We start from the raw sequence: 55,479 nt of genomic DNA, 5'->3' as shown, positions 1-55,479 counted from the left end.
GTCGAGCACCTCGGCCGGGCATTGGTGGTAGCCCTGATAGAGCTCGTCGAAGGCCTCGACCACGCGGCGCGGCGTGTCCAAGAGACCCTCGCGCTCGGTGTTCTCGCCGATATAGGCGAGCAGCGTCTTCACCGCCGCTTCCGCTTGCGCGCGCGCGGGGCGCGGCTGGTCGGCGCGGACGGCGGCCGCGAGGAATTCGGCAGGGTCAAGCTCGGCCGGGCGGCCCTCGGGCTGCCGGTCGGAGGGCTTGCTCGGGCGGATGGATTTGATCGTAGCGTCCATATCGACTCCGTTCGACGGCCTTGCGGCCGGAGTGTCACCGGCAGACGGGGCGGCAAGCCGCCGGACGCCTGAAGACTAAAGTTTTGGCGAAAAAGGTCCGCAATCTCTCACGTCGCCCGCGTGGTCCTGGATCACCACTGCCGGGCCGCTGGACTGTTTTTCCACCCGTTCCGACCCTATATAGGACCCTGGACGGCGCCCGCCAAGGCCGATCCGGTGCGGAAGTGTTGGACTCCATCACATGCTGAACGACATTTATAACAAGCGGATCATCGAGTTGGCCGGGAATATTCCGCGCCTCGGGCGGCTGTCCGCCCCCGATGCCACCGCGACTGCCCACTCCAAATTGTGCGGCTCGACCGTGAAGGTCGATCTCAAGATGGACGGCGACACCGTCACCGACTTCGCCCATGACGTGAAGGCCTGTGCGCTGGGACAGGCCTCCTCATCCATCATGGCAAGTCACGTCGTCGGCTCGACTGCGAGTGAACTCCGGGAGTTACGCGAAACCGTTCGCAAGATGCTCAAGGAGAACGGCGCGCCTCCTGAAGGCAAATGGGAAGAGATCAAGTTCCTCGAGCCGGTGCGCGACTACAAGGCGCGACATGCCTCGACGCTCCTGACCTTCGATGCCGTCGTCGATGCCATCGGTCAGATCGAGGCCAAGGCGAAGCAGCCGGCAACGGCGCAGGGCTGAACCGCCCGCGTCATTCCGGGGCGTCGCAAAGCGACGATCCCGGAATCCGGAGATTACAGCGCGAGATTCCAGGTTCGCGCTACGCGCGCCCCGGAATGACTGCCAAGATTTAAGATCCTACTTCGGCGAGGCCGCGCTCGGCGTCGCCACCCCACCCGTCGGCACCACGGCTTCCGCCGTCTTGGTCGACTTGGCCGGCTGCTCCGGTTCCACACCGAACCTGGCCTGCGTCTTCGGCGCCAGCTCCGCCATGGCCGGCGCTGTGACGTCCACATGCGGCAGCACGTCGGCCACCAGATCCGTCGTCACGAGATTGGTGAGCTTGAGCTCTCCGGTGTCCAGCTCATGCAGATCTTCCCAGGGCGGGACGCTGAGCGCGAGCGACAAAAGATCGCCGGCGCCGCCCATGTCGAAGGTGTATTTGGCGAGCCGGCCGATGTCGCGTTCCACGATCATCAGGTCCTGCGCGCTGTAGCTCGCCGCCTTGGCATCGTCGGCGCGATCGCCCATCCAGATCTGGTGGACGCGGACATGGGCGGCGTCCGGCACGTAGCGCTTCTTGCCGGCCAGCAGCAGGAACACGCACATGGATTCGCAATAGGCCTCGGGCGCGACCGCCGGACGGGCCGACTGCCCGCCGCGGTTCTGAACGCTGATACCGACCGTGGTCAAAAGCCCGAGATTGCGGAAGCGCCTGCCGAGCGTGATCGCGTCGTTGACGGAACCACCGCTGGAATCGAGCACGACAGTGGCGCCGCCGAGCTGGCGCCCGCGCGAAAATTCCTCGAAATCCTTGGGCGTATCGGCGGTAATGATGCCAACCGCACTGACCCAGCCGCGGCAGTTCGGCTCGCAGGCGACCCAGCTGAACTTCATCGGCAGCTTGCGCTCTTCGAGGGCCGCGCCAGCGTGAGCCTTGGTGCCGGTCGTAGCGACAGCTCCGGTCAGGGCGATGCCGAATGCGGCGGCCCCAAGCACCAACCAGCCGCGACGATCAAGGGAGTTCAGAAGTCTCAATCTGGTTCCTTCCCCAAGCCCCAAAGGTCCCCCAACAATCCCCGGTAGCGCCCTCTGAGTCCATCATACAGGCGTATGTTTCTACACGCGGGCGTCATAAAAATGGTATCCGGGCGAATACAGATCGTCCACAGGTACTTGCTGCACTGCTCCCAAAAAGCACGTAAAATATGGCGCGCAAACAACAGCTTGCTGTTCCCTGCTCGGGAACCGCGCAACACCTCGCTTAACGTCGCAGCAAAGCGCACATGAAGCATTCAGCCTGCGAGCATTGTTCCACTCCCGTCGAGGGCGCGCTTCGCCTCCCGCGCAGATTCGGTCGCGCGCTGATCTGGCTCTACCGCCATACACTCTCGCCGCTGGTCGGCTACAATTGCCGGCATCTGCCGACCTGCTCCGTCTACGGCGACGAGGCGATCGAACGTTTCGGGCTCTGGGCGGGTGGCTGGATGACGCTCGCGCGCCTGCTTCGCTGCAATCCGTTCGGCACGTCGGGCATCGACAACGTGCCCCTCGCCGCGCCGCAAGACGCACGCTGGTATCTGCCCTGGCGCTACGGCCGCTGGCGCGGCGTCAACGCACCCTAAGTTTGTTGCGGTGCTTGCGCATCGCTGCCCTAAGTGGAACCGGAACTTTCTCCTCGCGTTGTTTTGATGCTCCCGCGGGAGGAAACAACAATGCGCTGGAAAATCAGCCCTCATCTTCACTTCAGACTTGGTCCGCATCCCAAATTCAGTCCAAGGGGGCACGATCCAAGAACAATCGATGTGCTCGCCATGGTCGCCCTGCTGGCGCTCGTGCTCGGCTCCGGCTGGTATCTGGCGACAAGCTTGGCCACGCCGCCCAGCAACACGGCGTTCATCGTGCCGAGCCAGAGCGTGCACTGGTAGCTCAGAGATCCAGCACCAGCCGCTCCGCGTCTGATCCGGCGACGCAAACCATGAGATAGCGCTCGCGCTCATATGGCGACAGGATGCGGTCGCGGTGCACGGGCTTGCCCTCGATCCATCCGACCTTGCAGGCGCCGCAGATGCCCCCGCAGCAGGAGGTTGCGATGTCGATGCCTCCTTCCTGCAACGCGGCCAGCATGGTCTGGCCGGCGCGGACCTGGATCTCGGCGCCCGAGCGCGCCAGTGACAGCGTGAAGGGCTTTGTGTCCGGATCGATGACCGGCGGCGGCGCGACGAAACGCTCGATATGGACATTGGCGGCTGGCCAGCCTGCGGTGACCTGCTCGAAATCCTCAGTCATGCCTTCCGGCCCGCAACAGGCGACCAGCGTGTCCGCCCCGCCCTCCCCGATGAGCGCAGCGAGATCAGGACGCCCGGCCCGGGACGTGCAGTGCACGACGACACGGCCCGCTTCGATCAGTGGCGCGAGATGCGCGGCGAGCGGTACCTCCTCGCGCACGATCAGATGCAGCACGAAGCCGGCATCGCCCGTCTGCACGAGGTGCCGCGCCATCGACAGGAACGGCGTCACGCCGATGCCGCCCGCGATGAACACATGGCGCGCAATGCCTGCACCGGGATCGAGCCCGCCGCGCGGCAACGAGACGCCGATCACGTCGCCAATACAGACCTCATCGTGAAGCGCGCGCGAACCGCCACGCCCATCAGCCTCACGCTTGACCGCAACAACATAGCGCGCATTGTCGGCGGGCTCGTTGCACAGTGAGTAGGTGCGGACAAGTCCGTTCGGCAGATGCAGGTCGATATGCGCGCCGGGCTTGAAGGGCGGCAGCTCCCAGCGATCGGGGTCGGCCAGCGTGAACAGTTTTGTGCCTGCCCCCGCCTCCTCGATGCCGGTGACGATCGTCTTGATCGTCGTGATCGGACGCACCTTCATGCCGCGTTCCGCACGGTATCGCCGACCTTGACGATGCCGCCTTGCAGGATCTTGCAGTTCAGGCCGGAGCGATTGATGAGGGGATCGAAGATCGCCTTGCCGGTGATCTCCTCGATATGCCGGCACGGCACCGACAGCCGGGTTGCTTCCAGCAGGGTTTCCCCGAGCCAGAAGCGGCGGCCGACCAGATGGTTCAGCGGCACGCCTTCGACCGTGACGTTGCGCCGATGCTCCTCCGGGCCGAGCTCGATGCCGGCATCACGCTTGAGCGCGACCAGCGTCTCGAGCTCGAACAGGGTGACCTGCCGGCCTTCTTCCGGCTTGTGCGAATAAAAACCCTCCTCGTTGCCGATCATGTAGCGGTCGCCCCCGATCCCCCGGCCTGCGACGAGCGTGATCGTTTCCACTGCGCGCATCGGCAGGAACGCACGCGGGGCAAGATGGAGGAAGCGCACCACGCCGGTCCAGCCGAGCTGCGTTGTCGTCTGCGCCGAGCCGGCGCTGATGGTGTCGAGCATGACAAAATCCTTGTGAGAGGCGTTGGCGCGCCGCCGGCAGCGGCGCGCCGCGGGATCAGGTCAGTTCCTTGTTCGCCATTTCCGGCGCGAACGTGGTCGCAGTTGCCGTGATGGCCGCGCAGGCGATCAGCAGTAGCGAGACCGGCCAGGTTGCGCCGCCGCTCCACGCCATCAGCGACGCCGCGATCAGCGGCGTCAACCCGCCGCTCAGGGCCGCGCCGACCTGAAATCCGAGCGAGGCGCCGCTGTAACGCAGCCGCGCGGAGAACAGCTCGGAGTACCAGGGCGCGCCGATGCCGAACATCACCATCTGGCCGAAGGTGATCGCGACCACGATGGTGCAGATGACGACGGCGGGATCGCGGGTGTTGAGCAGCCAGAACAGCGGAAAGGCAAACAGCGCCGAGAACAGGCAGCTCGCATAGAACATCGTCTTGCGGCCGACGAGGTCGGACAGCCAGCCGAACAAGGGAATGGCGAGCAGCGCGACCAGCGATGCGGCGAACGCGCCGTTCAGCACCACCGTGCGCGACAGGCCGAGATTGGCCGTGGCGTAGGACATCACGAACACCCCGCCGATGCTGGCATAGGCGATCTCGGAGATCTTCAGACCAACCGCAGTGAAGAACGGCCTGCGGTGATGCCTGAAGATCTCGACCAGCGGCATGCTTGCGACGTCCTTCTTGGCCTGGACCTGACGGAAGGCCGCGGTCTCTTCCATGTTGAGGCGGATGTAGAGCCCGACGCCGACCAGGAGGATCGAGATCAGGAACGGAATGCGCCAGCCGTAAGCCATGAAGTCGCTTTCCGGCAGGCTCGCCACCAGCGCAAACATGCCGATCGCGGCGAGATTGCCGATGGGATTGCCGACCTGCACCATGCTGCCGAGCAGGCCGCGGCGGTGGGTCGGGCAGTTCTCCACCACCATCAGCACCGCCCCGCCCCACTCGCCGCCGAGGCCGATGCCCTGGAGGAAACGCAGGCCGATCAGGAGCAGCGGCGCGGCGATGCCGATCTGCTGATAGGTCGGAAGCAAGCCGATCAGGAAGGTGCCGATGCCCATCACCATGATCGTGATCGCGAGCATCGCCTTGCGGCCGACCCGGTCGCCGTAATGACCGAAGATCGCAGCGCCCAGCGGCCGCGCCAAAAAGCCGACCGCGTAGGTGCCGAAGGCGGCGATGGTGGCGAGCGTGGGATTGCCGGCCGCGAAGAAGACCTTGTTGAACACCAGCGCGGTCGCCGTGCCGTAGATGAGGAAATCGTACCATTCGACCGCGGTGCCGATCACGCTCGACCACACGATCCGTCGCAAGCTCGCCGCCTCGTCCGGCGCTACGCTCAGGGTTACGTCGTCTGCCACGGTCATCGATCTCTCCAAAAGGTACCGGCGCCTGGGAAAGCAGTTGGTTCTGTCGCGGAGCCCATCGGCAGCCGCGGCGGTAAAATCGATCATGTTTACTAATGGAAATCAACGGCACGGAATGCGGCAAATGCCGCCGATCGCGGCAGAGCGCATCAATTGCACCATTATTCGGCTGATTTTCGCGATATACCAGCTCGCCTGCCCACAATATCCGCGGCGCTGCTCGAAATTTCTGCGCGATAGTTTTCCTTTGGAATACACCTGCACGTCCCCCGGAACTGCCCTGCGCGCGCCACCGGGCTGGCAGTTCGGCAGCATCTGATGCAAAAGAAGCATCAGCAGTTCAGGAGACTCATGCGTGCTTGACGTCAGCAAAGCGACAGCGGTCGGGGCCAATATCCGCCAGGCGCGGATTGCCAAGGGCCTGACGCTGGACCAGCTTGCCAGGCAGAGCGACCTCACGCGCGGCTACATTTCGCTGGTCGAGCGCAACCTCAAGATCCCTTCGCTCGCCGCGCTGCTGCGGATGGCCGCCGCCCTCGAGGTCAACGTCGCGAACTTCTTCGACCCGAACGCCGAGCCCGCGCCGCGCTACACGCTGTTCCGCCGCGAAGGCGGCAATGTCCCGCTGTTCCAGGACACCTTTGGCGTGGTGCCGCTGGCAACCGGCCGCACCCGCAAGATGATGGAGCCGTTCCTCCTCAGCCCGCCGCACAAATCGGCGACGCGCGCCTCGCATGCCGGCGAGGAGCTGCTCTTCGTGATCAACGGGAAAATTGCGATCAAGCTCGACGGCGAAGAGCTCGTCCTCGGCAAGGGCGATTGTCTGTATTTTTCGGGCGAGACGCCGCACGAGGTCCGGAGCCTCGGCCGGCAGAAGGCGGAGGTTCTGGTCGTTGTCGCTCAGAACGCGACGACGTAACCCCGGACTTCGGCAAATAGCCTAGCGGAACCAGAAGAAACGCCCGGACGGCGGGACGGATTCGGGCGGACGCGGCCGCTTCGGGCGCGGTGGCTTTGGCGTCGGTTCAGCGGACGAGGTGGTCTCCGCCCCCGGCGCGGTGTCGCTTCCCGGCACCTTCACCGACAGCAGCAGATTCGATTCATGCGTGCGCCAGCGATAACCGACGCCGAAATCGATCGGCTGGGCCCGCGCGAACAGTTCGGCATAGCGCTCCTGGTAACGGCCGGGGAATTCGGCGATCGGTCCGAGGTAGCGGCCGAACGGGAAGAACCGCCATTGCCGCGCATTGTAGTTCGCGAGCGGAATGCCGGAATCGTCCTGGATGATGGTGGCGCTGTTGGCCAGTAGCCAGTCGCGGACGACGGTGAAGTTGCCAGAGTGCAAGAGATAGGACGCGCTCTTGAGCAGGCTGTTGCCGGGCCCGAGCGTCTCGCAGAACTTCAGGAATCCAGCCGCGCGCGCGCCGGGATTGGAGAGATCGGTGGAGAAATAATACAGCGTGCGCACTTCGCCATCGCTGCCGGCGAAGGTGATGCGGACGCCGCGCGTCGCGTTCGGTCCCGGATTGTCGTTGCCCGCGTGAATCCCGCCCTTGTCGTCGAGCGCAATCATCTCGACGTTGCGGATGGTCTTGCCGGAGCGGGCGAGGAAGACATAGAGGATCGGCAAGGTGCCGTTGACCTGGTTGGCGTGCAGGTCGACCTTCATCTGCTTGGTGATGAAGAAGGAGAAACTCAGGATCGAGCCGAGCGAGCGTTCGACATTGTAGAGCGCGGCGCCGACCGAACCGCGCGGCAGCCGCGTCAGGTCGGGCACGGCGCCAACCGGCTCCAGCGCACCGAGCACGTAGGTGCTGGCCTTGGAATAGAAGGCGTCGGCGTAGAGGAAGTCCGGGCCGCTGAACATGTAGAACATGGTCGGCCTGGGCGCGGCCAGGTTGACGTCGGACCAGGTGCGGATCTTCGAGAGTTGCCGCTGCTCGAGCTGGGCAAAGGCGCCGTCGAAGAATTTTGCGTGATGCTGCCAGGACGGGTCTCTGGTCAGCGCCACCAGCGGCGAGTCCGCCGATGGCTGCATGCCCGCAAGGAAACGCGCGGTGTCGTCGAAGGTGACGTCGGCGGCCCGCACGGACGAGACGGCCGCAGCCAGGAGGGCAACAGCGACGGCCGCAATTCTCAAGGGTCGAAACATGTCTATTCGCGATTGTGTGACGTGCCAGCGGCGACCGGCCGCCTGCGGAAAACAGCATAAATCAACAGGCCCGAGAGCATGACGAGCATCCCCGACAGCGACTGCACCGGCCGCTCGGTCAAGAGGTAGTACATCATGAACGCGGTCACGAGCAGGAAAACGAGGGGGGTGAAGGGGTATCCCCAGGCGCGATAGGGCCGCGGCAGGTCAGGATCGGTGATGCGCAGCTTGATCACGCCGGCGACCGTGAAGAACGAGCAGAACAAGAGCGCGAACTGGATGAAGTCGAGCACCGCCTCGAAACTGCGCGTGAACAGCAGCAGGGTCGCGACCGCGAGCTGAAACAGGATGGCATAGGCCGGCGCGCCGCTCGTCGACTTGCGCGAGAACACGCGCAGCGCCGGAATGTCCTCCCCCATCGTCATCATCACGCGCGGACCGATCCACATCATCGCGCTGATCGAGGAGATCAGGCCGACGCAGATCATGGCGCCGACGATCCGGCCGCCTAGGCTGCCGAAGATGGCGCTGCCGGCGACACTGGCGACATCGAGCTGGCCGGCGAGCGCGCCGACCGGCGTGGAGTAGAGAAACACCGCATTCAATGCGACATACAGCACGAGCACGATCAGCGTGCCCGCGAGCAGCGCGCGCGGCAGGTTCTGCTGCGGCATGTTCATCTCGCCGATGATATAGGTCGCCGCATTCCAGCCCGAGAACGAGTACATCACGAAGACGAGGCCGATCGCGAAGGGCGCGCTGACGATATGCGCGAGGTCGCCCGGCTGCGGCGTGAAGGCGATCGGCTGCGGCACGCCGATGATGAAGCAGGCGACCAGGAAGGCGACGATCAGCACGACCTTCAGGATGGTCGAGATCAGCTGGAAGGTCGAGGAGTGCCTGACGCCGGTCAGTTGCACGAGCGAGACCAGCCACACCACGCCGATGGCGAGCGGGATCGGCGGCAGGTCGGGGACGACCGACTTGGCATATTCGCCGAAGGCCATCGCGGCGAGTGCAACCGGCGCGGCAAAGCCGACCGTCGCCGAGACCCAGCCGGCGAGAAAGCCGAAGGCGGGATGATAGGCACGACCGAGGAAATTGTATTCGCCGCTCGAGCGCGGAAACATCGCGCCGAGCTCGCTGTAGGAGAACACCCCGCACAGTGCGACGATGCCGCCGACGCTCCACAGCAGCAGGATCGAGAAGCCGGACGGGATGTCCTTGACCTGGAAGCCGAGGCTGGTGAAGACGCCGACCCCGATCATGTCGGCAACGACGATGGCGGTTGCGACCAGAACGGAGACACCCGCCCCTCTTCCGGTCAACCGGCCAGTCCAGGGCGCAGTACCCGCATCTGATGCCGTCATCGGGGTCCTTAACCTCAGGCCTCACGTCTCGTGGGAAGCATCGTGCAGTTTGATCCAGTCAATTCAAGCAGGGTTAACAAGGGTTAAATGAGGCAAGGGAAATAGGTATCAAGGCACCTTCTTAGCACGGTCCTAGGCGATAAAGCTGCGCAAACACCGGAGAATCCCGTTTCCGATCCCCACAATCACGACACGATTGCGTGGTCCTTTTGAGCGTTCCGGATGTGGGGAAGTTTCTCCGGACACTTAACGTCACCTAAACGCCAGTCGGCTCAATTATCTCAAGATTGCCGCTGGGCTTGTGGTCATGACTTGGGGTCATGGGTGGATGGTCGGGGCCGTTCCGAAAACGAGAGCTGACATTCGTGCCGATCGGACGCCGTCCGATCGGCGCGGTCGTGCGCTCCGGATCGGCCTGATCTCAGCCTTGGTGCCGCTGTCGCTCACGCTGGTTCAATGCGGCCAAGCGCCCAATCCGACGGCGCTCGCAGCCAACTCGCAGGCCAATGTCCAGGTCGTCGCCAAGACCAATCCGCAAGTTGCGAGCGGCGACACGTTCGAGGATCGCTTCCCTGCCCCGCAGTTCAAGGAGCGCTTCCCCTCGGTGGGCGAGAGCTTCCTGCAACGGCAGATGTCGGACTTCTCGCCCAAGCGCGCCGTACAGCAGCAGCCGCAGCCGGCACCCTACAAGGTCGCTTCGCTCGCACCGCAGGCGCCCTACCAGCGTCCGCCCCGCGAAGACCTGACGACGCTCGTCAGCATGAAGTCGTCGGCCTTCCCCTATTTCGGCAACAACCCTGCCTCCGACGCGCCGTTCCTCAACATCTCCAAGGGTGACCGCCGCGGCCACCGCAGCTATTCGGGGCGCGTCTACTGGCAGGACGAGACCTACAGCGACAGCCGCGTGCTGGTGCACGTCCCCGAGCATTTCGACGTCCGCAAGCCGGGCGTGATCGTGGTGTTCTTCCACGGCAACGGCGCGACGCTGGAGCGCGATGTGCGCGACCGGCAGCTGGTGCCGCAGCAGATCACCGATTCCGGCGCCAATGCCATCCTGCTTGCGCCGCAGATGGCCGTCGACGCCGCCGATTCCAGTGCCGGAAAATTCTGGCAGGCGGGCGGCCTCAAGCGCTTCATGGATGAATCGGCCAGCCACCTCGCCCACCTCACCGGCGATCCCAACGGCGCGCGCGCCTTCGCCAACATGCCGATCGTCATCGTCGGCTATAGCGGCGGCTTCCTGCCGACGGCCTGGAGCCTCGAGGTCGGGGGCATCAGCGACCGCGTCCGCGGCGTCGTGCTGCTCGACGCCGTCTATGGCGAAATGGACAAGTTCGCCTCCTGGATCGCGAGCCACCGCTCGGGCTTCTTCGTCAGCTCCTACACTCACTACACGGCGCGGCGCGACCGCGAGCTGATGAGCATGCTCAGGCAGAAGGGCATCAGCGTCTCCGAGGACATGGACGGCCCCTTGCGTCCCGGCAGCGTGGTGTTCGTCGAAACCGGTGACGGCATCACCCATCGCGACTACGTGAACCGCGCGTGGACGCAGTATCCGCTCAAGGACGTGCTGGTGAAGATGTCGGCGACACCGGCGCTGGCGCTGACGCGCGTGGCGGCGACCACTCCATCGGCATCGAACCGATAGTCCCGATATTGCGCCAGCCGGTATTTCCGTGCGCTGCCTGCAATTCTCTCAAGCCATGATCAAAATGTGATGTTGATGGCCGACATCCCCGTGAGCCACCGGATTGTTTCCGCTGGCAACGATCATAGTTTGCCGGCCAAGTTGGATTTGGAATTTCTGCGGGGACAGGTCGTGCGTCAGGGACTGTACAAGGTCGACTTCCACACGGTTCACGGAACCGGGTGCGGTGTCGTCTATGTGGTGGATGGCAAAATGCGCGGCGGCAATTCCGCCTTCGCCTTCATGGGCACCTATACGGGCGAAGGCGACGCGATCAAGGTCAAGATCTCGACCCAGCGCTACAACGACGACCCGTCCTTCAAGGGGCTGTTCGGCATCGACCGGATCACGCTGACGCTCACCGGCCGCGAGGACGGCGACGCGGCGGAATTCGAAGGCAACGCGCTGCAAGCGCCGGGCGTTGCCTTCAGGGCTGTGCTGAGCCGGATCAGCGACTAGCCGTCCGGCGTCTTGACCTTAGGTCTTGGGCAGCTTCGGAATGCTCTCGGCAAAACCGTTGAAGCAGGCCAGCCGCTCGTCCTCTTCCTTGAAGAAACGGCAATCGGCGTAGCCCTTGGCCTTCGCCGGCTTCGGCTTCGGCGCCGGCGGGATCACCGCGTCGTAGCAATTGAGGCGGTCCTTGGTGCCGTCATCGAGATCGAGGCAGGCCTGGAGCCGTGCGGCGATCGATTGCGGCTTGCCCTTCGGCGCTGCGGCCGGTTTGGCCGCTGCCTCCTTGGTCCCCGCTTTGGTCCCCTTGGGCTTGACCTGCACCAAGGGCTTGTCCCCCACCATCGGTGGCTTGTCGGCTTGCGCAAACGCGGAGGCTGAATAGAGCACCGCGGCAACCGCCAGAATCATCCTCATCTCAGTCAACTCTCTTTGGTCCCCATGACCGGCCTTCTAGCGCTCCCGCGCGCGGTTTGCCAAGCACCTTGCACGCACGAAAACGCCGGTTCAGGCGGCGGCAGCCGGCCCGGGCCGGGTCAGGATCACCAGCACCAGCGCCAGCACGACGAAGCCGACCGCAACGAAGCCGAGTGGGTGCAGGAGCTCGTGGGCGAACAGCAGCCCGCCGATGGCGGAGCCGACCGCCTGGCCGATATAGAGGACGGAGGTGTTGAGCGCGACGGTGGCGGACGCAAGCGGCGGCGCGGTCGCGACCAGCCGCACCTGCTGCATCGAATTGGTCGAGGCAAAGCCGAGGCCCCAGATCGCGACGGCACCTGCCATCAGGACGAACGTGCCGGCGCCGAGCGCCCAGCCCGCAATGCCCGCAAGCAGCAGGCAGGTGAACAGCAGCGAGGTGCGATAGGGACCCCAGGTATCGACGATGCGGGTCGCGATCACGACGCCGAGGAAACCGCAGAGGCCGTAGATGCCGAACACCATGCCGATTGCGTCCGGCCCCGCCCCGGTCAGCTTCTTGAGCAGCGGGCCCATGAAGGTGAACACCACGAACTGCCCGGACATTTGCAGCATGGTGATCGCAAGCAGCAGCAGAACCGTCCTGTCGCGGCCGACCGCGCTCCAGGTCTTCAGGTCCACCGGCGTGCCCTTCAGTCCGGCAGGCAGGCGCAGCAGCAACAACAAGAAGCTGATGCAGCCGAGCGCGCCGATCCCGCCATAGGCCGCGCGCCAGCCGTAGCGGCTGGCCATGAAGGTGATCAGCGGCAGGCCGACGGCGGCCGCCAGCGACCAGCCGAGAAAGATATAGGCAATCGTGCTGCCGCGCCGCTCCGCCGGCACGATCAGCGCCGCCGTGCCGGCCGCCTGCGGCGTATAGAGCGCGCCGACCGCGAGCATCACCAGGCGGATGACGAGGAGGCTCGCATAGTCGGGCGCGAACGCCGAGGCGAGATTGCCGAAGGCGAGCACCGCCAGCGTGGCCGCAAGCAGCGTCCGCCGTTCGATGCGGCTCGTGAGCCAGGCCGTCAGCGGCGAACCGATGCACAGCGTGATCGCGCCGAAGGTGATCAGGAGCCCGGCCGCGTGAATGCTGATGCCGAGCCCCGCCGACAATTCCGGCAGCATCCCCGCCGGCGCCAGCACCGAGCAGCCGGTGACGAGATTGCCGAGCATGAGGGCGGTTGGCGCGAAACGGCCGGCGGCGGGGGATTTTTGCATGCAACTGCATGTAGAGCCGGCTTGCCGCCTGTTAAAGGCCGCTGCCCGAAATAGTTGGTGCAAGGCCGCAGCTTTTGCGTGCCACTTTCTTGGAAATGCCGGATTGCGCAGGCCGAATCGCCTGATATATCGCTCGTTCCCGCTTACCTGCGCTCGTTCGCAGGAGTGAGCTTCAGGAGAAAAGCAATGACCGACCAGCCCAAATCCGAATCCGGCTTCCAGTACAGCCTCTCGAATCTGAAGCCCGTGACCCCCGCAGCCAAAGTCACCCTCACCTTCCCCGACGGCGCCCGGCGCGAATACGACAAGAGCATCACCGGCCTCGAGATCGCCAAGGGCATCTCGCCGTCGCTGGCCAAGCGCACGGTCGCGATGGCGCTCGACGGCGTGGTCGCCGACCTCGACGATCCCATCGAAGCCGATGCCAAGATCGAGCTGATCAACCGCGACGATCCGCGCGCGCTGGAGCTGATCCGCCACGACTGCGCGCACGTGCTCGCCGAAGCCGTGCAGACGCTGTGGCCGGGCACCCAGGTCACCATCGGTCCGGTGATCGAGAACGGCTTCTATTACGACTTCTTCCGCAACGAGCCGTTCACGCCGGAAGACTTTGCCGCGATCGAGAAGAAGATGCGCGAGATCATCGCGCGCGACAAACCCTTCACGAAAGAGGTTTGGGATCGCGAAAAGACCAAGCAGGTGTTCCGCGACAAGGGCGAGGCGTTCAAGGTCGAGCTGGTCGACGCCATTCCCGGCAACGAGCCGATCAAGATCTACTACCAGGGCGACTGGTTCGATCTGTGCCGCGGCCCGCACATGACCTCGACCGGCAAGGTCGGCAATGCCTTCAAGCTGATGAAGGTGGCCGGCGCCTATTGGCGCGGCGATTCCAACAACCCGATGCTGACCCGCATCTACGGCACCGCCTTCGCCAAGCAAGAGGACCTCGACGCCTACCTCAAGCAGATCGAGGAGGCCGAAAAGCGCGACCATCGCAAGCTCGGGCGCGAGCTCGACCTCTTCCATTTCCAGGAGGAAGGTCCGGGCGTCGTGTTCTGGCATCCGAAGGGCTGGACCATCTTCCAGCAGCTGATCGCCTATATGCGCCGCCGCCTGACCGGCGACTACAGCGAGGTCAATGCGCCGCAGATCCTCGACAAGGTTTTGTGGGAGACCTCGGGCCATTGGGGCTGGTACCGCGAAAACATGTTCGCGGCGCAGTCGGCCGGCGACGAGGCCGAGGACAAGCGCTGGTTCGCTCTGAAACCGATGAACTGCCCGGGCCATGTGCAGATCTTCAAGCACGGCCTGAAGAGCTACCGCGACCTGCCCTTGCGGCTCGCCGAGTTCGGCGTGGTGCATCGCTATGAGCCATCCGGCGCCATGCACGGCCTGATGCGCGTGCGCGGCTTCACCCAGGACGATGCGCACATCTTCTGCACCGAGGACCAGCTCGCCGAGGAATGCCTGAAGATCAACGATCTCATCCTGTCGACTTACGCGGATTTCGGCTTCACCGGCGATCTCACCGTGAAACTGTCGACCCGGCCCGACAAGCGCGTCGGGACGGATGCGATGTGGGATCACGCCGAGCGCGTGATGGCGACGGTGCTGCGCGAGATCCAGTCGCAGAACAACCACATCAAGACCGAGATCAACCCGGGCGAAGGCGCGTTCTACGGGCCGAAGTTCGAATATGTGCTGCGCGACGCCATCGGCCGCGACTGGCAGTGCGGCACCACGCAGGTGGACTTCAACCTGCCGGAGCGGTTCGGTGCGTTCTACATCGACCATGACGGCGGCAAGAAACCGCCGGTGATGGTGCATCGCGCGATCTGCGGCTCGATGGAGCGCTATATCGGCATCCTGATCGAGCACTATGCCGGCAATTTCCCGCTCTGGCTCTCGCCGGTGCAGGCCGTGGTCACGACCATCACCTCCGAAGGCGACGAGTACGCCAAGCAGGTCCTGGAGCAGGCCCGGCGCGCGGGGCTTCGGGTCGAGATCGACCTGCGCAACGAGAAGATCAACTACAAGGTCCGCGAGCACTCGCTGGCCAAGATCCCGGCACTGCTCGTGGTCGGCAAGAAGGAGGCCGAGACGCATTCGGTCTCCGTCCGCCGGCTCGGCAGCGACGGCCAGAAGGTGATGACGACCGCCGAGGCGATCGCCGCCTTGGTCGAGGAAGCGACCCCGCCCGATGTCGTGCGGGCACGGGGCATCGTTTAGAACCTGCCACTGAACTTGACTAACAGGGCGCGCCTACCGGCGCGCTCTGCGCGTCTGCGCAGCAAGGTGGCCGCCTCAGAGCGCGATACCAGCCCGACTTCCGGAGCACTACCCCATGAATTGGGGATACCGACGTACCGGGCTCCGCGCGAACATTGGTCATGTTTGGTGAACTCGATACGAATTTGCGAGCCGAGGCCGAGGCGGCCGGGTTTCGGCGGCCGGCTTCAGGTGCCGTCGTCGCCCTTGTCATGTTCGCACTCGGGTTCATTGTCTTTCCCGAAGCTGTCTACGCCGAAACCTGCCTGCTCGATTCCGGCAGTGGCAGCGCGCCCGTTGCCGATTCATTCGCTTGTGGCAACGCTGCATCCGCTTCGGCTTCCAGCAGTACGGCAGTGGGGAACCATGCAGATGCCGCGGGAGCCTATAGTGTCGCGGTCGGTTTTCTGAGTAGTGCGTCGCAAAGCCACGCCACCGCGGTCGGAGCGACGAGCAATGCCAGCGGAACGGATTCGACGGTGGTAGGCTACGGAAGCGAGGCGACAGCAGCGCAGACTTCCGCCTTCGGCTCCTACAGCAGCGCGACCGCCCAGCAAGCCTCGGCTTTCGGTAATTCGAGCACGGCGAGCGGGACACAGTCCTCCGCCTTCGGCGCTTCAAGCACAGCGACTGGCGTAGCCTCCGTCGCCGTTGGCTACGCCGCGAGCGCCAGTGGTGACTACGCCATTGCGTTCGGCCGGCAGAGTCAGGCAACGATGCAGAGCGCGCTGGCGATCGGGCAGAGCGCCGAGGCAACCGGAGCGGACAGCGTCGCACTCGGCTCGGATGCGCTTGCCGACAATTCAGGCGCAATCGCAATCGGCAGTTCCGCCCAAGCCCATCTCGCCGGAACCGCTGTCGGACGGACGGCGCACGCCTATGGCGACTACAGTACGGCCGTCGGGCAAGCCGCGGCGGCAACCGGCCAGGGGAGTTCGGCCTACGGCTACACAAGTGTCGCGGGCGCCACAGCTGCGTCGGCATTTGGCTGGAACGCGCGCGCCAACGCCGTGGACTCGACCGCTCTTGGTTTCAATACAAATGTTTCAGCGGCGGCAATTTCGGGCGTCGCCATCGGTGAAGGTGCGCAAACGACTGCATCCAACGCGGTTGCGCTCGGTTCCAAGTCCGTCGCCAATGTCGCAAACACGATCTCGGTCGGCTCGGCCGGCAAAGAGCGCAGGATCGTCAATGTCGCCGCCGGCACGCTGTCTTCCACCAGCACCGATGTCGTCAATGGCGGCCAGCTCTACACTGCAAACCAGAGGGTCGCCGCAGCATTCGGCACAACGCTCGATGCCGGCGGACAGATGGTTGCGCCGAGCTACATGATCCAGGGCGTCTCCTACAACAACGTCGGCAGCGCGTTCTCTGCCGTGAACGCTGCGCTAAGCAGCACGGCGACCAGCATCAGCAACTTGCAGACGCAGATCGACAACGGGTCGATCGGCCTCGTGCAGCAGAATTCGTCGACTAAGGTCATCGGTATCGGCAGCAGCACGGATGGCACCGTGGTCGACGTGTCGGGCACATCGGGCAACCGCACCGTGACTGGCGTCGCCGCGGGCGCCGTTGACGCGACCAGCACCGACGCCGTCAACGGCAGCCAGCTCTACGCCACGAACCAGACCGTTGCCTCGCTGAGTGCGACGGTGGCCGGCATCGCCGGGACAACTCAGTACACCAAGGTCAACAGCGCTGGCGCAGCGGCCAACGCCTCCGGTACCGATGCGATCGCGATCGGCGGCAATGCGCAGGCCACCCAGTCCGGCTCGATCGCAATTGGGTTGAATTCCGCCTCGACCGGCACCAATGCGATTGCGATCGGCACCGGTGCGGTAGCAACCGGTTCGGTAGCCGTCGGCGCAGCAGCCTCCGCAGGCAATGGCGGCGCGGCCTTCGGCGACGGTGCGGTTGCGACGGGCTCGAACTCGGCCGCGTTGGGCACCAATGCCTCGGCAACCGCGGCCAACTCAGTGGCGATCGGCACAGGCTCGACCAACACCGTCGCCAACACCGTGTCGTTCGGCTCGGCCGGCAATGAGCGCCGCCTCACCAATGTCGCCGCCGGCGTCAACCAGACCGATGCAGTCAATGTCGGCCAGCTCCAGTTGGCTGTCGCAGGCTTCCAGTCGCAGATCGGCAGCCTGCAAAGCGAGATCACCGCCAACCAGCAGGAGGCCCGGCGCGGCATCGTCGCCGCGGTGTCAGCCGCACCGGTGCTGATGCCGTCGGCGCGTGGCAGGACCACAGTCGCAGTGAACGCCGGATATTATCGCGGCCAATCCGGCGTGGGCATCGGCATCTCACATCGCCTGGACTGGACGACGCCGACGGTGCTGTTTGGCGGCTATTCCAATGGCGGTGGAAGCGAGCATATCGGCCGCGCCGGTATGGCGGTCGAGTTCTGACGTTGGTGCCGCAGATGAAGCTTCCCTTCCCGGCCTTCGTGCTGGCCGCAGTCGTGCTCGGCTCCCCCCCTGTCGTCGCGCAACAGCCGCAACAACCGCCGCCGCAACAATTCCAGCCATCGGGCGAATGGGCCAAGCTTCCGCGCATGCAATTGGAACGGCAATTCGCCGGCCCGCTCCAGGATACGGTGGTCCAGCGCTTGCGCGATCCGGTCGACGGCACCATCTGCTATGTGTATCTGCCGATCTCGGCGCCGCACTCGCCGACGACGGCAACGGGTTTCGTACAATACGGCCCGAACGGCATCGGTAGCATCAACTGTATGCCGGGCACGCCAGCTGTCGCTGCGCCGACGAGGCACAAATAGGCCCCGATCACAATCGGTCTAAATGAGCCTGTTCAGTCTCGTGGCCGGCAGGATCGCATGCTATGCGGTGCCCAATTGGTTCCATGAGAGAGACGCCCGTGCCCGACGCCATCGAACTCCTGAAGACCCGCCGCTCGGTCAAGCCGCGCGAGATGACCGGGCCCGGCCCTTCGGAGGCCGAGCTCGAGACGATCCTCACCATCGGCGCGCGCGTGCCGGATCACGGCAAGCTCGCGCCCTGGCGCTTCATCATTTTCGAAGGCGATGCGCGCCAGCGTGCCGGCGAGGTGATTGCGAAGGTCTTTGCGCGGAAGAATCCGGGCGCGCCGGCGGCCGATGTCGAGATCGAGCGGAAACGGCTCACCGATGCCCCGCTCGTGATCGGCATCGTCAGCTTCACCAGGCCGCATCCGAAGGTACCGGCCTTCGAGCAGGAACTGTCGGCGGGCGCCAGCGCCATGAACATCGTCACGGCCGCGACCGCGCTCGGCTACGGCGCATGCTGGCTGACCGGCTGGTTCTCGTTCGACCGCGACGTGCTCGAAGGCCTCGGCCTCAAGCCGGACGAAAAGCTCGCCGGCTTCATCCACATCGGCACGCCGACCAAGCCGAGCGAGGACCGTCCGCGACCGTTCCTTTCGGAAATCGTGACACGATTTTGATCGATGACATGTTGACGCCCTGAATATCTTGCGGCTTTGATCCCGGCGAGGGAGGGAGCCCAGATGAAGCGGCGTGAATTTCTGGTCGGAGCCGCGCTGCTCGCCGGCACCATGGCGCGAAGCCGGGCCGCCGATATCCCTGCACCTGCGCCCGAAGGGCTCGACCGCATCACGGCGTTCTTCGACAACGAGGTGACGAGCGGCCGGTTGCCGGGCGCCGTGATCATGGTCCAGCAGCACGGCAAGCCGGTCTATCTGAAGACATTCGGCGTGCGCGACGTCAGGACGGGCCTCGCCATGACGCCGGATACGATCTTCGCCATCCACTCGATGACGAAGCCGATCACCTGCCTCGGCGCGATGATGCTGATCGACGAGGGCAAGCTTGCGCTTACCGATCCCGCATCGAAATACGTCCCCCTCTTCGCCGGCACCAAGGTGGGACTGGAGGTCACCGAGCCGGACGGCAAGCTGGAGCTGGACCTCGTGCCCCCGGTCCGTCCCGTCAACATCGAGGATCTGCTGCGACACACCTCGGGCATCAGCTACGATTATATCGGCGGCAAATGGGTCGAGCAGGCCTACAAGGCTGCCAACATTTTCGAGGATCCCTTCGACAACAGGAAATTCGCCGATCGCATCGCAAAATTGCCGCTGGCACGGCAGCCGGGAACGCTGTGGCGCTATGGCCATTCCACCGACGTGCTCGGCGCAATCATCGAGATCATCTCGGGCCAGACCCTGTACGACTTCCTGAAGCAGCGCATCCTCGACCCGCTCGGCATGAGCAGCACCAAGTTTGCACTCGCGACGGAAGACGAACTGGCTCGGATGGCGCGGCCGCTGCCGAACGATTACATCCTGCTCGCCGCCGAGCGCGACCGGCTCGACCATCCCGAATGGCAGTCCGGCGGTGGCGGCCTGCTCTCGACCATCAACGACTATCAGCGCTTCTCGCAGATGCTGCTCAACCGCGGTGAGTTCGAGGGCAGGCGTTACCTCAGCCCGGCCGCCTTCAAGGCCATGACGACCGATCACGTCGGTCCCGGCTCCGGCGTCGGACGCGACTATTTCTATTTCCCGGGTGACGGCTTCGGCTATGGCTACGGCCTTGCGGTGCGCACCGATCCCGGCAACGCAAAACCGCCGCCGCCGGGCTCGATCGGCGAGTTGAAATGGGACAGTGGCAGCGGCACCTATTTCGGCGTCGATCCCAAGCTCGACATGGTCTACCTGATGATGCAGCAGACCCAGAACGAACGCAGCCGCATCACGCCCGCCTTCAAGGCGCTGGTCTACGACTGCTTTCCACCCGCGTTACGCCGCCCGTGAGGCGCGCTGGCCGAAATCGGCCAGCAGCTTTTCGATCTCGGCGGCGGGCCGCGCCGCGCTGAACAGAAAGCCCTGCACCTCGTTGCAGCCTTCGGCGCGCAGCCAGTCGAGCTGGTCCTCGGTCTCGACGCCCTCCGCAGTCGTGGTGATGTTGAGGCTGCGGCCGAGCCCCGAGATCGCACGCACGATCGCGACGCAATCGGGCCGCTGCGCCAGGTCCTTGACGAAGGAGCGGTCGATCTTGATCTTGTCGAAGGGGAAGCTGCGGAGATAGCTGAGGCTGGAATAGCCGGTGCCGAAATCATCCATGGAGATGCCGACGCCGAACTCGCGCAGCTGATGCAGAATCGCGAGATTGGCATCGGTCTCGGCCAGGAAGATCGACTCGGTGATCTCCAGTTCGAGCCGCTTCGGCGACAGGCCGGACTGCGCCAGCGCCGAGATCACGACCTGCACCAGGTTGCGGCTGCGGAATTGCGCCGGCGACAGATTGACCGCGACCTTGACGTCGACGGGCCATTTCACCGCCTCGGCGCAGGCCTCGCGCAGCACCCATTCGCCGAGCTGGGTGATCAGGCCGATGTCCTCGGCGACCGGGATAAACTCCGCCGGCGAGATCATGCCCTTGTCGGGGTGACGCCAGCGCAGCAGCGACTCGAAGCCGGAGATGCGGTCGGAGGCGATCGACACCAGCGGCTGATAGTGCAGCTCGAACTCGCCGTTGGCGAAGGCGCGGCGCAGATCGAGCTCCATGTCGCGGCGCTTCTGCGCCTGGAGGTCCATCTCGCGCTCGAAGAAATGGTGCACGCCGCCGCCGTCGGACTTGGCCCGGTACAGCGCCATGTCGGCGTTGCGCATCAACTCCTCCGACGTCACGCCGTCGCCGGGCGACAGCGCGATTCCGATGCTGGCGCCGATCACCATCTCCTGGCCGTCGATCTCGTAGGGCGCCTTCAGCATGTCGATCAACAGGGTCGCGCAGGCGCTGGCCTCGTTCGGCGAGACGTCGGCCGCCAGGATCACGGCGAACTCGTCGCCGCCGAGCCGGGCTGCGAGATTGGCGCCGCGGACCGCGGTGGTCAGGCGCTCGGCGACCTCCTTCAACAGGCGGTCGCCCGCCGGATGCCCGAAGGAATCGTTGATGTTCTTGAACAGGTCGAGATCGATGTAGAGCACGCCGACCCGCTTTCCGCCGGCCTGGTCGAGCGCCTGCTTCAGGCGCTGCTGGAAATATTCGCGGTTCGGCAGGTCGGTGAGCCCGTCGTGGTGCGCCATGTGGGCGATGCGCGCCTCGGCTTTGCGCCGTTCGGTGATGTCGACCACCGCGACCAGATAGCCGTCGCGGTCGTCGAAGGCCACGCGACGGCCGAAGGTGAGCACCTCGATCTCGCTGCCGTCGGCACGCAGGTGCCGCCAGTTGCGCGAGGAATGATAGGTGTCGCCGACACGATCGAGCGCTTCGGCGTGGCTGTCCCACTCCTCCTCCGGCCAGATCTCGTGCAGCTTCATGCGCAGGAAGGCGGCACGGCTGTAGCCGTAATGCTGGACCGCGGCATCGTTGACGCCGAGGAACTGCTTGGTCTCGGCGTCGAACACCCACATCGGCATCGGGTTGTTGTCGAACAGCAGCCGGAACGAGGCGTCGCGCCGCTTCAACGCGGTGACGTCGGAGATCGTCAGCGAGAGCACGTCGGCGAAGGCGGTGGCGCTGAGCCGGAGATGCCGGCCATCGTGCTCGATCTCGAGCTGTTCGCCGCGGCCGCCGCGGACGGCCTTGAGCAGGAATTCCATGATGTCGGACGCAGCCAGCAGGGTGTTGCCCTCGCCGATCCGGCGCCACAGCAGGCCGGCACTCGCGACCTTCAGCAGCGTGGCGGCGCTCTGGTTGTGATGCACGATCTGGAGATCGAACGGCTTGCCGCCGGCATCGCGCAGCGTCGCCAGCGAGATCACCGCGTCGTCGGTCGAGGCGAAAATCGCATCCAGCAGATTGTATTGCGTGCCGCGCTCGTTGACATAGGCGCCGACCAGCGTCGCGCCCCAGCGCGAGGCGGTCGGCAGCGCCAGCACATCGTAGGTCCTGACCATGCCGTCGCGCACGCAATGCGCGCTCGCCTGGTGCGGCCGTCCGTTCGCAAGCGCGCTCGCCGCCGCTTCCGACAGCGCCGTGGCGCAATCGGGCGAGAGCTCGGCGACGGGGATGTCCCAGCGCTCCTCGCCGAGCCATTTCTGCACGTAGCGTCCGCTGCGCAATAGCTCGAGCGCACCGTCGTTCTTCAGCAGTGCGATATGGTCGGCGAGCCGGCCGAGGCTGCCGAGCATCACGTCCTCGTAGCGCGGCAGCCGTTCGCCCGGCTTCAACGCGGCGCGCCATTTGCGCTGAAGCACCGGGATGTCGTCAAACATTTCGGCGGCCGGTTTTCCCGGCATCTTCTTCGCGGCACTCATCGCAGTCCCCAACGCACTTTCCGAGCGCATCCAATGCAGGTGCACTTAACGGCGTGTAAAGAGCGCGCGGGTGCGCGTTCCATTCGGCGATTATGACAGTTTTAAGTCAGGCGTTGGTTAGTAGCCGTTAGAGACTATGACGGTTTTGTTTTTGCGGGCTGCGCGATGAGATGGCGATAGCGTCGCGCCACTCTCAGTGTCGTCCTGGCGAAAGCCAGGACCCATACCGACCGAACTTGGTTGCTGCGAACGCTGGTGGCCACATCGCGTTTCGGCAACGCCGACATCACCACCGTCATTGCGAGCGCAGTGTTCAGCCCGGGCACATAGCTTACACCTGTTCGGGGAGATGGTTGACACTTTTGGGGTTACGTAGATCGATCGTTTCGATCTGGTGAGCGGCAAAGAATATTCCAAACTTTCCCTCAGCACTGAGCTGACGAATGGCGAGTTTCTCACCACGGAAGGCTTGCGGGACTTTCCAGAGCCGTCCCTTGAAGCTGACATAGGCCTTCGTGGTGGAGACGGAACGGACGATCTCGCCCTCGTCGTACTCCACCGTTGGAAGGCGATCCGGCATGAGGCGCTGGCTTGGTCGATAACGGCTTGCGGGCACATCGAAGCCCAATGCCTCGTGCGGCCGATCTAGATTGTAGACGGCTCGCCATTGGTCGAATGCCCGCTGGACATCGGCAAGGTCCCGGTAGCGCTTGAAGGCGAGAACCTCGGCCTTCAGGCTGCGATGGAACCGTTCGTTCTTGCCTCGGCTCTGGGGATGATAGGGCCGGCTGTGGATCGTGCGGACGCCGAGCTTGAGAAGCCACACCGTCAGCGTGGTCCAGGGGTCTTCAAGGGTGAAGCCCCAGGGGCCGCCATTGTCGACGAACATCGCATCCGGCAGTCCGTAGCGATGGAACGTCGCCTCAAGATGTCCTCGTACCGTCGAGCCTCGTTCGTTGTCACAGGCTGCCAGGCATAAGGAAAAGCGCGAGTGATCGTCTAGCGTCGTCAGTGGATGACAAGACACGCCGTTCTCCAGCGCACTGTGCCCCTTGAAGTCCATTTGCCAAAGCTGGTTGGGCGCATCCTTCTCAAAGCGAGTATAGGGCTGTCCAGGCGTGCCCGCGGGCTCCTTCACACGATCGTAACGGCGTAAAATTTCGTGCACGGTCGATATCGCGGGAGTGGCTTGCCGATTGCGCTTCAGGCGATGCGCGAGCTTGCGCGCACCCCAGGCCGGGTGCGCATCTCGCAGCTCGACAATCTGCTGCTCGGTCGCAGCAGCTGTACGCTCCGGACTGTGATGAGGTCGTCGCGACCGGTCTGCCAACGTCGCATCGCCCGCTTCGTACCGCTGGATCCACTTGTAGCCGGTCTGGGCGCTGATGCCGAACTGCCGGCACAGCTTCCGCCGGTTCACTCCCTCCTGCTTGGCAAGCATCACAAACTCTCGCCGTTGATCCATGACAGACACCTCGCGCCACGGCATCGCTCGCCCCCTTGTTTGACGAATCGAGCCGATTTTGACGTGTCAACCATGTCCCCGAACACCCGTCAGTCATGTCTCCGGGCTAAACAGCAGCGAAGCAATCCAGACTGTCACCGCGGAGGGATTCTGGATTGCTTCGCTGCGCTCGCAATGACGGAGTGTGGGTGACAGCGTCGCTCTTTCAACTCGCATTCCCATCGCAGACACACCTTCACCCTCTCGCGACTCATCTCGCCCGAGCTTTGCTTCGTCACGTCGCCCTCAGATGAAAGAGGGCGCAGGGAAGGCCGGGAGCCGGTTGGCTCCCATTGACCGCCATGCGAGAAGCGGATTGCGCTACGATGCACAGCGGGTAACAGGGCAACCGGAGACATCCCGGCCTTCCCTGCGCAGTGGTTGGAACGGCTTATGTCGTGCTCTCCCCGGGGAGCGATGCACTATTGCCCCCGTCGCCCTGCGGATGGCTGACGCGCGCGGTCCGGTCGGGCCGCACACATCACCGCAGAACTTGGCGCACAGACCCCGGGCGCCAGGACGACACGATTTGGCCGTACGCCGATCACACCGGTCGTGCGCGCGATGGTTTCGCTCACGGTTGCCCGCCCTGCGATGCCTTTCGCGCCGATGTGACCCACGTCCACCGCCGCCCGGCCCGCGTTCGTGACGATCGCGATACGCCCCTCTTCCTTGGGCCGGAGTGAGGCGACACATACGCCGTTTCCGAATTTCGGTAAAGTGGAATATTTTCGACGATGGGCGTTGACCGGCATCTTGCGTGTCTTGCCCGACGGGCAACGCAAGGTCTTGTAGCCCGGGTGAGCTAAGCGACATCCGGGATTCTCGATCACCACCGGTCCCGGGTATCGCTTCGCTCACCCTGGCTACGAGACCATCACCCCGCCAGCCGCTCGATCACAAGGTCGAGCATCGCGCGCAGGCGGCCAAGGCGCTTGAGGTCGCGGTGATAGCCGACGAAGGTGTCGCGACCGGGCGGCGTCGAGCCGATGTCGAGCGCGACGAGGCGGCGGTCGCGGTCGCCGAGCGGACGCGGCAGCACGGCCAATCCACCGCCGCCGGCGCAGAGTTCGGCCTGCGCCTGGCGGTTATTGCTGCGCGAGGCGATTTCCGCCCTCGGCAGCACGCGCTTCAGCCACACTGCATCGGGCATGTCGGCGAATTCTGCGTTCATGGTGACGACGCGGACGCCGCTGCCGTCGCCGGCGCGCGGCGGCTTGCTGCCCTTCTTGTCGTAAAGCGCGTAGGGAATGTGAAGCAGCTTTCGCGAGATCACCTCGGGTTCACTGAACGGCTTGATGCGGAAGACGAGATCGGCCTCGCGGCGCGGCAGGCTGTAGAGGCGCGCGTCGGTCAGGAGCTCGACAGTCACCTTGGGGTGACGCTTGCCGAAGGCCGCGATCACCGGCGAGAGCATCACCGTCCCGAACCAGTCCGACGACGAGAGGCGCAGCAAGCCGTCGAGCTGCGTCTTCGCGCCGGTCGCATGCCGCTCCAATGCGAGCGCCTCCTCCTCGATCCGCTCGGCATGCCGCAGCACGGCGGTGCCCTCGTCGGTGAGGACAAAGCCGTCGGCGGTGCGCTGGAACAGTGTCTGGCCAAGCGCCGTCTCGAGCGCGCGAAGCCGCCGGCCCATCGTCGGCTGGGTCTGACCGATCTTTCGCGCGGCAGCGCCGAGCGTACCCTCGCGGGCAATCGCGAGGAAGATGCGCAGATCGCTCCAGTCCATCAAAACCATCCCATACATAAATGCACGACAACCGTACATCTTCGTTTCTTTCCATGCAAAAAATAATGGGCATATTGGAGGCCGACAACGGAGCAAGACGATCATGACTGGACACTCGACCATGCGCGCAAGCGTCCTGGAGGCGTACAACGCACCGCCGCGCGTCTCACAGATTTCCACGCCGGAGCTTGGCACCAATCAGGTGCTGGTCCGGGTGCGCGCGAGCGGGATCAATCCGCTCGACACCAAGATCCATGCCGGCGCGGCGGCGCATGCGCGCCATCCATTGCCTGCTATTCTCGGCCTTGATCTCGCCGGCGTCATCGAACGCACCGGGCGCGACGTCACGCGATTCAAGCCGGGCGACGAGGTCTACGGCATGACCGGAGGCGTCGGTGGTGTGCCGGGATCGCTCGCCGAATTCGCGAGCGTCGATGCCGATCTGCTGGCAACCAAGCCCGCCAATCTCAGCATGCGCGAGGCGGCCGCCCTGCCCCTGATCTTCATCACGGCCTGGGAAGGCCTGATCGACCGCGCCTCGCTGAAGGCCGGCCAGAAGGTGTTGATCCATGGCGGTGCGGGCGGCGTCGGCCATGTCGCGATCCAGATCGCGCATGCGTTCGAAGGAAACGTGTTCGCGACGGGCTCAGCGTCGCAGCGCGCCACGATAGAGGGCTTTGGCGCCGTCTTCATCGACCGCGACATCGCGGTTGAGACTTACGTTGCGCAGCACGCCGGCGGGCGCGGCTTCGACATCGTCTACGACACCGTTGGCGGCAAGGTGCTCGATGCCTCCTTCGCAGCCGTGCGCCGCTTCGGTCATGTCGTGAGCGCGCTCGGCTGGGGCACGCATGCGCTGGCACCGCTGTCGTTCCGCGCTGCCACCTATTCCGGCGTGTTCACACTGCTGCCGCTGCTGACAGGCGAAGGTCGCGCGCATCACGGGGAGATCATGAGCGAGGCAACACGCCTGGTGGAGGCCGGCAAGCTCGTGCCCCTGCTCGATGCAAGGCACTTCACGCTGGAGAGCGTTGGCGACGCCTACGCACTGATCAGGGATCGTGCTGCGAAGGGCAAGCTGGTCGTTGACGTCTGAGGTCGGGCTCGTAGCCCGGATGGAGCGCGCGTGTCCGGGCCACGGAACGACGGTCGCGCTAGTCCTCGCTGGACGCGGCCGAGCGGTTGCGCAAATAGGCCTGCGACAACAGGAAGAACAATGCGCGCTCGCCATGATATTTGGCGGACGGCCGGGTGCGCTCGAAGCCGTCGGCAAACACCTTGCCGGACTGGTCGCACACCTGCCATCGCCAGCCAAACCGCTTACGCCTGGTGAGGATCACTTCGAACATACCGACGGGCTTGGTCCCTGCTCCTGCCGGTCTCGCAAGCGCGCACGCCTGCTCCGGCCTCCCCCATTAGACGGATGCCCGACATATAACGCAGCAGGATGGAAAGAGAATAAAATTGATTATCGGAAATGCGTATCTTGCACCGGCTGTGACGAAGTCGCGACGCCCGTGGAATAAGCCGATGTTTGCGGTGTTTTGCGGCCGCTCGGGCGCCTGATAGCGCTGACAGAGGTATTCAAATCAGAACACAGGACGAGGACGCCCGGTAAGCGAACGCTCACCGGGCGTTCATGCACGATGTCAGCGGCCGACTCGCGCCTGGAGATGCGCTGGATAGCGATCGCCCTGCACCGCCACCTTGGCCAGCACGGCCGCGATGGCAGCGAGATCCGCATCCGACAGCGTCACCGCAGCCGCGCCGACATTCTCCTCGAGCCGGTGCAGCTTGGTGGTGCCGGGGATCGGCACGATCCACGGCTTCTGCGCCAGCAACCAGGCGAGCGCGATCTGCGCCGGCGTCACTTTCTTCGCTGTTGCGATCTCGCCGAGCAGATCGACCAGCGTCTGGTTCGATTTTCGTGCGCTGGATGAGAAGCGCGGTACGATGTTGCGGAAGTCGCTCTTGTCGAACGTCGTGCTCTCGGTGATCGCGCCGGTCAGGAAGCCCTTGCCGAGCGGGCTGAAGGGAACGAAGCCGATGCCGAGCTCTTCCAGCGTCGGCAGGATCTCCTGCTCCGGCTCGCGCCACCACAGCGAATATTCGCTTTGCAATGCGGTCACGGGCTGCACCGCATGGGCGCGGCGGATCGTCTGCGCGCCCGCCTCCGACATGCCGAAATGCAGGACCTTGCCGTCGCGGATCAGGTCCTTCACCGCGCCCGCGGTGTCCTCGACCGGCACGTCGGGATCGACGCGGTGCTGATAGAACAGGTCGATGCGGTCGGTCTTCAGCCGCTTCAAGGCGGCCTCCGCCACCGCCTTGACGTTGGCGGGCCGGCTGTCGAGCCCGTCTTCGACCTTGCCGCCCTTGAAGCCGAACTTGGTGGCGATCACGACCTTGTCGCGGAATGGCGCCAGCGCCTCGCCCAAAAGCTCCTCGTTGACGAAGGGGCCGTAGGCCTCGGCGGTGTCGAAGAAGGTCACGCCGCGCTCGAAGGCGGTCCTGATCAGCGCGATCGCCTGCGAGGTCTCCGTCGCCGGACCATAGCCGTAGCTCAGTCCCATGCAGCCGAGGCCAAGCGCCGAGACCTCCAGACCACTCTTGCCCAGTTTACGCATCCGCATCGCAGCTCTCCTTGAAATCACGTTCGGCTGCGAATTTAGGTCGCGCGCGAGCCTGCGATTAGGTGATAAAACCGGCATGTACTCATGATCCGGATTCATGAATGGCCCGCACCAACGTCAACGACCTCCTCGCCTTCCTCGCGGTCGCCCGCGAGCGCAGCTTCACCCGCGCGGCCGCCCAGCTCGGCGTGTCGCAATCCGCGCTCAGCCACACCGTGCGCGCGCTGGAGGAGCGGCTCGGCCTGCGGCTGCTCACCCGCACCACCCGCAGCGTCGCACCGACGGAAGCCGGCGAGCGCCTGCTGCGCAATATCGGACCGCGCTTTGCGGAGATCGACGCGGAGCTGTCGGCGCTGACCGCGCTGCGCGAGACGCCGGCCGGCACCGTCCGGATCACCACCGGCGAGCACGCGGCACAGACCATCCTGTGGCCGACGCTCGCCAGGCTGTTGCCGCGGTATCCAGATATCAAGGTCGAGCTCGTCGTCGACTACGGCCTCACCGACATCGTCGCCGAGCGTTACGATGCCGGCGTGCGGCTCGGCGAGCAGGTCGCCAAGGACATGATCGCGGTGCGGATCGGGCCGGAGATGCGCATGGCGGTCGTGGGCTCACCTGCCTATTTCACCGCACGGGGCAAGCCGAAGCGGCCGCAGGATCTCACCGAGCACAACTGCATCAACCTCCGCCTGCCGACCTATGGTGGGCTCTATGCCTGGGAGTTCGAGAAGCGCGGCCACGCCATGAAGGTGCGGGTCGACGGCCAGCTCGTGTTCAACACCGGCCTGCTCAGGATGAATGCCGCGCTGGCGGGGCTTGGTCTTGCCTATATTCCGGAAGATCTGGTGAAGCGGGAGATCGCCGACGGGCGGCTGATCCGCGTGCTCGCCGACTGGTGCGCGCCGTTCGCGGGCTATCACCTTTATTACCCGAGCCGGCGGCAGCCGACGCCAGCGTTTGCCGTGCTGGTGGAGGCGTTGAGGTATCGGAAGTGAGGGGCCGCGCAGACGGTGTGCTCTCCCCGCAAGCGGGGAGAGGCGAAGTCGCCGCACCGGTCGGGCTAACTAGCGCGCGACGACTTCCACTTCGCCGTCGACGCCGTTGACGACGTTGAAGCCGCGCTCGTAGACCTTGCCCTCGTTCTTGGCGATGGCGCGGTATTCGCCTTCGGAGAGCACGACGCGCGGGAAGGCGCCGATCGACTCCTTGATGACGTCGCCGCCGGGGGTCAACACCGACCAGGCGGTGTTGGCGAGGGCCTCGCCGCCCCTGTCGCTGACGAGCTTGAGCGTGATGACTGCGGCGCGATGGGTGATGGTGACGTCTGTGAGCTTGCCGGCCTGGACGCGAATGTCCGAGCGCACCACCGAGTTGGCATCGCCATAGTTGGAGATGATGTAGTAGGTGCCCTCCGGCAGCAGCACGACGTCGCCGGCCGCGACGTTCGGCACCAGCGAGGCGCGCTCGCCGGACTCGAACTGGCTGCCCTTGTAGATCGCGAACGAGATCTGGTTCTGCGGGATGCGGCTGGTGCCGACGCGGCCTTCGATGCGCAGGCCGCCTGCCGGCAGCACGAAGGATTCGCGGTCGGTCTCGGCCTTCAGGCTGACGGTGCGCACCGCGCTGACGAGCCCGAAGGCGACGTGCACGACGTAATTGCCGGGCGGCAGCACGATGTTGGGCGTCGCGTTGCGGTCCTCCCGGATCAGCTTGAACGTGCCGTTCTCGTCGGGACGGTCGGCGAAGACACGCCAGACCAGGCCGCTGGTGATCGGGGCCGAGTCCTTGCCGTATTTCGCGGTCAGCGACAGCACACCCTGTCCCGGCGCCGCCGCATTGAGCGGCGCGGCCGGCGGCACGGTCGTGACCGCGGGTGGCGGCATGCTGGGGGAAATCGGCTGGGTCAGGGTCGGCGGCAGGCTGGGGGGAGCCGCCCCCGGCCCGGAGGGCGGCGCCAGGCTGACGGCGCCGCCGGGGTCGGGCACCGATGCGGGGGGCACCGGCGGCGGCCGATCGGAGAAAAGCTGCGCCTGGGCAACACCTTGGCCCAGGATGACGAGGCACGCGGCAAGGATCAGCGCCGGCAGCAGCGATACGCTGCGCCGCCATCCGATGATGCCGTCACCCCCGATAGTCATGCCACCTGCTTTTCACCGAAAACGCGGCAAATTCAAGCCTCTGAAGCCCCAGGAAATACGGCCCCGCCACGGTTTGATGGAACCTGGTTGACGCCTGCGTGATTAGACAGGAGGCAACCGCCCCTCGCCATACTCCTGCCCAGCGCCCTTTCCAAAGCGGCATAAACCATGCTTCGCCCCGGTTCTGGCGCACAGCAGGTGCTATGCCTAGTCTGGTGGTGCGGCTGGCCACGCGTAGGAGAGTTTTGGTGCTGGACAGATTGAAGGGCCGCGGCGCGAATGGCTCGAACAGCGAGAAGATCGGCCTCGGCAGCATCCGCCGGCCGGTCATTGGCCTTGCCCTTGGCGGCGGCGCAGCGCGGGGCTTCGCCCACATCGGCATCATCAGGACCCTGCTCGCCAACGGTATCGTGCCCGATGTCGTGGTCGGCACCTCGATTGGCGCCGTGGTCGGCGGCCTCTACGCGTCCGGCAAGCTCGATACGCTGGAGGAATGGGGCCGCGGTCTGCAAGGCATGCGCAACATCCTTGGTTATCTGGACATCCGCCTCAACGGCTCCGGTCTGATCGGCGGCGAGAAGCTGGCGACCCGGCTCGAGGCAGCGTGCGGCCAGACCTTGATCGAGGACCTTCCGATCAAGTTCGCCGCCGTCGCGACCGAGGTTCGCACCGGCCACGAGATCTGGCTGACACGCGGCCGCGTGGTCGACGCGATGCGCGCCTCCTACGCCCTGCCCGGCATCTTCTCACCCGTGCTGATCGGCGATCGCTGGCTGGTCGACGGCGCGCTGGTGAATCCGGTGCCGGTCTCCGCCGCCCGCGCGCTCGGCGCTGAAATCGTCATCGCTGCAAATCTTTCCAGCGACATCTTCACCTATTCGACGACGGTCTATTCGCACGGCGCGGCACCCGGACCGGCCGCACCTGCGGCCGAAGAGACGACGCCAAAACGGCGCTTCCCGAGATTCTTCTCGCCTGAGAAGACGGTGAAGCGCGAGTTCTTCGGCGGCGGGGACCGGCCCGGCCTCTCCTCGGTGATGGTCGATGCCTTCAACATCATGCAGGACCGCATCACCCGCGCCCGCCTCGCCGGCGATCCTCCGGACCTGCTGATCACGCCGCGGGTCGGCCAGTTCGGCTGGTTCGACTTCCACCGCACCGACGACCTCATCGCATTGGGCACCCGCGCCGCCGAGCGTGCGCTGGACTCGATCCAGGAGGCGATCCACGCGCTGGCGCCGCCGCCCGAGGGCGCGGCGCCCAAAGCCGGCGAGTGACGGCGGTCAGGCCGTCTTGATGTAGTCGCGCAGAGCTTCCTGCTCGGACTCGTATTCCTGGACACGGCGCTTGACGATGTCGCCGATCGAGATCAGGCCGACGACCTTGCCGTTGTCGATCACCGGCAGATGGCGGAACTTGCCTGTCGTCATCGTCTCCATGAGCTCGGCGACCGTGTCGGTCTCCTTGCAGGTCACGACCTTGCGGGTCATGACCTGGGAGACCGGCTCGTCCAGCGCGCCGGCGCCGCGCTCGCCGATCACGCGCACGATGTCGCGCTCGGACAGGATGCCTTCCAGCCGGCTCTGGTTCATCACCAGCACCGCACCGATCTTCTTCTCACCGAGCAGCTTTATCGCGGCGGCCAGCTTGGCGTCGGGCTCGACGCTCATGATCTGGTGGCCCTTGGTGTTGAGAATGGAACGTACCGTCATTGTCGCCTCCCTGAATCGGAGCCGTCCGCCTTTTGGCAGTCGGGACTTGTTCCTCGAGTCTTCAACTAACAGTTTCAGCGCCGGTTTCACGCTCAGGCGCTTTACGAAGCAAAGCCGCTACCCGCTTGTCGCTTCGGAACATTCTTCACGCGAATGATGGATGAATTCGGGCCGCGCCGCAAGCGCCGCTTCAAATACGGTCTGAAACGTCCTGTGATGACGCATCCGCAGCATCGCTTCGCACGCGCGGTACCGGATCGAACAGCGCGAACAGCAACAGGCCGGCGAAGAAGCCGCCGATATGCGCCTGCCAGGCGACGCTCGTGGTCTCGGCATCGACCCCGATCGCACCGACGCCGAAGATGATGTTGACGCCGAACCACACCGCGAGGAAGCCGACCACCCGCCCGTCGCGCAGCGCGCGCGACAGCGGCAGGGCTGGAACCTTTGCGGCGGTATCGGCGTCCGAACGGCTGAACGACAGGAAGCTGCCGCGGACGAAGGCAAAGCGGATCGCCGCCGCCATCGCGCCCGACACCGAGGCCGAAGCGCCGATCATCGGCGCCACCGCATGCTCATGGGTGACGAGATGGGCGAGCGCGCCGGCCGCCGCCGTCACCGCGAGAAAGAGGAAGAACCTGATCGCGCCAAAACGCCGCGCCAGCGCGCTGCCGAACGGCAGCAGCCACAGCACGTTGAAGCCGAGATGGGTCAGATTGGCGTGCAGCAGCGAATAGGTGACGAAGCTCCAGACCTTGGCGCCGGCGCCGCCCGGGATCTGCAGGTTGAGCAGCGAGGAATCGTAGCGCTTCGGGATGAAGCCGAAGACATCGATAGTCCAGTTCTCCAGTTCCGGCGGCAGCAGCACCCGCAGATGGATCAGCGCCAGCAGGACGATATAGGCGGTCAGCGCGAACGGCAGCGTCAGGATCGGCTCGCGCGGAGCCGCCTCAACAAGGGCCGGCACGTCCGGCTGAGCATCGTGCGAATCTTGCGGGGAATCCAAGGCGGCTTCGCTTTCAGGCGCAATCGGAGCGATACGCTTGGAGATAGTCGCCTTTGCCGGCCTCGCGCAAGTGCACAAAAGGAAATCGTGAAGAGGGCTCGTCTCGAACCGAGCGAGGCACTGGGTCCCGGCTCAGCAGTGCATCGCTAAGGCGCTGCCCTGCGTCCGGGACACGGAGCCTTAGCGATCCGGACCGATCTCGTGTCCCGGACAAGGTGCGGCACGAAGTGACGCGCCGCCGAGCCGGGACCCAGATTGGCAGCGGGTTCGAATTGCACAACTTTAGGTAGCTGCAACGATCTGCCTCACGCCCATGCAAACCGCCTTCTTCGTCTATATCCTCGCGAGCAAACGAAACGGCCTGCGCTGCGTCCGGGGCACGAGAGAGTGTGCCTGAAAAAGGAAAAGGCAGGGCCCTGGGAAAGCCCTGCCTGTCCGTGTCGGACTTCCGGTACCCCCAGGGATTAAGGTGTATCCCCACCCCTCCCCGCGGCCCGTGACCAAACTGTTTGACGCCTGTGTACAGGCCCCGCCGAGAACCTGGAGAAAAGCGGCGAGGCTTGCGACCGCGGTCACCATAGCGGGGCTGCGGGACACGCAAAGCGCATAGTTAATTTAACGTTAACAACGCAAAGACCGGCTTAACAGGCGTGAAAACGCCCCTGCGGCATGGACGCTGCAAATCCCCTCCTGCACAACAACAGAAGGGATCGCGGGTGCACTGAAGCGGGACAGGTCTGTCCCACATGGTGTGGTCCCGGGGTAAGCGTTCAGTCATGAAACATCCGTCGAGCCGCGCATTCTTCGCGTATTGGGACAAGAAGCGCGGCGCGGCGCGGGCCCCCGACCGGGCCGACATCGACCCGGCCGCAGTCCGCGGCCTGCTCGGTGACATCTTCGTGCTGTCCTGCGAACAGAACCTCGGGTTTCCGTTCCGCGTCGCCGGCACGCGCGTCTGTGCGCTCGCCGGGCTCGACCTCAAGGACCAGAGCTTTGCGGCGCTGTTCACTGAGGCCAGCCGCAGCGAGATCGGGGAGATCACGACTGTCGTCGCCGACGAGACGCTCGGCGCCATCGCCGGCGTCACCGCCGCGCGCGAGGACGGCAGCAAGGCGCATCTCGAACTGTTGCTGCTGCCTTTCAACGCCCGACCGCACACCCCCGTGAGCGTGACCGGCGTGCTCGCCCCCTTCGACGACGAATGCGGCGCGCTTGGCCCGTTCACCCTCACCTCCTGGCGCTATCTGCACCAGCCGGAGAAGCTACTGCCGCGCGCCATCCGCAAATTGCAGATCGCACGCGGACTGATGGTGTATGAGGGGTTGCGGTAGGAGCAGCCCTCGTGTCGCGCGCGCAGTCTTTGCAAACGGCCGACCAAGTTTTCAGCGCGCGAGTCGATTGAAGGTCAGACCGCGTCGGCGCGCGGCGCGCGATCCGTTATTGGAACCTTACCTGCCGAAGTGCGTTTGTCCACTTGCCGTGGCAAGTGTCGGCGCGGCAACGCGGCTCGGCCGGTGACGATGCTTTCGCCCGCCGCCGAGCCTCCGTCGAGGGGCTACTCCCGTGATGGAGCGCGCGACAAGAGTTGGTAATCGCCTGTTAGCTGCGTTACCGCCGGCCGACTTCGCTTTGCTTGCACCGCATTTACGGAAAGTACCGCTCCTGCACGACGCAGTGCTCGTTCGATCGGGCGACCGGATCGAGCACCTTTACTTCCCCTGCAGCGGCGCGATCGCCCTCATCATGGAGTTGCCGAACGGACAGACGGCCGCAACCGCGGTGATCGGCAACGACGGCGCCGTCGGACTCATGACGGCGCTCGGCCCCGTCCGATCTCCCCTGACGGCGGTTGTCCGCGTGGCCGGGACCGCACTGCAGATCTCACCCGCGCGATTTCAAGCGGCGCTCGAACGCAGTCCCGCCATCGCAAACGCGGTTCAGATTGTCACCAGGGCGATGATGACGCAATTCCTGCACGTCGCGGCCTGCAACGCGCTGCACTCCGTCGAAGCGCGCCTCGCCCGCTGGCTGCTTCACATTCACGACCGGACGGATGGCGGTGACATCCTGCCCCTGACCCAGGAGACGCTGTCGGAACTGCTCGGCGTCCGGCGCACCACGGTCACGCACGTCGTGAGCGCACTGCGAGCATCAAGGGCCATCAAATCCAATCGGCGCGGCCAGCTCGAGATCGACAGGCAACGGCTCGAGGTCGTCGCTTGCGAATGCTACAAGGTGATGAGCCGCAGGATCGATCGGATCGTGTCGCAGGATGCGGTAAGGCTCCTTCACGCCGCGCCGGCGCGGAATGGCTGCCCGCCCCCGGACTTCCCGTTCGCCAAGACCGACTCGTAGACCCAGGCCTCCCTGGCGAACCACTCGTGCGTCGCCGCGCACATCCGGCAATAGGTGCGCGAGAAAAAGACCGCGCTGCAGCGAAACTTGTCGCTATCCACCTCGATGCCTGTCGGAATAGCGCTCCCCGTTTCCGGGCACTTGATCATCACCATACCCATCCCTGATTTCCCTCCAGCTTGGCATCACCTCACGGCGAGGCTGGCCGCCATCGGCTGGACGGCGTCTCTTCTCGCGAAGACGCTCGTCCAGCCGATCCACGTGGCCAGTAGCTTCGATTCAAGCAGCCCTATGCAGAACCCGGTTGAAGCTGTTCTTGATCGGCTCGGCCGTCTCGGTCGCGACCTTCTGGGCCAGATCCCAAAGCTCCCGATTCTGGGCGGAAGCCGCTTCAAAGGTCTTGCGACCGTGGGCGGTGGAGAGGTTCACGAGGTCCGCAAACGACCTCGCATCCGCAAGCTGGGAGAAGAATTCCAGCGCGGAGCTGGTATTGGCGTTGGATATTTCGATGACCTTGGTGCCGTAATCGGCGGAACGCTTGGCACTGGTCGAACAGGCGTCGCAGAGTGCCGCGGTAATCTCCTCGGACGTCACCTTCATCTGCTCGAAATTTGCCTTGGCCCGTGTCGCGGCCGGCGCGGCGAGATCGCCGAAGATCGCCTGGATGTTGAAAAACGGCATGTCGAACTTGAGCTTTGTATTTCCGTTCGCCGTCCCATTCAGCGGAGCGGCTTTCGTCTCGACTTTCATATCGGCATCACTCACGGGCTTTCATCCTTTCAAGCGAAACTAGATGATGGATTGAAGACTCCCCGACGCGTCCAGGTGCGTGCTGCAACGGGACGCCACTGCCCCTACTTTCACGATGGTGGGATGCTGCTGCGGATATTCCGCTCTCGCCCCCTGCCGGAGCCAACTATGGCCGACGACAATCGACGCTTCGGTTCGCTTTCGGACTCTCGCTTTGAATTTATTCGAATATTGCGACGAAGCGGCGCAGCGAGAATCCTGCGCCCTTAAAGTTGCGGCAATTGCATGCGCCAACTTCAGATCAGCGCCGGCGAGCTATTCAGAGGCGTCGATCCCCGGAGCCGTTTGAGCCGGAATGTTCTACCGCCTGCGCAGCCGGCAAGTTGGCCTGCAACGGACCCTGTGCGACAAATTGGCCGGTCTACGCGGGCTGATGGTGTATGAAGGGCTGCGGTAGATTTCGTTTCGACGCGAGCGAGCGCCACAATCTCGATGCAGCCTCTCTCACCTGGACGAAGCAGCCATGCCCGACATCATCAATTTCGGTACGCTCGAGCTCCGCTTCCTGCACAGCAAGGACGACACCGGCGGCAGCGTCGACATCTTCGAAATGACGTTGCAGCCGAATGCGCGGATGCCGATCCCGCACTATCACGACCGCTGGGACGAAACGATCTACGGGCTGTCCGGCGTCTCGACCTGGACGATCGACGGCCAGCAGACCGATGTTGGCCCCGGAGCCTCAGTCTTCATCAAGCGCGGCATCGTGCACGGCTTTACCAACCGTTCGGCGGGGCCTGCGACATGCTTGTGCATCCTGAGCCCCGGGGTGCTGGGACCGCAATATTTCACCGAGATGGCAGCGCTCCTGTCGGCCGGCGCGCCACCCGATCCCGTGAAGATGAAAGAGACAATGCTGCGCTACGGACTGGTGCCGGCGCCGGCTGCGTGAGCCAAGCTCGCCGGCGAATGGAAATGACCGAGCATCATGCGATCTCGTCGGTCCAGACCTTGAAGCTGACCAGCTCGTTCGGGCCGAAGGTCTGCGTGATCGGAACGTCGCAGGCATCGCGCCCCTGAGCGATCAGGACGCGGCCCTGCCGCGGCACGTTGTTGCGCGGGTCGAAAGTGTGCCAGCGCCCGCCGATGAAGGCCTCGAACCAGCCGGCGAAATCGCCCACCGCCCAAGGCTGCGGCGTGCCGACGTCGCTCAGATAGCCGGTACAATACCGTGCGGGAATGTTCATGCAGCGGCAGAACGCAATGGCGAGGTGGGCATAGTCGCGGCAGACGCCCTTGCCCTCCTGGTATGCCTCCCACGCCGTCTTGGTCGCGCGCGCATGCTCGTAGCCGAAAGCTATGTGGCAGTGAACGAAATCGCAGATCGCCTGCACCCGCGCCCACCCCGGAGGCGTCTTCTCGAACAGCTTCCAGGCGATCTCCGAGAGCCGGTCGGTCTCGCAGTAGCGGCTGCCGAGCAGATAAACCAGCGTATCGGAAGGCAGCTCCTCGATCCTGTGCTGAACCGCCGACGCAACCACCGGATCTGGCAGGCCGCTGTCGCGAACCACGCCATCTGCTGCAAGGCGCATGCGACCGGCCGGCGCGACCATGCGGCTGCACCAATTGCCGAACATGTCCCGATAGGGCGTGATCTCGACCGCAGGCGTGGTGGTCAGGAAGTCCGGCACGATGACATCGGAGGCGCGCGTGAAATGCGTGCCCAGCACCATGATCATCGGAGTCGGTTGCGGGAAATCGTAGAGCATTTCGAATCCGACACGGAATTTCATTCGAAATGCCTTTTTGCTGGGTGTCAGCTCGAAATGGCGATGAATCCGCCGATTACAAGGCATGCAGGCGAACTTGCGCGTGCTCCGCGCCATCATTGCAGTTCGCGCACGGGCTGGCGAGTTCGTTTTGACAGCTTCACCGGCGCGGCCCGCGCGGCTAAGCTGTGCGCTCCAAAAGGATTTGATCTATGGGAAGAGCATGCTGACCGGAAGTTGCCTGTGCGGCGCCGTTGCGTATGAAGTGGATGCGGAGCCCTCGCCCTTCGTGCATTGCCATTGCCAGACCTGCCGCAAGACGCACGGCTCGGCGTTTTCCAGCGTGATGCCGGTGCCACGCGCGGCGTTCCGGTGGGTGCGCGGCGACGAGCTGCTCGCCGCGTTCGAGTCCTCGCCCGGCAAATTCCGCCGCTTCTGCACCCGCTGCGGCTCGCACATCATGGCGGAACGGATCGCGCAGCCGAACGTGCTGTTGCGCATGGGATGCCTGGATACGCCGGTCGCGGGCCCCGCGCGCGCTCACATCTGGCGCTCGGACGCGGCAAGCTGGTACGACCCCAAGGACGCGACGCCGGAACTGCCGGAAGCGGCCGCCAGCCCTCCCCCGGCGCGATAGAGTCCCTCGCGCGACACGCCGCCTGCGCTATCGGGCCGGACATCGCCTGCCACGGCGATCCCCGGCCCGTGCTGTCAATCGCTCACGGCATCGCCAGATGCCAGGCGCCGTTGAGGAAACCGTCGCCGGTGATGTCGCCGGGCTTGGTATCCTTGGCGAAAGTATAGAGCGGCTTGCCCTTGTAGGCCCATTGCCTGGAGCCGTCGTCGCGCGTGATGATGGTGTAGCCGTCGCCGGCGGCATCGCTGGCCTCGGCCTTCAGCACCGGCCAGTTCGTCGCACACGGACCGTTGCAGGCCGACTTGCCGTCCGCGTCCTTGTCGAAGGTGTAGAGCGTCATGCCCTTGGCGTCAGTGAGCACGCTGCCCTTGTCGGTCTTGCCGGTTTTCGTCGGCGGCGCGGCGAACGCGGCGGGAATGATTGCGAGCGACACGGCGAGCGTGAGCGCGAGGCGGATCGGGGATGTCGTCATGATCTCTCCTGTCATGCAATTGGCTTGCATGGGTAGGACGCCGCGCGAGCCGTCGTATTCCTTTGAGCGCGGCAAAGAAATTTTTCGCTGCACGCATCATTGCGCCGGAATAAACTGGAATGAGTGAGACGGACCGACATGAGCAAGCTGCATTGGCGTCCCGCGCACGCCTCCGACCTGCCCGCGATTGGCGCGATCGCAGCGCGCATCCATCCTGGTCTGCCTGAACGCCTCGAGGTGTTCGCGGAGAAGATGCGGCTCTATCCCGATGGCTGCCGTGTGCTCATCGCGGACGACGAGATCGCCGGCTACGGGATATCGCATCCCTGGCGTCGGCACCGGATTCCGCCGCTCGATGGATTCCTCGAACGACTGCCCGATGACGCGGACTGCCTCTACGTGCACGACGTCGCCGTGCTGCCGGATCATCGTGGCGGCATAGCGCGTGCCTATGTCGAAACGATCGAGAACCTGGCGCGCGCGTCGGGCATCGCGGCTCTCGCGCTGGTCTCGGTCTACGCCACGCGGCCGCTGTGGGAACGTTTCGGCTTTCGGCCCGTCACGGCGGATGCGGAGCTGCGCGCAAAGCTCGAATCCTACGGCGCCAGCGCGACCTACATGCTCCGCGATCTCACGGAGCGGTCGAGCGCCGGCACATGAGCTCGCCGTCCGATTCCCCGCTCACGCGGGCGTGAAGCCACCGGCTCGAACCGGTTTCGATCAGCTTCCGTCGAAGGTTCGTGCGAGCCGTTCCGGTCTCGCCGACCCGAGGCTGGAGAATTTAATGAGACTCTCATTGTCGAAAGTTGCTTTCATTGCATGCGTTGCGGCGACCGCGTTCACGGCGACCAGCGCCAACGCGGTGCAGTTGCGGACCTATGGCTGCGACACGGCCTTCTTCGAGGGCTGCGCCGGCTTTGTCGAAGTGCCGCAGCAGCAGGCCGGACGACGCGTCGTTCGCCTCACTCACGATACCTCGCCGATCTACATGAAGCAGACCGACCCTCGCTACAATTCGGCGATGCGTGATGCCGGCGGCGGTGGTGGTGGCGGAGGCGGCGGCGGTGGTGGCGGCGGCCGCTAAGCCCACCCGATCTTGCGGGAACGCCGCTGGTTCGTGCCAGCGGCGTTCATTCGTTCCGGCCAGGACACGCGGGGTATTTCAGCCCCGATGCTTCTTCTTTGCCTTCTTTCCGGGCGCGCCCTTCACAGGCCACGCAGTGACCGCAGGCGGCTGTCCGGCGTGGCCGGGCTTGTTCTTATGCTTCTTTTTCTTCCCGAAAGCAGGAGCATCGTCGAATTTCGGCCCGCGCTCGCCGAAAGCCTTGCTGCGCGGCTTGAATCCCGCCTCGCGCGGGCGATCGTCGCGACGTTCACGATGATCACTGTCACCGCTCTCGCGCCGAGGCGGCTTTGACCGCTCTTCCGAAGGCGCTTGCCGCTGCGGCGCATCCGCCATCGGCTCGAGGCGGATATTGTCTTCCTTGTCCGGACGCTTGATCTTGGCAGCGAAGGAGTCCGCGACCCGCTCGGAAATTTCGAACTCGGTTGTCGTGTCCATGATCTTGATGGCGCCGATGTCGCCCTTGTCGATGCCGCCACGACGGCAAATCATTGGCAACAGCCAGCGTGCTTCCGCATTCTTTCTTCGTCCGATGTTGGCCCGGAACCAGACGCTACCCTCCGCCATGCCGTGCTTCGACGACGATTTCCCCGATTTGGGGCGGGCTCTTTCGGGGCGATCATCGCCGCCCTGGGCCCGGACATTGTCGCGACCGCGATCGTCACGCGGCCGGCCAGCCCGCTCGCCGGGATCGATGATGTCTTCTGGCGACGGGAGCCGCGCGCGATAGAGCCGCGCCAGCGCCGCGGCGATATCCTCGGGCGACCGTTCGGCCAATAGCGCCTGCGCCAGCACCAGATCGTCGGCGGTCGTCTCCTCGGTGAAGAGCACGTCCTTCATGCGCTCGTGATCGAGCTTGCGAATCTCGTCCGCCTGGGGTGCCGTTCCCCAGACCGCGTCGATGCCTGAGAGATTGAGCAGCAGCTCCGCACGCCGCCGCCGTGCGGGCGGCACCAGCAGGACACTCGTGCCCTTTCGCCCCGCACGGCCGGTACGGCCCGAGCGATGCTGCATGACTTCGGCGTCGTTGGGCAGATCGGCCTGAATGACGAGGTCAAGGCTCGGCAGGTCGATGCCGCGGGCGGCGACGTCGGTTGCCACGCAGACGCGGGCACGCCCGTCCCTAAGCGACTGGAGCGCCAGGGTCCGCTCGTTCTGCGTCAATTCGCCCGATAGCGCGACGACGGAGAAGCCGCGCTCCAGCAGTGCCGCCTGCAAATGCCGGACGGCATCGCGCGTGCTGCAGAACACCAGGGCACTCGGCGCCTCGAAGAAGCGCAGCACGTTGACCACCGCGTGCTCGACATCGGCGGGAGCGATCCGGATCGCGCGATACTCGATATCGGCGTGACCGCCTTCGTCGCCCGCGACCTCGATCCGGAACGCCTGCTGCTGATATTGCTTGGCCAGCGCGACGATGCCGCGCGGAAAGGTCGCCGAGAACAACAGGGTGCGGCGCGTCTCCGGCGTGGTCTCGAGGATGAACTCCATGTCCTCGCGAAAGCCGAGATTGAGCATCTCGTCGGCCTCGTCGAGGACGACGGCCTTCAATTCGGAGATGTCGAGACGGCCGCGGCGCAAATGATCGCACAGCCGGCCCGGCGTGCCGACGACGATGTGCGCGCCGGCCGCCAGCTCGCGCTGCTCGCGCCGCGGATCCATGCCGCCGACACAGGAGACGACGCGCCCGTCAGCATGCTCGTACAGCCAGGCCAGTTCGCGCTGAACCTGCAAGGCAAGCTCGCGGGTCGGCGCCACGATCAGGGCGAGCGGCGCGCCCGCCCGCTCGAACCGCTCGATACCGTCAAGCAGATCCTTGGCCAGGGCCAGTCCGTAAGCGAGGGTCTTGCCGGAGCCGGTCTGGGCCGAGACCAGGAGGTCGCGGCCTGCGGCCTCCTCGGTGAGCACGGCGAGCTGAACGGGGGTCGGACGGTCGTAGTTGCGCTCGGCCAAAGCTCGGGCGAGCGGCGGACTCATGGTCGGGAATGACACGGGATAAACCTTGGTTGGTCCAGGCGCGGAACGTCGAGCCGCGCGACCTGAAGCTGCGTGCTCGGCAAATGGTCCGGCCGCACGCGTGGTGATTTGATTTGGACGCTCTTTACGCCAAGCGCGGGCAAATCACCATGCCTATGACGCATGGCTTTGGCGACATCGCGAATAAGCTTACCGGCGGCCCGACCTACTACATGCAGCGTTTCCGGTCCGTTTTGCTGCATATAGTGAGCTTTTGCTCCAAAGCGGCTGATTTTCGCGGCCGCCTCGCTTAAATTGTGCGCGATTGGACGTGCTGGGAATGCGCGCATGATCTCTTCCGTCAAACGCACCTGCGGCGATTGCACGCTCTGCTGCAAGGTGATGGCCATCGAAGCGCTGGCCAAGCCCGCGAATGCCTGGTGCCGGCATTGCAAGCCCGGCCGCGGCTGCGCGATCTACGCCGAGCGGCCGGCCGAATGCGAGAACTTCGCCTGCCTGTGGCTGGTCAACGATCTCCTCGACGAGCGCTGGAAGCCGAGCCGGTCGAAGCTGGTCCTGACCACGTCCGAGGATGGTATCGAAGTCCGATCCGACCCGGGCTTTCCCGACGCCTGGCGCAAGCAGCCCTACGCCGACGACATCCGCGCATGGGCCGTCGAAGGCGAGACCAGCAACATGACGGTGGTCGTGATCGTCGGCCAGCGCATGATCCTCGTCACGCCGGATCGCGAATTCGATCTCGGCGTCGTGGGGCCCGATGAGCGGATCGTGCGGGAGCTGGAGGGCACGAAGGTGGTGGGTGCGGCGGTGGTGAAGGAAAGCGAGATCGATACGGGGAGCGGCGCCCCGCCGACTTAGCCGGCGCCCCTTGGATCTCGCCAGCCAGGATCACGCGATTGACCGGATGCAAGTCTTGTCGCGCCCGCCACTTGATCCCAAATCGTGCCTCACGAGAGAGCAACGGGTGAAACATGACCGACAGCATATCGCTTGCCGACAAGCTCGCGACCTTTGGGGATTATTGGTCTCCGCGCACGATTACGACCTTCAACGATTGCGACGTGATGGTGGTGAAGGTGAAGGGCGAATTCACCTGGCACAAGCACGACGACACCGACGATTTCTTTCTCGTCTTGAAGGGCAATCTGGACATCGAATTGCAGGATCGCACGGTGACGCTCGGTCCGGGTGAGCTCTACGTCGTGCCCAAAGGTGTCGAGCATCGCCCGGTGGCGCGCGAGGAGGTTCACCTGATGCTGATCGAGCCGACCGGCACGCCGAACACGGGCGACAAGGCAACCGCCGCGGCGCGCAAACTCGCGTAGCGAGCAACGCGCCTGGCGCGACCTTAATCCCTGGAGGTCGCCAGTTTGCTGAAGCTGCCGACCAGCTTGGCTCTTGCGCGCGCAACGATGTTCTTGGCCGCGCGGGCCAGGGCTCGGATGGCGCGCCAGGCTTCGGTCGCCTGCAGCCACGCCTTCGCCGCGGCGTATTTTCCGTACGTCCAGGCAAAAGCGGGAATTCGCATCAGCTTGTCGCGCGTGAGATGAAACAGGCGCTCGACCAGCACCAGCTTGAGCAATTCGCCGACAATGAAAGTCACGGCACCGCTCAGGACCTGACCGGTTGCGGCGAGGTACGCAGCAACCGGCTTGACCGGCTCCAGAAGAACGACGGGCACGGAGAACAAGGCGAGCGACGGATAAGGCGGCAGCGATTTGATCCAGGCGCGCAATCGCCTGAATTCGAAATGCCGCCCGATCCAGCGCCCAATCGGCCTCGCCACGGCCATGAAGACCGCATCCACCAGGAAGTAGATCGCAGCCAGGATGTAAGTGACAGGTTTCAGGATTTGCTTCACGGCACCTCTCCCGCGAAGTGAAAGTCGGAACTTGGGCCTAAGTTTCACCTCTGCGTGGATAGTTCGGGGATATCGGATGGAACTTTTGGGGCATCGCTCCTGCTCAGATCTCCGCGTAGCCTCCAATAGATTGCCGTCTGGGTCGCGGAAGCAGGAAATCCCCGCCAAGGCCCGGGATATCGCTTCGCTCATCCGAGCTACAGATCTTCACTCCACCAGTTCCGGCCACGGCACGATCGTCGACTTCACCGTCTTCATCGCCATCGCATCCCTCACCGCCTGCGCGACGCCCTCTTCCGTGAACGGGTAAATCGTCTGCATCTTCAGCCAGGGGTATTTGCCCGCCGTGCGGTAGAGCATGTCCACGCCGAGCGGCAGGTCGTTGCCGGTAAAGCCCCAGGAGCCGAGCACGTTGAGGTCCTTGGTGCAGATGCGATGCCATGAGGTCTCGATCGAGCCGGCATCGGTGAACTGGCCCATCTCGACATAGGTGCCGCCGTCGCGCAGCATCTCGATGCCTTCGGGGCCGGCGGTCGGATGGCCCGAGCAGTCCATCACGAGATCGGCGCCGAAGCCGCCGACGATCTCGCGCACGTGCGCGATGCGCTCTTGCGGTGACTTCAGCTCGTCGATATTCACCGTCGCCTCCGCGCCGAACTCACGCGCGAGCTTGAGCCGCGGCTCCTCCGGCGCGCCGACGCAGATCACCCGCCCTGCCCCCATCTCTTTTGCGGCCGCGACTGCGAGAATGCCGATCGGGCCGGAGCCCTGGATCACCACCGTGTCGCCCCAGGAAAAACCGCCGGCACGGCTGGCGCGGTTGAAGGCGCGGATGCAGGAAGTCAGCGGCTCCGACAGCGCGCCCAGCCGCAACGACATGTCGTCGGGCAGCTTGTAAATCTTGGTGCCCGGCAGCATGTCGAGGTCGACATAGACATATTCGGCCCAGCCGCCCCACATGTGCGGCGCCTTGTCGAAGCCGAGATAGCGGCCGTAATAGACCGGCGTCAGGCACTTGTTGGCGGTCTGCGGATAATGGATGCAGTAATAGCAGCGGCCGCACGGCATCAGCGGCGGGATCATCACCTTCGAGCCGACGGTCAACGGCTTGCTCATGAAGTCTTCGGTGAACTCGTCGCCGCATTCGACGATGATTCCACCGAGCTCATGGCCCAGCGTGAACGGCCAGGGCAGCGGCTTCGGCCAGTGTCCCTTGAGGATGTGCAGGTCGGTGCCGCAGACCCCGCAGGCGCCGATCTTGATCAGCGCAGCCTTGCGGCCGACCTTCGGCCACGGCACGGTGCGGATCACAGGCTCCGAGCCCGGTCCTGCGTGGGTGCAGACGCGGATGTGCTCCATGGTGTGTCCTCGATGCCCGTCTGTTATGATTGATTGGCGCGGGCTGAGGCAAAGCGTATGTGAGATGCGCAGTCGTGCCAAGCGCAAGTCTCGCAGCCCGCATGAGCAAAGCGACACGCGGGAGCAGCGGACCCGGATTTCGCCGCGCTCCATCCAGGCTACAGCGCCTGCCTGCCACAAGCTCAACCGTCATCCCCGCGCAACCGCAAAGCGGTTGTCGCTGGAGGTGCGAGCCTTGCGACGCGTCTGCGTCGCAAGGAGAAGCCTCGAAGGATGACGGTGGTGCTTGTGGCCGCAGTGCATGGCTGATCTCCAAGCACACCCAAGTGTCTTGAGCGGTCGGCGCCGACCGTGTAGGGACGACTTAAGTCCCACCCAGGTGCCCCTTGAACCCCCTTCCCCAAAATCCCGTGGTCGCGTCCGGTTCGTTCGCGGCGATGAAGTCCGTGCCTTATCGTCTCCAGTTCATCGCCTACGTGCTGGCGATGATGGCCGACAATATCGAGCACGTGATCAGCTACTGGGTGGTGTTCCAGAAATTCCATTCGCCGACGCTGGGAGGCTTTGCCGTGCTGTCGCACTGGCTGCCGTTCCTGTTGTTCTCCGTCGCCGTCGGCGGGCTCGCCGACCGGTTCGATCCGCGCCGCATCATCCAGTGCGGCATGCTGCTGTTCATCGTGGCATCGAGCGGCTGGGGCTTCTTCTTCATCACCGACAGCATCCAGATGTGGCACGCGATGCTGCTGCTGGTGATCCACGGCTGCGCCGGCGTGTTGTGGCAGACGCCGAACCAGCTGCTGCTCTACGACCTCGTCGGCCCGGCCGATCTTCCGAGCGCGGTGCGGCTGAACGCGATGGCGCGCTATCTCGGCATTTTGGTGGGCCCGGCGGTCGGCGGCGTCATCATGCTGACGCTCGGCACCTCGCACGGCATCATCTTCAACACGCTGTTCTACCTGCCGATGCTGATCTGGCTGTTCTGGGCGCCGGTCCGCGACAAGAGCGTCGCGGTACGGCGCTTCGCCGTGCGCGGTCTCGCCGACATCGTGCTGACGATGCGCGCCATCGGCACCCAGCCGGTGTTGACGGCGATGACGTGGCTCGCCGGCCTCACCTCCTTCATGATCGGCAACGCCTATCACGCCCAGATGCCGGGCTTTGCCGGCGATCTCGGCCATGGCGATCCCGGCGTGTCCTACAGCGTGCTGCTCGCGGCCGACGCCGCCGGCGCGCTGCTCGCCGGCATCGCGCTGGAATCCTGGGGGCGGTTGAAGGGCACGCCGCGCACCGCGATCATGCTGGCGATGCTGTGGAGCGCCGCGCTGCTCGGCTTCGCCGCGGTGCGGATCTATCCCATCGCGATCGTGCTGCTGTTCTTTGCGGGGTTCTTCGAACTGTCCTTCAACACCATGGCGCAGGCGCTGGTGCAGCTGAACGCGCCGCCCGACATCCGCGGCCGCGTCGTCGGCCTTTATAATATGGCCGGGCTCGGGATGCGGGCCTTCAGCGGCATCACCGTCGGGCTGTTCGGCGCGGCGATCGGCATTCACTGGTCGCTCGGCCTCTCGGCCGCGGTGCTGCTGGCGCTGCTGCTGTGGCTGTATCGGCGGGGGGCAAGGCAGGCCTGACCGGCCGCCCTCGACCCCGGTCGCGCTGACGGTGGCCGGCCTGCCCGCCCCTGATGAGGCTTTTCGCGCGTATTGCGTGCGTCCAACATCGCTGCACCCGATCCTAACGCGGCATTAACCCTATGCACCTTAGGGTCGTCCCGGACTCCGCCAGGCGGGGGGTCGGGTTGTGAAAATGGCGTTGGCGAACAAAAAATTTCTTCCGGCCGCCGAGGAACGTCGGCGTTTCCAGCGGGTCAAGGTGCACCTGCTCGGCCGCTACATGCTGCCGGACCGCCGGGAATTCCCTTGCCAGGTGATCAACATGTCGCCGGGCGGCCTCGCTTTGCTCGCCCCCGGCATCGGCAATGTCGGCGACCGCGTGGTCGCCTATCTCGACCATATCGGCCGCGTCGAGGGCAAGATCACCCGTATCATCGACAATGGCTTCGCCATGACGATCGGGGCGACGCCCAGGAAGCGCGACAAGCTCGCCGCCCAGCTCACCTGGCTCGCCAACCGCGACATCCTCAACCTGCCGGAGGATCGCCGCCACGACCGTATCGTGCCGCGCAACCCGATCGCGGTGCTGACGCTCGAGGACGGCACCAAGATGACCTGCCGTATCATCGACCTGTCGCTGTCGGGCGCGGCCATCGCCGCCGAGAACCGCCCGCCACTGAAATCGATCGTGCTGCTCGGCCGGGTCCAGGGCCGCGTGGTCCGGAACCTCGAAGACGGCTTCGCGCTGGAGTTCATGCACGAGCAGCCGATCGAGACACTCGAAGAGAGCGTTACCGCGCGGTAAAGCGAAAGCGCGCCAAAACCACTGATTTTCCAGCCTCAAAGGCGGCCTCCGCGATGCGGACGCCGCCTTTTTCGTGCGCGGGGACGGGTCTGCGCGGGTTAACGCGGGACCCCTTTGCGCCTCGGAACGGCCGTTCCGCCAGCGTTTCCGCGTTAATCGATAAAACTTGAATCAATTGCAGTCATTTCAAATTTTATTCGAATTCGATTCAAGTATAGATCGAATTCGCCGCTTGTTTTACTTGCATTCGTCTCGACTTGACTTGGCTGACTTAGCGGCAACGCAAAAGCTCCGTGCGAAATGTGGTCCCAACAAGAAACGGGGGCCGCAATGTTTGATTTCAGGGGACAGGGGAAGAGGCTGGCGATCGCCGCCATGCTCTTCGGAATCAGCGCGACAGTGCAGGCCGGTGAGAACCGTCTGCTCTACGCGAGCCTCGGCGACACCACGCGTGCGCCGATCGGCTGGGTCGAGTTCTGTGCGGACAATGCCGCTCAGTGCCAGGGCGGGCCGACGCAGCCGCGCGACATCGTGATGTCGCAGACCGCATGGCGCGACCTCGTCAAGGTCAATCGCTGGGTCAACGAGACCGTCAAGCCTTTGACCGACCAGGAGCACTGGGGCGTGATCGAGAAGTGGTCGCTGCCATCGGACGGTTACGGCGACTGTGAAGACTACGTGCTGTTGAAGCGCAAGATGCTGATGGATGCCGGCTGGCCTCGCGAGGCGCTGCTCATCACCGTCGTGCGCGACAAGAAGGGCGAAGGGCACGCGGTGCTGACGGTGAAGACCGACAAGGGCGAGTTCGTTCTCGACAATCAGAACGAGAACGTCGTTGCCTGGACGGAGACCGGCTACCGCTTCGTCAAGCGCCAGTCGCAGAGCGATCCCAATGTCTGGGTCTCGCTCGGCGATACCCGGCCGGCGGTCTCCACCGCCAGCGCCAGGGACTAGCAGTCAGGAACAAGCGAGTTACGCGACCCGGTCACATCCCCACCCCTCCCCGTCCCAGACCGGTTCGCGCGCGGCCAGCCATCCCCCAATGGCTGGCCGCAACTTTTTTGGGAAACAGTTTTCAGCGCGGAACGATATTCTTGTAGACCTTGCCGCCCTTCATGATCACGACGAAATTCTTCGCGGGATCTTCAACGAGGGTGATGTTGTCGAGCGGATTGCCGTCGACCAGCAGGAGATCGGCGAGCGCGCCCTCCTCGACCACGCCGAGCTTGCCGGGATAGGGATTTCGCGGACCCGACAGGCTCAGCAATTCGGCATTGGCCGACGTCGCCATGGCCAGCGCTTCGGCCGGCGTGTACCAGCGCGTCAGTGCGGCCAGCATCGAGCCCTGTCTGTCCGCCAATGCCTTCGAGAACAGGACGTCGGTGCCGAACGCGGTCTTGATGCCGTACTTTTTCGCCAGCGCATAGACGCGGTCGGTGCCGGTGACCACCTGCCGCATCTTGTCCTGCTCCGCAGGTCCGAGCGCGGCAGCCATGGACATATCCAGGAACGGCTGGGTGCTGAGCCAGATGCCCTTCTCCGCGATCAGCTTCGCGCTCGCCTCGTCCATGAGATGACCGTGCTCGATGCATCTCACGCCGGCTGCGATCGAGCGCTGGATCGCGACCGGCGTATAGGCGTGCGTGGCGACATAGGTGCCCCAATTGTCGGCGGCTTCGACCGCCGCGCGCAGCTCGGGCTCGGTGAAGGTGGAGACGTCGAGCGGACTGAAGGGCGACGCGACGCCGCCGCCCGCCGTGAGCTTGACCTGCGAGGCGCCCTGCATGAGCTGCTCGCGCGCGCGAACACGCACCTCGTCGGGACTGTCGGCGACCATGCTGCCGCCGACCTGCTCCATGCGGCTGAGCATGCCGCCGATGGTTCGCGGCAGATCGGAGAGCTGCCGGAAGTCGCCATGGCCGCTGGTGATGGTGATGATGGCACCGGAGGGATAGATGCGCGGACCGGCGACGAGGTCCTCGTCGATCGCCCGCTTGAGGCCGAAACTGGGCCCGCCCATGTCGCGCACCGTGGTGAAGCCGCGCATCAGCGTCGCGGTCGCCTCGCTCGCGGCGAGCAGATTGTTGTAGCCGACGTCGCCGAGGGCCGCGGCCGGCGTCGGACGGACCAGCATCGCGTGCCAATGCGCGTCGATCAGCCCCGGCATCAGCACCCGGCCGCCGCCGTCGATTGCCTGGGCGTCAGCCGTGATGTTCGCGGTCGATATCTTCTCGATCTTCGTGTTCCTGACGAGAACATTGGACGCGGCGGAGAGCGCACCGCTCTTTCCGTCGAATATCCGGACGTTGCGGAACAGAACGGCGGAGTCCTGTTGGGCCCGCGTTTGCGACCAGAGACAGAGGCTCGTTCCAACCGACATGAGCAGTGCGGCGACTCTGAAGAGTCCGGCCGGCGTGGTCAAATCCCGCATATCCAATCTCCACGCAGATACGCCGCTGCGCAGTTCTGGCCGCAAGTTGCCGGAGCGAAAATCAGCCAGCCGCGCGGTGTGCGATGTTATCTGCGGATTGATGCCCGCAAACCGCATCGAGTCAATTTGCAACCACAGGAGATTATGCAAATCAGCCATACGACGCGATGAGCGACCTGCCCGGCGTTAGGCTCTACAGACAATGGGTAAGCGCGACTGCCGCACATGCGTCGAACTCAAATCAAAACGCGAATATCCGACCAGGCGCGTGATCAACGACAGATTGCAACGTCTTCGCTCAGGAGTACGATCCTGCGCGATCTACGCGACTGCGGGCACTTGGCAGGGGGATTTTTGGCAGAGGGGATTTTGCAGCATCTCAAATGACGAGGCGTAACATGGTGACACAAACGAGTGACGGACACGTCCTGCTGGTCAAGAAGCTCGGCGGACTCTTCGCAATCATCATCGGATGCCTGCTGACCGCGGTCGGCGTGACCTTTGAATCCAGCGGCACGACATTCGTCGGCGTCCTCTTCCTGGTGCTTGGCGCTGGTTTGCTCGTGCTGAAGATCGTCAGGCGAAACGAAGGATCTTCGCTGCCATAGAAGACCGTGCGGCTCGCTTAGGTGCCCAGCACATCCGCGAGCCGCGTCTCGTCGGCGGCGGGATCCTTCAGGAACAGCTCGGCTTCGATCTCGTTCAGATGCGACAGCATCTGCGCGCGGGCAGCCTGCTTGTCGCGCTTGCGGATCGCCGCGACGATCCCGGCGTGGTGATCGGTGCCGCAGGCCGGCGTGTCGTGGCGGCGATAGAGCAGGATGATCAGCGAGGAGCGCGCGATTAGCTCCTTGAGGAAGCCGAGATAGATGCTGTGGCCACTCATCTCGGCGACGAGCTTGTGAAATTCGCCGGAGAGGCGGACCGAGGCGCGCGCGTCGCCGCGCAGTTCCGCCTCGCGCTCTTCAGTGAGATGTCGGCCGAGGCGCTCGAGCCATGCCGGCGACGCCGCCTCACACGCGTGGTCGACGATGGTGGGCTCGATCAGGCGGCGCGCCTCGAACACTTCGCGCGCGTCGGCGGGCGTCGGGCGCGCGACGAAGGCGCCGCGGTTCTTCTCGATGTTGACGATGCCCTCATGCGCGAGCTGCTGGAGCGCGGTGCGGACCAGCGTGCGGCTCGCGCCGTAGATCTCGCCGATCTCGTCCTCGCCGAGCTTCGTGCCCGGCAGCAGACGATGCTCGAGGATCGCCGCGGTCACGCCCTCCCTGATCCGGCTGACGCGATCGCTCGCGTCTGGCGCATCGGATTTCTGGCGGGTCTTGGCGGCCATCGGTTCGAGGGGCTTGGGTTTGAGGGCTCGATCGGCGACGTTCGGCCCCGCATGGTAGTCGACCAGCTGTATCCAATCACAGGCGAAACTTTATACAATCCGAGCACATTTTGTGTGCATATTACTGCCGACCCGGCGAGCCGCGCCGCTGCGCCGGATTCGATCTAACGACCTGACTCCACTGCACAGTTTTGGAATTCGGCAGTCTCCGGGCGGTTGGCACGGACCTTGCGGAGAAAGCCGGAGCATCGCCCTCCCAGCGGACACGCCATGGCCACTCCTGCCGCTCTCGAACTGGTCGCCGTCACCAAGCGCTACGACACGACGCTGGCGGTCGACGACGTCAACCTCAAGATCCCGGCCGGCACCTATTGCTGCCTGCTCGGCCCCTCCGGCTGCGGCAAGACCTCGACCCTGCGCATGATCGCAGGCCATGAGGCGGTCAGCGGGGGTGATATCATCCTTGGTGCGCAGAACGTCACCGATCTCGAGCCCGCCAAGCGCGGCACCGCGATGATGTTCCAGTCCTACGCGCTGTTTCCGCATCTGACCGTGCTCGACAACGTGGCATTCGCCCTGAAAATGCGCGGGATCGACCGGGCGACGCGGCACAAGCGTGCCGGCGAACTGCTCGAGCTGGTGGCCATGACCCCCTATGCGGCCCGGCTGCCGGCGCAACTCTCCGGCGGCCAGCAGCAGCGTGTCGCGCTCGCCCGCGCGCTGATCACCGAGCCGCAGATCCTGTTGCTCGACGAGCCGCTCTCCGCGCTCGATCCGTTCCTGCGGGTGAAGATGCGCGGCGAGCTGAAGCGGCTGCAGCGCGAGCTCGGCATCAGCTTCATTCAGGTCACCCACGGCCAGGAAGAGGCGATGGCGCTCGCCGACCACATCGTGGTGATGAACCACGGCAAGATCGAGCAGCAGGGCACCGCCCGCGACATCTTCCACCATCCCCGCACCGAATTCGTGGCGCGCTTCATCGGCGGCCACAACGTCCTCAGCGACGCCGGCAACCTCATCGCCGTGCGCGCCGATCAGCTCGGCATCGTGCCGTTCGCCGACGGTGCGTACGGCGCGCCGGCGCTGCTGACCCAGACCGAGTACCAGGGCTCCTACATCGCCGTCTCGCTCACGCTCGACGACGGCACCGCCCTGTTCTCCCACCTCCCCGAGGCTGCCTTCGACGTTCACCCGTTCCGACCGGGCGATCGCGTGCTGGCCACCTGGGATCCCGCCAAGGCGCAGCGCCTGCAATAGCGCCGATCGATCACTGGAATGCGCAACAGAGGAGTGACTGATATGACCGAGACCACCAGGACAAAGGGCGTCAGCCGCCGCACGCTGCTCAAGGGCACCGCGGGTCTCGCCGGCCTTGCCGCCGGCTCCGGCGCCATCACCGGCTTTCCCTATGTGAAGTCGGCCGATGCGAAAGTGCTGCGCTATCTCGGCACCGCCGTGAACGAGGGTGACGACATCTCCAAGCAGTGCCTGAAAGACACCGGCATCAAGATCGAATACATCACCGCGACCACCGACGACGTCACCAAGCGCGTGATGACCCAGCCGAACTCCTTCGACGTGCTGGACACCGAATATTTCTCGCTGAAGAAGCTGGTGCCGTCCGGCAACATCCTTGCCCTCGACGCCAGGAAGATCAAGGAGTTCGACAACATCACGCCGGTCTTCACCAAGGGCCAGACGCCCGGCGGCAAGAAGATCGGCAACCAGGGCACCGCGCCCTGGAAGGTGCTCTATCTCGAAGGCAAGGACTCCAAGAAGTTCGCCACCTCGGCGACCGAGTTCGTCACGCTGATCCCCACCGTCTACAACGCCGACACGCTCGGCATCCGTCCCGACCTGATCAAGCGGCCGATCAGCTCCTGGTCCGAGCTGCTCAATCCCGAATTCAAGGGCAAGGCGTCGATCCTCAACATCCCCTCGATCGGCATCATGGACGCCGCGATGGTCGTCGAAGCCACCGGCAAGTACAAATATGCCGACAAGGGCAACATGACCAAGGAAGAGATCGATCTCACCATGAAGGTGATGACCGAGGCCAAGAAGGCCGGTCAGTTCCGCGCCTTCTGGAAGGACTTCAACGAGAGCGTCAATTTGATGGCCTCGGGTGAAACCGTGATCCAGTCAATGTGGTCGCCGGCAGTCACGAAGGTGCGCTCGATGGGCATCCCCTGCACCTTCCAGCCGCTCAAGGAGGGCTATCGCTCCTGGGCCTCGGGCTTCTGCGTCTCCAAGGGCGTGTCGGGTGCGAAGCTCGAATGGGCCTACGAGTTCGTGAACTGGTTCCTGTCCGGCTATGCCGGCGCCTATCTCAACCGCCAGGGCTACTACTCCGCCGTGCTCTCCACCGCGAAGGCGCATATGGAGCCCTACGAATGGGCCTACTGGATGGAAGGCAAGCCGGCCGAGAAGGACATCAAGGCGCCCGACGGCTCGCTGCTGGAGAAGGCCGGCGCGGTGCGCGACGGCGGCTCCTACGAGGACCGCATGGGCGGCGTCGCCTGCTGGAACGCGGTGATGGACGAGAACGACTACATGGTCCGCAAGTGGAACGAGTTCATCGCGGCGTAATTGATGGACACGTCAGAGGACATCCTGCAACAGGCGTCCCCGGGATTGATCCCGGGGTCGGGCACAGCGCGCGCCGCGAAAGTGACGCGCCTGTCGCCGTCCTTCATCTCCTGGCTCCAGGCCGGGCCGATGATGCTGGTGTTCCTCGCCTTCTTCCTGATCCCGCTGGTATTCGTCGTCATCGTCTCGTTCTGGGACTACAACGAATACCAGTTGCTGCCGGCCTTCTCGGGCCGCGGCTACACCGACACGTTCGAAGGCTGCATCGCGCAGCTCCCCGATCTCTGCACGATCGGCAAGACCTATCTGATGACGCTGAAGCTGTGCTTCCTGGTCTGGGCCATCACGCTGTTCATCGGCTTCTGGGTCGCCTACTTCCTCGCCTTCCACGTCAAGTCCAAGACCTGGCAGATGGGATTGTCGCTGCTCTGCACGATCCCGTTCTGGACCTCCAACGTGATCCGCATGATCGCGTGGATTCCGCTGCTCGGCCGCAACGGCCTCGTCAATTCCGGCCTCGTCAAGACAGGTCTAATCAACCAGCCGCTGGAATGGCTGCTGTTCTCCGAGTTCTCGGTCGTGCTGGCACTGGTGCACCTCTTCACCTTCTTCATGGTGGTTCCGATCTTCAATTCGATGGTGCGCATCGACAAGTCGCTGATCGAGGCCGCCTATGACGCCGGCGCCACCGGCTTCCAGACGCTCGTGAACGTCGTCATTCCGCTCGCCAAGCCCGGCATCGTGATCGGCTCGATCTTCGTCATCACCATCGTGATGGGCGATTTCATCACCATCGGCGTGATGGGCGGCCAGCAGATTGCGGCGGCCGGGAAGATCATCGAGACGCGGGTGAACGCACTGCAGTTCCCCGCGGCAGCGGCCAACGCCGTCATCCTGCTCGCGATCACCTTCCTGATCATCACCATGATGTCGCGCATCGTCGACATCAAGAAGGAGCTCTGAGCATGAAGGAAGGACGCCCGCGCTCTTTCTACGTGCTCGCGATCTTCTTCGCGGCCTATGTGCTGTTTCTCTACGGCCCGATGATCGCGATCTACGTGCTGTCGTTCCAGGGGCCGCAGGGCGGCCTCACCTTCCCGATGAACGGGGTGTCGACCTTCTGGATCGCG

Annotated in this window: 57 protein-coding genes (2 of these 57 only partly in view); 31 read left to right on the top strand and 26 right to left on the bottom strand. The window is 64.7% G+C overall.

The genetic code is table 11. The annotated features are described in order from the left end of the window. Window positions 1-282, bottom strand: the start of a protein-coding gene (gene folE, locus AB5K84_RS18675; RefSeq protein ID WP_110116432.1) for a GTP cyclohydrolase I FolE. It extends 408 nt beyond the left edge of the window; 282 of the gene's 690 nt are visible here — the first part of the coding sequence; its start codon is at window positions 280-282; its stop codon lies beyond the left edge, outside the window. 241 nt (window positions 283-523) lie between these two features. Here folE and AB5K84_RS18670 point away from each other — a divergent pair, with 241 nt between their 5' ends. Continuing rightward, on the top strand, window positions 524-979 hold the full coding sequence (locus AB5K84_RS18670) for an iron-sulfur cluster assembly scaffold protein (protein ID WP_011088271.1): 456 nt from the start codon (window positions 524-526) through the stop codon (window positions 977-979). A gap of 117 nt (window positions 980-1,096) precedes the next feature. Here AB5K84_RS18670 and AB5K84_RS18665 read toward each other — a convergent pair whose 3' ends face one another. Continuing rightward, window positions 1,097-1,996, bottom strand: coding sequence for a hypothetical protein (locus AB5K84_RS18665; protein ID WP_028175874.1), 900 nt, complete (start codon window positions 1,994-1,996; stop codon window positions 1,097-1,099). Window positions 1,997-2,244: 248 nt separating this feature from the next. Here AB5K84_RS18665 and yidD point away from each other — a divergent pair, with 248 nt between their 5' ends. Further along, window positions 2,245-2,583 (top strand): membrane protein insertion efficiency factor YidD, encoded by a 339-nt coding sequence (gene yidD / locus AB5K84_RS18660; RefSeq protein ID WP_011088273.1) that lies wholly within the window; start codon window positions 2,245-2,247, stop codon window positions 2,581-2,583. Between the two features lie 90 nt (window positions 2,584-2,673). Next, window positions 2,674-2,886 (top strand): hypothetical protein, encoded by a 213-nt coding sequence (locus tag AB5K84_RS18655; protein WP_038967523.1) that lies wholly within the window; start codon window positions 2,674-2,676, stop codon window positions 2,884-2,886. A 1-nt stretch (window position 2,887) separates the two neighbouring features. Here AB5K84_RS18655 and AB5K84_RS18650 read toward each other — a convergent pair whose 3' ends face one another. The 3 genes from AB5K84_RS18650 to AB5K84_RS18640 are packed head-to-tail and all read right to left on the bottom strand — an operon-like array spanning window position 2,888 to window position 5,731. Beyond that, complete coding sequence (locus AB5K84_RS18650; RefSeq protein ID WP_110116433.1) at window positions 2,888-3,844, bottom strand: PDR/VanB family oxidoreductase; 957 nt, start codon at window positions 3,842-3,844, stop codon at window positions 2,888-2,890. Next, window positions 3,841-4,362: an MOSC domain-containing protein gene (locus tag AB5K84_RS18645; RefSeq protein ID WP_011088276.1), complete on the bottom strand. Its 522-nt coding sequence runs from the start codon at window positions 4,360-4,362 to the stop codon at window positions 3,841-3,843. The genes AB5K84_RS18650 and AB5K84_RS18645 overlap by 4 nt, the downstream gene beginning before the upstream one ends. Before the next feature lie 55 nt (window positions 4,363-4,417). After that, entirely contained in the window at window positions 4,418-5,731 is a 1,314-nt protein-coding gene (locus AB5K84_RS18640) for an MFS transporter (RefSeq protein WP_011088277.1), read from the bottom strand. A gap of 124 nt (window positions 5,732-5,855) precedes the next feature. On the opposite strand from AB5K84_RS18640, the gene AB5K84_RS18635 reads away from it, so the two are divergent. Then, window positions 5,856-6,050: a hypothetical protein gene (locus AB5K84_RS18635; RefSeq protein ID WP_028175869.1), complete on the top strand. Its 195-nt coding sequence runs from the start codon at window positions 5,856-5,858 to the stop codon at window positions 6,048-6,050. 36 nt (window positions 6,051-6,086) lie between these two features. Then, window positions 6,087-6,650, top strand: a complete 564-nt coding sequence (locus AB5K84_RS18630; RefSeq protein ID WP_011088278.1) for a helix-turn-helix domain-containing protein — start codon at window positions 6,087-6,089, stop codon at window positions 6,648-6,650. Between the two features lie 21 nt (window positions 6,651-6,671). On the opposite strand, the gene AB5K84_RS18625 is transcribed toward AB5K84_RS18630, so the two are convergent. Both AB5K84_RS18625 and AB5K84_RS18620 read right to left on the bottom strand, forming a co-directional pair. Continuing rightward, a complete protein-coding gene (locus AB5K84_RS18625) occupies window positions 6,672-7,883 on the bottom strand; it encodes a hypothetical protein (RefSeq protein ID WP_011088279.1) in 1,212 nt (403 codons plus the stop codon). 2 nt (window positions 7,884-7,885) lie between these two features. Continuing rightward, complete coding sequence (locus AB5K84_RS18620; protein ID WP_110116434.1) at window positions 7,886-9,253, bottom strand: APC family permease; 1,368 nt, start codon at window positions 9,251-9,253, stop codon at window positions 7,886-7,888. A gap of 328 nt (window positions 9,254-9,581) precedes the next feature. Here AB5K84_RS18620 and AB5K84_RS18615 point away from each other — a divergent pair, with 328 nt between their 5' ends. Continuing rightward, a complete protein-coding gene (locus AB5K84_RS18615) occupies window positions 9,582-10,901 on the top strand; it encodes an alpha/beta hydrolase (protein ID WP_162603607.1) in 1,320 nt (439 codons plus the stop codon). Between the two features lie 75 nt (window positions 10,902-10,976). Beyond that, a complete protein-coding gene (locus AB5K84_RS18610; RefSeq protein WP_231166515.1) occupies window positions 10,977-11,399 on the top strand; it encodes a GrlR family regulatory protein in 423 nt (140 codons plus the stop codon). An 18-nt stretch (window positions 11,400-11,417) separates the two neighbouring features. Here AB5K84_RS18610 and AB5K84_RS18605 read toward each other — a convergent pair whose 3' ends face one another. Both AB5K84_RS18605 and AB5K84_RS18600 read right to left on the bottom strand, forming a co-directional pair. Beyond that, entirely contained in the window at window positions 11,418-11,807 is a 390-nt protein-coding gene (locus tag AB5K84_RS18605; RefSeq protein ID WP_011088283.1) for a hypothetical protein, read from the bottom strand. 90 nt (window positions 11,808-11,897) lie between these two features. After that, entirely contained in the window at window positions 11,898-13,067 is a 1,170-nt protein-coding gene (locus AB5K84_RS18600; protein WP_110116436.1) for an MFS transporter, read from the bottom strand. A gap of 186 nt (window positions 13,068-13,253) precedes the next feature. Between AB5K84_RS18600 and thrS the strand changes: the two genes are divergently transcribed. From thrS to AB5K84_RS18575, 5 genes are all read left to right on the top strand, one after another. Then, window positions 13,254-15,296, top strand: a complete 2,043-nt coding sequence (gene thrS / locus AB5K84_RS18595) for a threonine--tRNA ligase (RefSeq protein ID WP_049832605.1) — start codon at window positions 13,254-13,256, stop codon at window positions 15,294-15,296. A 161-nt stretch (window positions 15,297-15,457) separates the two neighbouring features. Next, entirely contained in the window at window positions 15,458-17,746 is a 2,289-nt protein-coding gene (locus AB5K84_RS18590; protein ID WP_110116437.1) for a YadA-like family protein, read from the top strand. Window positions 17,747-17,760: 14 nt separating this feature from the next. Continuing rightward, entirely contained in the window at window positions 17,761-18,114 is a 354-nt protein-coding gene (locus tag AB5K84_RS18585) for a hypothetical protein (RefSeq protein WP_171901104.1), read from the top strand. Window positions 18,115-18,212: 98 nt separating this feature from the next. Further along, window positions 18,213-18,776: a nitroreductase family protein gene (locus AB5K84_RS18580; RefSeq protein ID WP_162603609.1), complete on the top strand. Its 564-nt coding sequence runs from the start codon at window positions 18,213-18,215 to the stop codon at window positions 18,774-18,776. A 63-nt stretch (window positions 18,777-18,839) separates the two neighbouring features. After that, entirely contained in the window at window positions 18,840-20,108 is a 1,269-nt protein-coding gene (locus AB5K84_RS18575) for a serine hydrolase domain-containing protein (protein ID WP_110116439.1), read from the top strand. On the opposite strand, the gene AB5K84_RS18570 is transcribed toward AB5K84_RS18575, so the two are convergent. From AB5K84_RS18570 to AB5K84_RS18560, 3 genes are all read right to left on the bottom strand, one after another. Then, the gene (locus AB5K84_RS18570; RefSeq protein WP_162603610.1) at window positions 20,094-22,556 is read right to left on the bottom strand and encodes a putative bifunctional diguanylate cyclase/phosphodiesterase; all 2,463 of its coding nucleotides are present in this window, start codon (window positions 22,554-22,556) and stop codon (window positions 20,094-20,096) included. The genes AB5K84_RS18575 and AB5K84_RS18570 overlap by 15 nt on opposite strands. Before the next feature lie 331 nt (window positions 22,557-22,887). Next, window positions 22,888-24,045: an IS481 family transposase gene (locus AB5K84_RS18565; RefSeq protein WP_110116441.1), complete on the bottom strand. Its 1,158-nt coding sequence runs from the start codon at window positions 24,043-24,045 to the stop codon at window positions 22,888-22,890. An 892-nt stretch (window positions 24,046-24,937) separates the two neighbouring features. Then, window positions 24,938-25,789 (bottom strand): LysR family transcriptional regulator, encoded by an 852-nt coding sequence (locus AB5K84_RS18560; RefSeq protein WP_161534466.1) that lies wholly within the window; start codon window positions 25,787-25,789, stop codon window positions 24,938-24,940. Between the two features lie 121 nt (window positions 25,790-25,910). Here AB5K84_RS18560 and AB5K84_RS18555 point away from each other — a divergent pair, with 121 nt between their 5' ends. Continuing rightward, window positions 25,911-26,885, top strand: coding sequence for a zinc-dependent alcohol dehydrogenase family protein (locus AB5K84_RS18555; RefSeq protein WP_110116443.1), 975 nt, complete (start codon window positions 25,911-25,913; stop codon window positions 26,883-26,885). A 58-nt stretch (window positions 26,886-26,943) separates the two neighbouring features. Here AB5K84_RS18555 and AB5K84_RS18550 read toward each other — a convergent pair whose 3' ends face one another. Further along, a complete protein-coding gene (locus AB5K84_RS18550; RefSeq protein ID WP_161534464.1) occupies window positions 26,944-27,138 on the bottom strand; it encodes a hypothetical protein in 195 nt (64 codons plus the stop codon). 300 nt (window positions 27,139-27,438) lie between these two features. Next, entirely contained in the window at window positions 27,439-28,422 is a 984-nt protein-coding gene (locus tag AB5K84_RS18545; protein WP_011088295.1) for an aldo/keto reductase, read from the bottom strand. Between the two features lie 101 nt (window positions 28,423-28,523). On the opposite strand from AB5K84_RS18545, the gene AB5K84_RS18540 reads away from it, so the two are divergent. Next, the gene (locus tag AB5K84_RS18540) at window positions 28,524-29,417 is read left to right on the top strand and encodes a LysR family transcriptional regulator (RefSeq protein WP_011088296.1); all 894 of its coding nucleotides are present in this window, start codon (window positions 28,524-28,526) and stop codon (window positions 29,415-29,417) included. Between the two features lie 69 nt (window positions 29,418-29,486). Here AB5K84_RS18540 and AB5K84_RS18535 read toward each other — a convergent pair whose 3' ends face one another. Continuing rightward, window positions 29,487-30,560, bottom strand: a complete 1,074-nt coding sequence (locus tag AB5K84_RS18535; protein ID WP_011088297.1) for a hypothetical protein — start codon at window positions 30,558-30,560, stop codon at window positions 29,487-29,489. Between the two features lie 248 nt (window positions 30,561-30,808). Between AB5K84_RS18535 and AB5K84_RS18530 the strand changes: the two genes are divergently transcribed. After that, window positions 30,809-31,837, top strand: a complete 1,029-nt coding sequence (locus tag AB5K84_RS18530; protein WP_028175852.1) for a patatin-like phospholipase family protein — start codon at window positions 30,809-30,811, stop codon at window positions 31,835-31,837. Window positions 31,838-31,843: 6 nt separating this feature from the next. Here the strand turns inward: AB5K84_RS18530 and AB5K84_RS18525 are convergent, their stop codons facing one another. Together AB5K84_RS18525 and AB5K84_RS18520 are read right to left on the bottom strand one after the other, a co-directional pair. Beyond that, complete coding sequence (locus AB5K84_RS18525; RefSeq protein ID WP_011088299.1) at window positions 31,844-32,272, bottom strand: CBS domain-containing protein; 429 nt, start codon at window positions 32,270-32,272, stop codon at window positions 31,844-31,846. A 190-nt stretch (window positions 32,273-32,462) separates the two neighbouring features. Further along, complete coding sequence (locus tag AB5K84_RS18520) at window positions 32,463-33,278, bottom strand: rhomboid family intramembrane serine protease (RefSeq protein ID WP_060908042.1); 816 nt, start codon at window positions 33,276-33,278, stop codon at window positions 32,463-32,465. A 776-nt stretch (window positions 33,279-34,054) separates the two neighbouring features. Between AB5K84_RS18520 and AB5K84_RS18515 the strand changes: the two genes are divergently transcribed. Both AB5K84_RS18515 and AB5K84_RS18510 read left to right on the top strand, forming a co-directional pair. Beyond that, window positions 34,055-34,609: a PAS domain-containing protein gene (locus AB5K84_RS18515; RefSeq protein WP_028175850.1), complete on the top strand. Its 555-nt coding sequence runs from the start codon at window positions 34,055-34,057 to the stop codon at window positions 34,607-34,609. Window positions 34,610-34,841: 232 nt separating this feature from the next. After that, window positions 34,842-35,633: a Crp/Fnr family transcriptional regulator gene (locus tag AB5K84_RS18510; protein WP_011088302.1), complete on the top strand. Its 792-nt coding sequence runs from the start codon at window positions 34,842-34,844 to the stop codon at window positions 35,631-35,633. 279 nt (window positions 35,634-35,912) lie between these two features. Here the strand turns inward: AB5K84_RS18510 and AB5K84_RS18505 are convergent, their stop codons facing one another. Continuing rightward, window positions 35,913-36,398 carry a phasin gene (locus AB5K84_RS18505; protein ID WP_011088303.1) on the bottom strand — a complete coding sequence of 162 codons (486 nt, stop codon included), beginning with the start codon at window positions 36,396-36,398 and terminating at the stop codon, window positions 35,913-35,915. 508 nt (window positions 36,399-36,906) lie between these two features. On the opposite strand from AB5K84_RS18505, the gene AB5K84_RS18500 reads away from it, so the two are divergent. Beyond that, on the top strand, window positions 36,907-37,335 hold the full coding sequence (locus tag AB5K84_RS18500) for a cupin domain-containing protein (RefSeq protein ID WP_110116444.1): 429 nt from the start codon (window positions 36,907-36,909) through the stop codon (window positions 37,333-37,335). A gap of 34 nt (window positions 37,336-37,369) precedes the next feature. Here the strand turns inward: AB5K84_RS18500 and AB5K84_RS18495 are convergent, their stop codons facing one another. Continuing rightward, window positions 37,370-38,176 carry a transglutaminase-like domain-containing protein gene (locus AB5K84_RS18495; protein WP_110116445.1) on the bottom strand — a complete coding sequence of 269 codons (807 nt, stop codon included), beginning with the start codon at window positions 38,174-38,176 and terminating at the stop codon, window positions 37,370-37,372. 199 nt (window positions 38,177-38,375) lie between these two features. Here AB5K84_RS18495 and AB5K84_RS18490 point away from each other — a divergent pair, with 199 nt between their 5' ends. Beyond that, complete coding sequence (locus AB5K84_RS18490) at window positions 38,376-38,789, top strand: GFA family protein (RefSeq protein WP_210268978.1); 414 nt, start codon at window positions 38,376-38,378, stop codon at window positions 38,787-38,789. 82 nt (window positions 38,790-38,871) lie between these two features. Here AB5K84_RS18490 and AB5K84_RS18485 read toward each other — a convergent pair whose 3' ends face one another. After that, on the bottom strand, window positions 38,872-39,261 hold the full coding sequence (locus AB5K84_RS18485) for a COG4315 family predicted lipoprotein (RefSeq protein ID WP_038967889.1): 390 nt from the start codon (window positions 39,259-39,261) through the stop codon (window positions 38,872-38,874). Window positions 39,262-39,399: 138 nt separating this feature from the next. Here AB5K84_RS18485 and AB5K84_RS18480 point away from each other — a divergent pair, with 138 nt between their 5' ends. Both AB5K84_RS18480 and AB5K84_RS18475 read left to right on the top strand, forming a co-directional pair. Next, entirely contained in the window at window positions 39,400-39,921 is a 522-nt protein-coding gene (locus AB5K84_RS18480) for a GNAT family N-acetyltransferase (protein WP_028175844.1), read from the top strand. A gap of 124 nt (window positions 39,922-40,045) precedes the next feature. Then, the gene (locus tag AB5K84_RS18475; protein ID WP_162603611.1) at window positions 40,046-40,345 is read left to right on the top strand and encodes a hypothetical protein; all 300 of its coding nucleotides are present in this window, start codon (window positions 40,046-40,048) and stop codon (window positions 40,343-40,345) included. A 78-nt stretch (window positions 40,346-40,423) separates the two neighbouring features. On the opposite strand, the gene AB5K84_RS18470 is transcribed toward AB5K84_RS18475, so the two are convergent. Continuing rightward, a complete protein-coding gene (locus tag AB5K84_RS18470; RefSeq protein ID WP_049832603.1) occupies window positions 40,424-42,361 on the bottom strand; it encodes a DEAD/DEAH box helicase in 1,938 nt (645 codons plus the stop codon). Then, window positions 42,358-42,750 (bottom strand): hypothetical protein, encoded by a 393-nt coding sequence (locus AB5K84_RS18465; protein WP_162603448.1) that lies wholly within the window; start codon window positions 42,748-42,750, stop codon window positions 42,358-42,360. Before AB5K84_RS18465 ends, AB5K84_RS18470 begins: the two co-directional genes overlap by 4 nt. Here AB5K84_RS18465 and AB5K84_RS18460 point away from each other — a divergent pair. Continuing rightward, the gene (locus AB5K84_RS18460) at window positions 42,743-43,219 is read left to right on the top strand and encodes a hypothetical protein (protein WP_246790628.1); all 477 of its coding nucleotides are present in this window, start codon (window positions 42,743-42,745) and stop codon (window positions 43,217-43,219) included. The two genes, AB5K84_RS18465 and AB5K84_RS18460, sit on opposite strands and share 8 nt — an antisense overlap. Window positions 43,220-43,332: 113 nt before the next feature. Next, complete coding sequence (locus AB5K84_RS18455; RefSeq protein WP_110116449.1) at window positions 43,333-43,686, top strand: cupin domain-containing protein; 354 nt, start codon at window positions 43,333-43,335, stop codon at window positions 43,684-43,686. A 23-nt stretch (window positions 43,687-43,709) separates the two neighbouring features. Here the strand turns inward: AB5K84_RS18455 and AB5K84_RS18450 are convergent, their stop codons facing one another. Both AB5K84_RS18450 and AB5K84_RS18445 read right to left on the bottom strand, forming a co-directional pair. Beyond that, window positions 43,710-44,222, bottom strand: a complete 513-nt coding sequence (locus AB5K84_RS18450; protein ID WP_162603612.1) for a hypothetical protein — start codon at window positions 44,220-44,222, stop codon at window positions 43,710-43,712. Window positions 44,223-44,429: 207 nt separating this feature from the next. Then, the gene (locus AB5K84_RS18445) at window positions 44,430-45,581 is read right to left on the bottom strand and encodes a zinc-binding dehydrogenase (protein ID WP_028175838.1); all 1,152 of its coding nucleotides are present in this window, start codon (window positions 45,579-45,581) and stop codon (window positions 44,430-44,432) included. A gap of 386 nt (window positions 45,582-45,967) precedes the next feature. Between AB5K84_RS18445 and AB5K84_RS18440 the strand changes: the two genes are divergently transcribed. The 3 genes from AB5K84_RS18440 (at window position 45,968) to AB5K84_RS18430 (ending at window position 48,950) form a co-directional block, all read left to right on the top strand. Then, window positions 45,968-47,209, top strand: a complete 1,242-nt coding sequence (locus tag AB5K84_RS18440; RefSeq protein ID WP_257787578.1) for an MFS transporter — start codon at window positions 45,968-45,970, stop codon at window positions 47,207-47,209. A gap of 175 nt (window positions 47,210-47,384) precedes the next feature. Next, window positions 47,385-47,996, top strand: coding sequence for a PilZ domain-containing protein (locus AB5K84_RS18435; RefSeq protein WP_028176079.1), 612 nt, complete (start codon window positions 47,385-47,387; stop codon window positions 47,994-47,996). A gap of 330 nt (window positions 47,997-48,326) precedes the next feature. After that, window positions 48,327-48,950, top strand: a complete 624-nt coding sequence (locus AB5K84_RS18430) for a transglutaminase-like cysteine peptidase (protein ID WP_028176078.1) — start codon at window positions 48,327-48,329, stop codon at window positions 48,948-48,950. Window positions 48,951-49,071: 121 nt separating this feature from the next. On the opposite strand, the gene AB5K84_RS18425 is transcribed toward AB5K84_RS18430, so the two are convergent. Continuing rightward, the gene (locus AB5K84_RS18425; RefSeq protein ID WP_246790687.1) at window positions 49,072-50,376 is read right to left on the bottom strand and encodes a metal-dependent hydrolase family protein; all 1,305 of its coding nucleotides are present in this window, start codon (window positions 50,374-50,376) and stop codon (window positions 49,072-49,074) included. A 449-nt stretch (window positions 50,377-50,825) separates the two neighbouring features. On the opposite strand from AB5K84_RS18425, the gene AB5K84_RS18420 reads away from it, so the two are divergent. Next, a complete protein-coding gene (locus tag AB5K84_RS18420) occupies window positions 50,826-51,035 on the top strand; it encodes a hypothetical protein (RefSeq protein ID WP_028175399.1) in 210 nt (69 codons plus the stop codon). A gap of 17 nt (window positions 51,036-51,052) precedes the next feature. Here AB5K84_RS18420 and AB5K84_RS18415 read toward each other — a convergent pair whose 3' ends face one another. Then, window positions 51,053-51,760: a GntR family transcriptional regulator gene (locus AB5K84_RS18415; protein WP_011088320.1), complete on the bottom strand. Its 708-nt coding sequence runs from the start codon at window positions 51,758-51,760 to the stop codon at window positions 51,053-51,055. A gap of 270 nt (window positions 51,761-52,030) precedes the next feature. Here AB5K84_RS18415 and AB5K84_RS18410 point away from each other — a divergent pair, with 270 nt between their 5' ends. The 4 genes in view from AB5K84_RS18410 to AB5K84_RS18395 are tightly spaced (at most 42 nt apart) and all read left to right on the top strand, a layout consistent with a single transcriptional unit that may run on beyond the window. After that, window positions 52,031-53,017, top strand: coding sequence for an ABC transporter ATP-binding protein (locus tag AB5K84_RS18410; protein ID WP_060908080.1), 987 nt, complete (start codon window positions 52,031-52,033; stop codon window positions 53,015-53,017). A gap of 42 nt (window positions 53,018-53,059) precedes the next feature. Further along, window positions 53,060-54,349 carry an ABC transporter substrate-binding protein gene (locus AB5K84_RS18405; protein WP_028175401.1) on the top strand — a complete coding sequence of 430 codons (1,290 nt, stop codon included), beginning with the start codon at window positions 53,060-53,062 and terminating at the stop codon, window positions 54,347-54,349. Between the two features lie 3 nt (window positions 54,350-54,352). Then, window positions 54,353-55,312: an ABC transporter permease gene (locus tag AB5K84_RS18400; protein ID WP_110116453.1), complete on the top strand. Its 960-nt coding sequence runs from the start codon at window positions 54,353-54,355 to the stop codon at window positions 55,310-55,312. A gap of 2 nt (window positions 55,313-55,314) precedes the next feature. Beyond that, window positions 55,315-55,479: the 5' portion of an ABC transporter permease gene (locus AB5K84_RS18395; protein ID WP_011088324.1), read on the top strand. The gene runs 714 nt beyond the window's last position; the window shows 165 of its 879 coding nt (coding positions 1-165); it begins with the start codon at window positions 55,315-55,317; the stop codon falls past the right edge of the window.

This window comes from Bradyrhizobium sp. 1200_D9_N1_1 (assembly GCF_052075915.1).
Classification (GTDB): domain Bacteria; phylum Pseudomonadota; class Alphaproteobacteria; order Rhizobiales; family Xanthobacteraceae; genus Bradyrhizobium; species Bradyrhizobium diazoefficiens.
Note: the sequence above shows the minus strand (reverse complement) of the source record. Positions and strands in the feature narration are given on the sequence as shown.

Coding starts and splice junctions, on each gene's coding strand:
- AB5K84_RS18670 (WP_011088271.1), top strand. CDS start 524: ATGCTGAACGACATTTATAACAAGCGGATCATCGAGTTGGCCGGGAAT.
- yidD (WP_011088273.1), top strand. CDS start 2,245: ATGAAGCATTCAGCCTGCGAGCATTGTTCCACTCCCGTCGAGGGCGCG.
- AB5K84_RS18655 (WP_038967523.1), top strand. CDS start 2,674: ATGCGCTGGAAAATCAGCCCTCATCTTCACTTCAGACTTGGTCCGCAT.
- AB5K84_RS18650 (WP_110116433.1), bottom strand. CDS start 3,844: ATGAAGGTGCGTCCGATCACGACGATCAAGACGATCGTCACCGGCATC.
- AB5K84_RS18645 (WP_011088276.1), bottom strand. CDS start 4,362: ATGCTCGACACCATCAGCGCCGGCTCGGCGCAGACGACAACGCAGCTC.
- AB5K84_RS18640 (WP_011088277.1), bottom strand. CDS start 5,731: ATGACCGTGGCAGACGACGTAACCCTGAGCGTAGCGCCGGACGAGGCG.
- AB5K84_RS18635 (WP_028175869.1), top strand. CDS start 5,856: ATGCCGCCGATCGCGGCAGAGCGCATCAATTGCACCATTATTCGGCTG.
- AB5K84_RS18625 (WP_011088279.1), bottom strand. CDS start 7,883: ATGTTTCGACCCTTGAGAATTGCGGCCGTCGCTGTTGCCCTCCTGGCT.
- AB5K84_RS18620 (WP_110116434.1), bottom strand. CDS start 9,253: ATGACGGCATCAGATGCGGGTACTGCGCCCTGGACTGGCCGGTTGACC.
- AB5K84_RS18615 (WP_162603607.1), top strand. CDS start 9,582: ATGGTCGGGGCCGTTCCGAAAACGAGAGCTGACATTCGTGCCGATCGG.
- AB5K84_RS18610 (WP_231166515.1), top strand. CDS start 10,977: ATGGCCGACATCCCCGTGAGCCACCGGATTGTTTCCGCTGGCAACGAT.
- AB5K84_RS18605 (WP_011088283.1), bottom strand. CDS start 11,807: ATGAGGATGATTCTGGCGGTTGCCGCGGTGCTCTATTCAGCCTCCGCG.
- AB5K84_RS18600 (WP_110116436.1), bottom strand. CDS start 13,067: ATGCAAAAATCCCCCGCCGCCGGCCGTTTCGCGCCAACCGCCCTCATG.
- thrS (WP_049832605.1), top strand. CDS start 13,254: ATGACCGACCAGCCCAAATCCGAATCCGGCTTCCAGTACAGCCTCTCG.
- AB5K84_RS18590 (WP_110116437.1), top strand. CDS start 15,458: ATGTTTGGTGAACTCGATACGAATTTGCGAGCCGAGGCCGAGGCGGCC.
- AB5K84_RS18585 (WP_171901104.1), top strand. CDS start 17,761: ATGAAGCTTCCCTTCCCGGCCTTCGTGCTGGCCGCAGTCGTGCTCGGC.
- AB5K84_RS18575 (WP_110116439.1), top strand. CDS start 18,840: ATGAAGCGGCGTGAATTTCTGGTCGGAGCCGCGCTGCTCGCCGGCACC.
- AB5K84_RS18570 (WP_162603610.1), bottom strand. CDS start 22,556: ATGAGTGCCGCGAAGAAGATGCCGGGAAAACCGGCCGCCGAAATGTTT.
- AB5K84_RS18565 (WP_110116441.1), bottom strand. CDS start 24,045: ATGCCGTGGCGCGAGGTGTCTGTCATGGATCAACGGCGAGAGTTTGTG.
- AB5K84_RS18560 (WP_161534466.1), bottom strand. CDS start 25,789: ATGGACTGGAGCGATCTGCGCATCTTCCTCGCGATTGCCCGCGAGGGT.
- AB5K84_RS18555 (WP_110116443.1), top strand. CDS start 25,911: ATGCGCGCAAGCGTCCTGGAGGCGTACAACGCACCGCCGCGCGTCTCA.
- AB5K84_RS18550 (WP_161534464.1), bottom strand. CDS start 27,138: ATGTTCGAAGTGATCCTCACCAGGCGTAAGCGGTTTGGCTGGCGATGG.
- AB5K84_RS18545 (WP_011088295.1), bottom strand. CDS start 28,422: ATGCGGATGCGTAAACTGGGCAAGAGTGGTCTGGAGGTCTCGGCGCTT.
- AB5K84_RS18540 (WP_011088296.1), top strand. CDS start 28,524: ATGGCCCGCACCAACGTCAACGACCTCCTCGCCTTCCTCGCGGTCGCC.
- AB5K84_RS18535 (WP_011088297.1), bottom strand. CDS start 30,560: ATGACTATCGGGGGTGACGGCATCATCGGATGGCGGCGCAGCGTATCG.
- AB5K84_RS18525 (WP_011088299.1), bottom strand. CDS start 32,272: ATGACGGTACGTTCCATTCTCAACACCAAGGGCCACCAGATCATGAGC.
- AB5K84_RS18515 (WP_028175850.1), top strand. CDS start 34,055: ATGAAACATCCGTCGAGCCGCGCATTCTTCGCGTATTGGGACAAGAAG.
- AB5K84_RS18500 (WP_110116444.1), top strand. CDS start 36,907: ATGCCCGACATCATCAATTTCGGTACGCTCGAGCTCCGCTTCCTGCAC.
- AB5K84_RS18495 (WP_110116445.1), bottom strand. CDS start 38,176: ATGAAATTCCGTGTCGGATTCGAAATGCTCTACGATTTCCCGCAACCG.
- AB5K84_RS18490 (WP_210268978.1), top strand. CDS start 38,376: ATGCTGACCGGAAGTTGCCTGTGCGGCGCCGTTGCGTATGAAGTGGAT.
- AB5K84_RS18485 (WP_038967889.1), bottom strand. CDS start 39,261: ATGACGACATCCCCGATCCGCCTCGCGCTCACGCTCGCCGTGTCGCTC.
- AB5K84_RS18480 (WP_028175844.1), top strand. CDS start 39,400: ATGAGCAAGCTGCATTGGCGTCCCGCGCACGCCTCCGACCTGCCCGCG.
- AB5K84_RS18475 (WP_162603611.1), top strand. CDS start 40,046: ATGAGACTCTCATTGTCGAAAGTTGCTTTCATTGCATGCGTTGCGGCG.
- AB5K84_RS18470 (WP_049832603.1), bottom strand. CDS start 42,361: ATGAGTCCGCCGCTCGCCCGAGCTTTGGCCGAGCGCAACTACGACCGT.
- AB5K84_RS18460 (WP_246790628.1), top strand. CDS start 42,743: ATGGCCATCGAAGCGCTGGCCAAGCCCGCGAATGCCTGGTGCCGGCAT.
- AB5K84_RS18465 (WP_162603448.1), bottom strand. CDS start 42,750: ATGGCCATCACCTTGCAGCAGAGCGTGCAATCGCCGCAGGTGCGTTTG.
- AB5K84_RS18455 (WP_110116449.1), top strand. CDS start 43,333: ATGACCGACAGCATATCGCTTGCCGACAAGCTCGCGACCTTTGGGGAT.
- AB5K84_RS18445 (WP_028175838.1), bottom strand. CDS start 45,581: ATGGAGCACATCCGCGTCTGCACCCACGCAGGACCGGGCTCGGAGCCT.
- AB5K84_RS18435 (WP_028176079.1), top strand. CDS start 47,385: ATGGCGTTGGCGAACAAAAAATTTCTTCCGGCCGCCGAGGAACGTCGG.
- AB5K84_RS18430 (WP_028176078.1), top strand. CDS start 48,327: ATGTTTGATTTCAGGGGACAGGGGAAGAGGCTGGCGATCGCCGCCATG.
- AB5K84_RS18425 (WP_246790687.1), bottom strand. CDS start 50,376: ATGTCGGTTGGAACGAGCCTCTGTCTCTGGTCGCAAACGCGGGCCCAA.
- AB5K84_RS18420 (WP_028175399.1), top strand. CDS start 50,826: ATGGTGACACAAACGAGTGACGGACACGTCCTGCTGGTCAAGAAGCTC.
- AB5K84_RS18415 (WP_011088320.1), bottom strand. CDS start 51,760: ATGGCCGCCAAGACCCGCCAGAAATCCGATGCGCCAGACGCGAGCGAT.
- AB5K84_RS18410 (WP_060908080.1), top strand. CDS start 52,031: ATGGCCACTCCTGCCGCTCTCGAACTGGTCGCCGTCACCAAGCGCTAC.
- AB5K84_RS18405 (WP_028175401.1), top strand. CDS start 53,060: ATGACCGAGACCACCAGGACAAAGGGCGTCAGCCGCCGCACGCTGCTC.
- AB5K84_RS18400 (WP_110116453.1), top strand. CDS start 54,353: ATGGACACGTCAGAGGACATCCTGCAACAGGCGTCCCCGGGATTGATC.